The sequence below is a fragment of the Mesorhizobium sp. WSM4833 genome (assembly GCF_055811095.1).
The window spans coordinates 55,308-109,523 of sequence record NZ_JBVVQG010000012.1 but is presented as its reverse complement, the minus strand read 5'-3'; the positions used below and the strand labels follow the sequence as shown (position 1 = coordinate 109,523).

Below are 54,216 nucleotides of genomic sequence, written 5' to 3'. Positions count from 1 at the left end.
TGGCCGGCGCCATCGTCCACCGCTATGGCCGCAAGGTGCCCTATGTGGGGATCGGCGCGCTGGCCTGCGGGGGACTGGCGTCGTTTTGCTGGTTCCTGTTCGTCGCGCCGGATCTCACCTGGCGCATCCTGGCGATGAATTTCGCTTTCGGCGGTATCAGCCTTCTGGTTGCCGCCGAACTGCGCCCGGTGCGCAACAGCGGCCCGACCGAGAAAATCCTGTTCGTGCTGTCGCTGCTGTCGGGCGTCAACTTCTTCGTGCGCACCCTTGTCGTCGTCATCGCGCACGGGCCCTTTACGAGCTATGACGGGTTCTATGGCTCGTCCTACTGGACGACGGCGCTGCTGTCGCACGCGCTGCTGTCGCTGCTTATCGCGCTGTGCCTGTTTTCCGCCGCGGCACTCGACGTGTTGAAGGCGTTGAAGACCGAGACCTTTACCGACCCCCTGTCGGGCCTGCTCAACCGGCGTGGCTTCGAGGAGCGCGGCATGCTGCTCTTGCGGCACTGCGCCTCGGCGCGGTTCCCGGTCGCGCTGGTGCTGGCCGACCTCGATCATTTCAAGGCGCTCAACGATGTGCATGGGCATGGGGCGGGCGATCGCGTGATTGCCGATTTCGCCGCCAAGCTTCGGTCGGCGGCCGGCGCGCGCGGTGTTGCCGGGCGTATCGGCGGCGAGGAATTCGCGGTGCTGCTGCCACTCAGCGATCTTGCCGCGGCACGGCTGTTCGCCGAAGCGGTGCGCACGGTCTATTCGGCCGGCCATGTCGACGGGCTTCCCCAGGGAACGAAGGTGACGGCAAGCTTCGGCGTGGCGGCCCGCAGCGGTGACGAGGCGCTGGAGCCGCTGATGCGCCGTGCCGACGATGCGCTCTACAAGGCCAAGAAGAACGGCCGCGACAGTGTACGCCTGTCCTATGAGCGACCGGAAACGGCGTTCCTGCCGGAGCCGCTCAAGACCGGCTGAATCCTGCCCGGCCAGGACGTTAACGTCTTCTTCGCCCGTCGATGATTAGCTGTCGGCGCGGGTGCGGGAGAACATGAGCGGCGCCAACTTCATCCTGTTGATCAATCTGTCGGTTGCCGGTCTGCTGGCGGCCTGCTTCATGGCGGTCGCCTTCCACGATGTCGGCCGGGCGCCGGCGCGCTGGCTGGCATTTGGCTATCTGCTGGGCATGGCCTATTCGGCCATCGAATTCTCCATTCCCGCTTTTGCCGACGCGCGGCTCCCGGTCGTTGCCGCCTTCGCGGTCTTCCTTGCCGCAACCATTGCGTTCAATGGCGGGCTTGCCCGCAAATACGGCGTGGCGCCGCCCTGGAAGGCGATGCTGTTTTTCCTGTTGGCCACCACCATAGCTGTGTATTTCGTACAGGACCTGCCCCGCCAGTCGCTGATCCGCATCATGGCCTACCAGCTTCCCTATGCGGTCATGCAGTTCATCGGGCTGGCCATCGTCTGGTCATCGAGGCAAAAGCTTGCCCGTCTCGATCGCATATTGATGGCCGTGCTGGCGGCGAGCGGCCTGCAGTTTGCCTCCAAGCCATTCATCGCCCATGCGCTCGGCGGCTGGGGCGCCAATCCGCAAGCCTATCTGCAAAGCAACTACGCGCTGGTGTCGCAATCGCTCGGCACTGTCTTTGCGCTGGCGCTGGCGCTGCTGATGCTGGCCATCCTGGTTCGCGACGTGCTTGCCGAAGTGACGTCGAAGTCGGAGACGGACACGCTTTCGCGCCTGCTCAATCGCGGCGGCTTCACCCGCCATGCCGAACTGGCGGTGCTTGGCGCCCTGCGGCAAGGCGTGCCGGTCGCGCTGGTCATAGCCGATCTCGATCATTTCAAGAGCGTCAACGACAGCTTCGGCCATGCGTCCGGCGACCGGGTGATCGAGACTTTTGCAGGCTTCCTGCGTGAAGCCGCCGCCGCGCATCACGTTGCCGGCCGCATTGGCGGCGAGGAGTTCGCCATCATCCTGCCGGGAACCAACCTTGCCGCGGCGCGGCTGTTCGCCGAGGGAACGCGCAGCGCCTTCGGCGCGCTGCCCATAGACGGACTGCCGGCTGACAACCGCTGCACCGCGAGCTTCGGCGTCGCCGAACTCCATGCGAGCGAAGACTTTGCCGATCTGATGCGGCGGGCCGACCAGGCGCTCTATCAGGCGAAGAATGCCGGGCGCGATTGCGTGCGCGTCTCCGTCGGGCCTGCCGGCAACTGGTCGGCAGCCGGAACGGAAGCTAGCGGCAGGGGCTGAGTTCGGGCATCTCGCCGTCGGAGAGGCCGTACATATAGGAGCGGCCCTTCACCAGCACCGGCGGCCGGTAGCAATCGCTATAACCGCCGATTTCGTCGGCTTCGTTCTCGTAGATCACCTTGGGCTGGCCGGCGCTGGTGTAGTCGGAGAGCTGCTTGGCCAGCCTGCCTTGGCCGACGATGATGCGCTTGTAGCCGGCGGCGCTGTCGACGACGAGGTTGCCGAAGGAATCGGCGTACACGCGATCCTGATGCCGTGCGCCGGCAAGCGCTGGCGCTGCAAGGCCGGCGACCGAGGCTGCCACGATGAGCGCCGCAAGGCGCGATTTGCCCGAATTCGAACGCATGGCGTCCTCCGTGTCTTGAGGGAAAGCCTCCTCGAATCAGAAATTAACGGTTTCTTAACCTTTGTTAAGAGGCCGGCGCGTTTGGCGGCGATGTCTCGGTAAACATGGTTAATATCCGTTAATATCCGACTGGATGGAAAACCCGGTGGCCATCATTCGGCCATGCTTGGCCGCACCATCGCAGTGGCGTCCGCCTTGGCGTCGGGACGATATTGATCTGGACAAAGCATCGTGGCCGCTTGCCGCGCGGGAGGACAGCATATGGCGCTACGCCGGCCGATTTGGGTGTCCGTTTTCCCGTTGCTCGGTGTCGTCGCTGCCTGTGTGCCGCAAGACAGCGCGCCGAAGACAGCCAATACCGTCGTCGTCTCACCTGCGCCGGCCCAGCAGTCCGTCGCAGCCGCGGTGCCTCCGGCAGCTGCAACCAAGATCATCACCGACCTTACCGCGCCGCGACCAGGCATAGGCACGGCCACCTATAGATGCGGCAACAACGGTATGATTTCCATCCAAAATCTAGGCACGTCGTTGCGTGTGGTCGGGTCCGACGGCGCGACCGAGGAGTTTGCGGCGTCGCCTGCCAACCAGAGCAGCCGCTACCAGGCGGCCACGCATGACGCAATCGTGATCGACGGGCGCGAGGCGCTGGTGATGAAGAAGGGATCGACGCCGCAGACCTGCAAACGCTGACGCCAGTCTCACCACCGCTGGGCTCTGGGGCCAGATATGTTGCACTGCAGCGATATCGAGCCGGCTTCAGGCCTTCCCGGCCTAATCGATTGAAGCCAAAGCCCGCCTTTTAGTCAGACTAAATTACGTTTTCGAAACGGTTTTCTGGCTTTGACGCGGTGCAAAAAGAGCATTAGAAACCGGCTGTCCGAAGTCGCAACCGGAAGCGGCAATGCCGCATTTCCACCTGAGGCTCCAGAGAGACGCCGAACTGGGGGAGCCATGAGCAAATCACCAGCCACCCGCGAATTTGCCAGACGTGAACGGCCGATTTCGCCGCACCTCACCGTGTACCGGCCGCCGATCACCATGACGATGTCGATCATTCACCGCATCACCGGCGGCGCGCTGTATTTCGGCACGCTGCTGGTCGCCCTGTGGCTGATGGCGGCGGCAAGCTCGCAGGCGACCTTCGATTGGGCCAATTGGGCCTTCGGCACCTGGCTCGGCCGGATCATCCTGTTCGGCTACACCTGGGCGCTGATGCATCATATGCTGGGCGGCGTACGGCACCTCATCTGGGACACCGGCGCGGGCCTGGAAAAGCATACCGCCTCGAAGATCGCCTGGGCGACGCTGGCCGGCTCGATCCTGCTCACGCTGCTGATCTGGATCGCCGGCACCATGGCGCGGGGAGCTTGATCATGAGCGGCAAAAACACCGACATGCGCACGCCGCTGGCGAGGGTCCGCGGCCTTGGCTCCGCCCGCGAGGGCACCGGGCATTTCTGGCGCCAGCGCCTGACCGCGATCGCCAACATCCCGCTGATCCTGTTCTTCGTCGGTTTCCTGATCGCGCTCAACGGCGCCGACCACGAGCATGTGCGGGCAGCCCTTGCCAACCCGTTCGTGGCGCTGGTGATGGCCCTGGTGCTCATCTCCGGTCTCACCCATATGCGGATCGGCATGCAGGTGATCATCGAGGATTACGTGCATGGCGAAGGCATGAAGCTGGCGCTGATCGCGCTTAATACATTTTTCACCATAGCGGTCGGCGTCGCCTCGATCTTCGCCCTGCTCAAGCTGGCATTCGGAGGCTGAGTTGGCCAAGGACGCGAAACAAGCCAACACGGCAGGCTATACCTTTGTCGACCACAAGTTCGACGTGGTGGTCGTTGGCGCCGGCGGCGCCGGCCTGCGCGCCACGCTCGGCATGGCCGAACAGGGGCTGCGCACCGCCTGCATCAGCAAGGTGTTCCCGACCCGCTCGCACACGGTGGCGGCGCAAGGCGGCATTGCCGCCTCGCTGTCCAACATGGGTCCCGATTCCTGGCAATGGCACATGTACGACACCGTCAAGGGCTCGGACTGGCTGGGCGATGTCGACGCCATGGAATATCTGGTGCGCGAGGCGCCGGCCGCGGTCTACGAGCTCGAACATTACGGCGTGCCGTTTTCGCGCACCGAAGAGGGCAAGATCTACCAGCGGCCGTTCGGCGGCCACATGATGAACTATGGCGAAGGTCCCCCCGTGCAGCGCACCTGTGCCGCCGCCGACCGCACCGGGCATGCCATCCTGCATACGCTTTACGGCCAGTCGCTGAAGAACAATGCGCAGTTCTTCATCGAGTATTTCGCGCTCGACCTGATCATGGAGCCGGACGGCACCTGCACCGGTGTCGTCGCCTGGAACCTGGATGACGGCACCATCCACCGCTTCTCGGCCAAGATGGTGGTGCTGGCGACCGGCGGCTATGGCCGCGCCTATTTCTCGGCCACCTCGGCGCACACCTGCACCGGCGACGGCGGCGGCATGGCCGCGCGTGCCGGCTTTCCGCTGCAGGACATGGAGTTCGTGCAATTCCACCCGACCGGCATCTATGGCGCCGGCTGCCTGATCACCGAGGGTGCGCGCGGCGAGGGCGGCTATCTCGTCAATTCCGAGGGCGAGCGCTTCATGGAGCGCTATGCGCCGTCAGCCAAGGACCTTGCCTCGCGCGACGTCGTCTCGCGCTGCATGACGCTGGAGATCCGCGAAGGCCGCGGCGTCGGCAAGAACAAGGACCACATCTTCCTGCATCTCGACCATCTCGATCCCGCCGTCCTGCATGAGCGGCTGCCGGGCATTTCGGAATCGGCCAAGATCTTTGCCGGTGTCGACCTGACCAAGGAGCCGATCCCGGTGCTGCCCACGGTCCACTACAATATGGGCGGCGTGCCGACCAATTACTGGGGCGAGGTGCTCAATCCGACGGCGCTCAATCCAGACCAGGTGTCGCCCGGATTGATGGCTGTCGGCGAAGCCGGCTGCGCCTCCGTGCACGGCGCCAACAGGCTCGGTTCGAATTCGTTGATCGATCTTGTGGTGTTCGGCCGCGCGGCGGCGATCCGCGCCGGCCAGGTCATCGACCGCAAGTCGGCGATCCCTTCGCCCAACGAAGCCTCGGTCGAAAAGATCATGGACCGCTTCGACCGGCTGCGCCACGCCAACGGCTCGACGCCGACGGCGGTGCTGCGTGAAAAGATGCAGAAGGCGATGCAGGAAGACGCGGCCGTATTCCGCACGCAGGAGTCGCTCGAAAATGGCTGTAAGCGCATTTCGCAGATCTGGGGCGAGTTGAAGGACATCAAAGTGTCCGACCGCTCGATGATCTGGAACTCCGATCTGGTCGAAACGCTGGAGCTCGAAAACCTGATGGCCAATGCCATCACCACGGTCTACAGCGCCGAGGCGCGCAAGGAGAGCCGTGGCGCGCACGCACGCGAGGACTTTTCGGCGCGCGACGACGCGGTCTGGCGCAAGCATACGCTGGCCAGGCTGAGCGAAGACGGCAAGGTGGCCCTCTCCTACCGGCCGGTGCACACCGAGCCGCAGCTGGCTGAAAAGGACGGCGGCATCAGCCTCGCCAAGATCGCGCCCAAGGCCAGAGTGTATTGAGGATCGAACATGGTTGAACTCACGCTCCCCAAGAATTCGCAGATCAAGCCGGGCAAGACCTGGCCGAAGCCGGAGGGCGCCACCAATCTGCGGGAATACCGCATCTATCGCTGGTCGCCGGACGACGACGAGAACCCGCGCATCGACACCTATTTCGTCGACATGGACGATTGCGGGCCGATGGTGCTCGACGCGCTGCTGTGGATCAAGAACAAGATCGACCCGACGCTGACCTTGCGGCGTTCCTGCCGCGAAGGCATTTGCGGCTCCTGCGCCATGAACATCGACGGTTCCAACACGCTCGCCTGCACCAAGGGCTGCGACGACATTTCGGGCGCGGTAAAAGTCTACCCGCTGCCGCATATGCAGGTGGTCAAGGATCTGGTGCCCGACCTCACCAATTTCTACGCCCAGCACGCGTCGATCCAGCCCTGGCTGAAGACGGTGTCGCCGGAGCCGGCCAAGGAGTGGCTGCAGAGCCATGAGGACCGCGAGAAGCTCGACGGGCTCTATGAATGCATATTGTGCGCCTGCTGCTCGACCTCGTGCCCGAGCTATTGGTGGAACGGCGACCGCTATCTCGGCCCGGCAACGCTTCTGCAGGCCTATCGCTGGCTGATCGATAGCCGCGACGAGGCCACCGGCGAGCGGCTCGACAATCTCGAAGACCCGTTCCGGCTCTATCGCTGCCACACCATCATGAACTGCGCGCAGACCTGCCCCAAAGGCCTCAACCCGGCCAAGGCGATCGCGGAGATCAAGAAGATGATGGTGGAGAGAAGGGTTTAGGCGGTTGGTTGGTTGCCGGCGAGAGTAATCCAATGAGCGATGACCTTCCCATCCTTTCCCCTGTGGAAGCTCGCATTCTTGGCTGCCTGATCGAGAAGAAGGAGCTGACGCCGGATGTCTATCCGCTGACGCTCAACGCGGCACTGGCTGCCGCCAACCAGAAGACGGCGCGCGAGCCGGTGATGGCGCTGGAGCAGAGCGAGGTGCACCGGGGGCTGAAGCTGCTCGAACAAAAGGGGCTGGTGCGGCAGATGTTCGGTTCGCGTGTCGAGCGCTACGAGCACCAGATGGCGCAGCGCTTCTCGCTGACCACACCGCAGACCGCCTTGATCGGCTTGCTGTTGCTGCGCGGGCCGCAGACGGCCCATGAATTGTCGGCGCGCACCGAGCGCATGGCACGGTTTTCGTCGATCGAAGATCTGCGCGCCGAGCTCGACATGCTGATCGGCCGCCGACCGCCACTCATCCAGGAAATCCCACGCGGACCGGGCCAGCGCGAGGAGCGTTACGTCCATCTGCTGAGCGGGACTCCGCAGATCGCCCCCATCGCCATGCAGGCTGCGTCGGCTGCTTCATCTGCCTCCGGCCTCGAGGAGCGCGTCAGCGCCCTTGAGGAGGAGATTGCAATGTTACGCGCCCGCATCGACGCGCTGACCGGCGAGCGCTAGGCTCACCTCCTCGAGTAAACGCCGCTCGCTTCGCCGTCGGGGTCGATCAGCCGCAACTGGTTGCCGTCCAGTTGCCAACGCAAGGAGACCGGCTTCAGGTCACCGGGCTTGAATTTCCAGAGGCCCGTGAGGTCGGGCCGGCAACCATTGACGGATTTGTAGGTTCCTGCCGTCGGCGTGAAAACCAGGGTCGAACCGCGCACGGAGGCCTTACCGGTTTTCAGGGTCAGCGACCGGACCTGACCGCAGCCGTCGACCAGAGACGATTGGAACAGCGCGTAATAGGTGCGCCCGTCAGCCCCGAAGGTAAAGGTGACGCTGCCGCCGCTGCCTGGATCGCAGTTGCTGAATGTGTCGCAATAATTGCCGCTGGCAACTGCAAAACCCCACTTGCCGACAAGCGCTGCCGGCATCGCACCGAGGCGCGAGCGTGTCGTCGGTCCCTTGCCCTGGCCGTAAGCGCCGCCGGCGCTGAAGGCCAGCCAGCCGGCAAGCCCGACAAGTGCCGCCCGGCAGGCGTGGTGTGACGAGGCCCTCAACATCCTTTGCTCGCAACAAGCTGCCGGAGATAGACAAGCCGCGTGCCGATGACATTGTTGACGATCGCCGTCTTGCCGGCCGGCGCCATGCCGCCGTATTTCTTGACCGACGGCCCATGATTCTTCGCCTCTTCGTAACCTGCCATCAATTGCCGCAGATCCGCACAGGACATCGAGGCGTACTTCGCCTGCTCCTGCGGGCTGATGACGCTCGATTGCGCCATGCCGGCGGAGTTGGCCGCTGCCATGCCGGCCATGCCGACGACCGCAGAAACCGGGTTGATGCCGACGCAGCCCGATAGGCCGAGGCACAGGACCGGTGCCGCCAGGACTGTATGCCGGACGCTCATGGCCGGCGCTCCCCACACGGCCGCTTCGGATCGCGATGGTCGGCGACGGTTCCGCCGAGAGCGATGGACAACAGATAGACGCGTGGATTGAAGCCTGCCGAGGCGAGCCCCGACAGTGTCCTGAACAATTGCAAATGATACATCGAACCCCCTTGTGGCTGTTTGCGATGCGCTTCCTGATCGGAAACGCGCTGCAAACTAGGTCCGGCAAAAGCGGGCAGCTTGGACGCAGCGGCCCTAAAAACGGCCCAAACGGCCCTGTATTGACGTTTTCGGAGGCGCGGCGCATATCACGCCGCTTCTAATTGACCTGAGGCATGGGGGATGCCGGTGACGGCGACGATGGGGCCAACCGCCTCGTTCCGACTGATGACGGACGCGCTTCCGGAGCGGGATCGCGTCGAGGTCATGCGCGAGGTCTATGGCCGCACGGTGCTCAAGGTCGATCTCGATCCACTCGGCCCGACGCATGTCGATATGCAGGTGCGCGCGTTGCCTGGCCTCGGCATCGCCACGGGCACGTGTTCGGAATTCCGCGTCCATCATTCGACGTCGCTGATCGACAGCGACGATCTCGTCCTCCTGGTCGCCCTCGATGGCGCAAGCGTGATGAAGCATCGCGGCCGCGAGGAGCCGGTCGGCAACGGCCAGGCGCTGATGATGAGCGGCGAGGAGGTCGGCCTCAATGTCATCCAGCCAGGCGGTCTTCGCTTCGTCAATATGAGCTTCTCGCTCAAGGCACTGTCACCGCTGATCGGCGACCCGGCCCTGGCGCTGATGCAGCCGCTGCCAACCTCCGGCGGGGCGATGCGGCTGCTGCTCGACTATGTCAGGTCGATCCAGGATGCCGGCGACGTGCTGACCCCGGAGGCCTGGCATCTGGCGACGACGCATATTTTCGATCTCGTCGCTCTGGCCATGGGTGCCACCCGAGACGCGGCAGAAATCGCCCGGGGCCGAGGCGTGCGCGTGGCGCGGCTGCGTGCCATCAAGGCCGAAATAACAGCCCATGGCGGCGACCTGTCGGCCGAAGACATCGCCCGCCGTCACCGCCTTTCGGCCCCTACATCAGAAAACTGTTCGAGAGCGAAGGCACGTCGCTGTCGGATTTCATGCTGTGCCAGCGCCTGTTGCGCGCGCATCGGATGCTCAGCAATCCTCGTCATGCCGGACGCAGCATCACGGCGATCGCCTTCGAGGCAGGCTTCAACGACCTCTCCTATTTCAACCGGGCGTTCCGGCGGCGCTACGGCGCGACGCCATCGGATGTGCGGGCGGCCGCGTTGAAGGGCTGACCGCAAACGAAAACGCCAGCCCAAGGGCCAGCGGTTTCTGGATGAATTTGCCGTTCGGGCCTTCAGCCGAGCTTGGCGTCGAGCGATACGTTTATGGCGCCGAGCGCCTTGGAGACCGGGCAGCCGGCCTTGGCCTTTTCGGCCAATTCCTTGAACTTCGCCGCGTCGATGCCCGGGACCTTGCCGACCACTGTGAGGGCGCTGCCGGTGATCCCGGTGCCGGGAACCAGCGTCACCACGGCCTTGGCGTCGAGTTCGGTGGCGGGGGTGCCGTTCTCGGCCAGGAAATGCGAAAACTGCATGGCAAAGCAGCCGGCGTGCGCCGCCGCGATCAGCTCTTCAGGGTTGGTGCCGGATTTGCCGCTCTCGTCCTCGAAGCGGGCTTTGAACGAATAGGGCGTGCCCTTCAGGGTTCCGCTCTGGGTGTCGAGCGTGCCCGTGCCCTCTTTCAGATTGCCTTTCCAGACGGCGTTTGCGGTGCGGTCCATGAATTCCTCCTTATTACAGCGGTGGCGCCGGCCAGGCGGCGTTCCTCCCAACTATAGCGCGGGCGCGAGGGAAGGCCACCGCGCTGTTTGCGCGCGCATGCAGCACCGGCGAGCCGCACCGAATCTTTTTTGAAAAAATGTGCGTGCAAAAATGTCGACTTGCATCGGCCCCGACCGTCCTGCGGGCGGCCACGGATTCTCGTGGCGGATGGAGGTTCGCATGAACAATCTGTTTTCTGCCCATTGGACAAGCACCTGCCGAACGGCCGATCCAGGGAAAAGCGACCCGCTGCATGTGCCGCCCTCCGGCTTCGGCCGGCTGCTTGCGGCAGTTGCAATCATCGGCATTGCGGTCAGCCTTCTCGACCATGTCGCTGCCGGCAAGAACTCAACCGATACCGTGATCGCCTATGGTTCGTCACAGCAAGGGAGCTGGAAATGAAATATGTCTGTCTGGTCTATGGCGAGGAAAACGACCTCCATGCCATGACGCCGGAGCGTCTGGCCAAGCTCGATGCCGATTCGATGGCTCATGACCGGTCATTGGATCAGCGTGGGGTGCTGATCGTCGCGCAGGCGCTGCAATCGGTGAAGACGTCGAAGACGGTGCGGCAACGCCAGGGCAAGCGGCTGATCACCGACGGCCCGTTCGCCGAAACCAAGGAGCAGTTGCTTGGCTTCGTCATGATCGAGGCCGACAATCTCGACCAGGCGCTGGAGATCGCCGGCGAGATCCCGCTGGCCGAAATCGGCACCATCGAGGTGCGGGCGATCTACAATGTGCCGGGGTCATAGCCCCCGCCATGTGCTACAGCCACGCGGAAACCAAGGCGTTCGATTGAACGATCGTCCCGGTTCATTTGATGCGCAACTTTTGCGTGTTGAAGCGAGTTCTCCTATCGTCGCCGGGGTTCTTGGGGATTTCGACATGCCTTTCCTGATTGCTATCCTTGGCGTGATGGGCGCGGCGGCGTTCTGGTGGTACCGGATGAAGGCGATGAACGACGCGGCTCGCGAGGTTGCGGACGTTGTCGGGCGCGTGCAGGGCAACATCCGTCGCAAGAAGCTGCGCAAGCAGGCGGCTCTGTCGCCTCTGACGGCGATCGATGATCCGGTCGTAGCGGCGGCTACGCTGATCACATCAATCGTCTCCGAGGATGGGCCCATCCTGCCGCAGCGCGAGGCTGTCATCCGCGCGGTGATTTCCGAGATCGCCGACAAGAAGAAGACCGACGAGGCGGTGATCTACGCCAAATGGGCGGCGGCGCAGGTCGACGACACCACCGTCGTCATCGACAAGCTGGCGCCGTTCCTGCGCGAACGCCTCGATGTCGCCGAGCGAAACGATCTGCTGCAGATGGTCAACCGCGCCGCCCAGGGCGGGGAAAAACGCCTCGAAATATCCGACCAGAGGATATTGCGGCTGCGGCAGAAGCTGGGTTTCGAGGTCAACTGAGCGATAGCGCTCAGATCGCCTCGCCCTTCAACAATCGCGGCGTGCTGGCGGACAACCCCGACGCCTGCCGGATAAAAAAGTCCTTCAGGCGCGGCATGCGTTCGACAAGGCCGAGGCCGATGTCGCGGACGGTTCGCAGCGGGCCGATATCGTTGGAAAACAGCCGATTCAGCGCGTCCGTGGTGATGCCCATCTGCACCGTGTCGAAGCGGCGCCACTGCTGGTAGCGTTCGAGGACGTCGAGCGCGCCGATGTCCTGGCCGAGCCGGTCGGCCTCGACGATCACCTCGGCAAGGGCCGCGACATCCTTGAAGCCGAGATTGAGGCCCTGGCCGGCGATCGGGTGGATGCCGTGGGCGGCATCGCCGGCGAGTGCGATGCGGGGCGCGACGAAGGCACGCGCAATGGTCAAGCCGAGCGGCCAGGCGCGCGGCGCATCAGTAACGCGGATCTCGCCAAGCTTCAGGCCAAAACGCTGCTCGAGTTCGTGTTCGAACAGGAGATCGTCACCGGCCACCAGCTTCTCGGCATCGGGCGTACGCTCGACCCAGACGATCGACGAGCGGTTGGTGCCGTCCTCACCGGGTTTGAGCGGCAATGTGGCGAAAGGCCCGGCCGGCAGGAAATGCTCTTCGGCGCGACCATTGTGCGGGCGTTCATGCGCTACCGTGCAGACGATGCCGGACTGGCCATATTCCCACTTCACCGTCTTGATGCCGGCCATGTCGCGCAGCTTCGAGTTGACGCCGTCGGCGGCGACCAGCAGCCGCGCCTTCAGCGCCGCGCCGTCGGCGAGATGCACGGTGATGCCACTGCCGTTGGTCTCGAAGCCCTGCACCGCGACGCCTTCGATGATATCGATGCCGAGCCTTTCGGCGCTGGCCCGCAAGGCGCCGTTCAGCACCTTGTTGGCGACCATATGCGCAAAGGGCTCGCCCGGCGCCACTTCGCCGCCGAAGGTCAGGAAGACCGGACGCACCGGATCGGCGGTGCGCGAATCGGTGATGATCATCTCGGTGATCGCCTGCGCCTGGGGTGCGATCTCGGCCCACACGCCGAGCTGGTCGAGCATGCGGCAGGCGGCGGCGGCAATGGCCGAGGCGCGGCCATCCCTTTGCCAGGCGCCAGCAGGTGCCGCATCGACGAGAGCGATGGCGAGGCCCGGTCGCGCCTGTTTCAGCGATACGGCGGCGGCCAGGCCGACATAGCCGGCGCCGGCGACCAGGACATCGAGCCCGGATCTGTTTTTCGTGTCCGCCTTGCGTTCCATCATCTTCGCTCCTGCGCGCCGGCCGGGTCTTGCGCCCTTGACTGCCTGTCCGTCCTGTCGGAAACCGCCATAACACTTCTGCGGCGAGGGCGCGAAATATGACGGCAGCCATGGACGAGCTTCTCGGCATTCTCGACCTCGAGAAGCTAGAACACAATCTGTATCGTGGTCGCAGCCCGCTGCTCGACTGGCAGCGCGTGTTCGGCGGCCAGACCATCGCCCAGGCGCTGGTGGCGGCGCAGCGGACAGTGGATCCCGATCGGTACGTGCATTCGCTGCACGGCTATTTCATGCGGCCCGGCGACACCAAGGTGCCGATCGTCTACGAGGTCGACCGTATTCGCGACGGCGGCTCCTTCACCACGCGGCGCGTGGTGGCGGTCCAGCACGGCCAGGCGATCTTTTCGCTCGAAGCCTCGTTCCAGCAGGATGAGGTCGGCCTGGAGCACCAGGTGCCGATGCCGCAGGACGTTCCGGGGCCGGACACATTGCTGTCGCAACGCGAATTGCTGGGCAAATTCGGCGAGGCGGTGCCCGATGGGATCAAACGCTACTGGGAACGCGACCGGCCGATCGAGATGAAGCCGGTGATGCTGAAGCATTACACCAGCCGCGAAAAGCTGGAGCCAAAGCAGAACATCTGGATCCGCACCACCGGTCCGGTGCCGGCGGACCGCGCCATCCAGGCAGCGGTGCTCGCCTATCTCTCCGACATGACGCTGCTCGACACATCGACCTTCGCGCATGGCCGCGCCATTTTCGATCGCGATATCCAGGCGGCGAGCCTCGACCACGCCATGTGGTTCCATCGCAGCCATGCGCTCGACGACTGGATGCTCTACACGCAGGACAGCCCCTCCACGCAGGGCTCGCGCGGCTTTACACGCGGCTCGCTGTTTGCCCGCGACGGTACGCTGATTGCCTCGGTTGCGCAGGAAGGGCTGATCCGGCTCAAGCGATCGCCTGCAGAGTAGGCATTTTTCAAAATTTGCCTAATTTTTAAGCAGACGTATCGCCGCAGCTGTGGGCAGGTTGCGTCGGTGCACCCCCTAATCTCTTTGTTTACAGTGGGTTAACACCCTGCTTCGGCACTTGGCACGGAGCTTGAATCCTTGTGGGCACTCTCCGGCTCTTTGGGATCGGTGAAGGTGTGCAAACGCGGGGGACCGCAACAGCAAAGGGTGAAACCTTATGAAAATCGTGATGGCAATCATCAAGCCGTTCAAGCTCGACGAGGTACGCGAAGCGCTCACCGCCGTCGGCATCCAGGGCCTGACCGTCACCGAAGTCAAAGGCTACGGGCGTCAGAAAGGGCATACGGAGATCTATCGCGGGGCGGAATACGCGGTCAGCTTCCTGCCGAAGATCAAGATCGAAGTCGCGGTCAGTGCCGACATGGTCGACAAGGCCGTCGAAGCCATCACCGCAGCCGCCAAGACCGGCCAGATCGGCGACGGCAAGATCTTCGTTTTCGGCATCGATCAGGCGGTGCGCATCCGCACCGGCGAAACAGACACCGACGCGCTCTGAGCGGCGATCACGTATTCCAATGGAGAGTTCAATGAATATTCCTTCCACCTTGAAGACGACGGGACGAGCTGCCCTTTTGGGTTCGCTTACTCTCGCAGCATTGGGCACGGTCGCCGCCTTCGCACAGGAAGCGGCACCGGCCGCAGCCGCGGCCGCGCCGGCTGCTGCCCCGACCCCGGTGCTCGACACCGGCAACACCGCCTGGATGCTGACCTCGACGGCGCTGGTGCTGATGATGACCATTCCGGGCCTTGCGCTGTTCTACGGCGGCATGGTGCGCAAGAAGAACGTGCTCGCCACCGTCATGCAGAGCTTCGCCATCACCTGCCTGGTGACGGTGCTGTGGTTCATGTTCGGCTATTCGCTGGCCTTCTCGGACGGCGGCGGCGTGAACAGCTATATCGGCGGCACCTCGAAGTTCTTCCATCACGGCATCACCACGGCCTCGCTGTGGCTGCCGGGCGTCGCCAACATTCCTGAATTCGTGTTCTCGATGTTCCAGATGACGTTCGCCATCATCACGCCGGCGCTCATTGCCGGCGCCTTCGCCGAACGCATGAAGTTCTCGGCGCTGCTGATCTTCATGGCGTTGTGGCTGCTGGTCGTCTACGTGCCGATCGCGCATTGGGTCTGGGGTGGCGGCTTCCTCGGATCGGCGGGCGTGCTCGACTTTGCCGGCGGTACGGTCGTTCACATCAACGCCGGTGTCGCCGGTCTGGTCTGTGCGCTGGTTCTCGGCAAGCGCGAAGGCTATGGCACCACCAACATGGCGCCGCATAACCTGGTCTATTCGGTGATCGGCGCTTCGCTGCTGTGGGTTGGCTGGTTCGGCTTCAACGCCGGTTCGGAACTGGCAGCCGACGGTCTTGCCGGCGCTGCCATGCTCAACACCCAGGTTGCCACCGCGGCGGCGGCACTGGCCTGGATGTTCGCCGAATGGATCGTCGCCAAGAAGCCTTCCGTGCTCGGCATCATCTCGGGTGCGGTTGCCGGCCTGGTCGCGGTGACGCCGGCTTCCGGCTTCGTCAACCCGACCGGTGCCTTCATCGTCGGCATCGTCGCAGGCGTCGTCTGCTACCTCTCGGCGGTCAAGGTCAAGCACATGTTCGGCTATGACGACTCGCTCGACGCCTTCGGCGTGCATGGCGTCGGCGGTGTGGTCGGCGCTCTGCTCACCGGCGTGCTCGCCGACCCGGCGATCAACAGCCTCGGCGCAGGTGCTTCGCTCGGCAAGCAGATCTACGGCGTTGCCGTCACCATCGTGTGGACCGGCATTGCCACCTTCGTGCTCCTCTACATCGTCAAGGTGCTTGTCGGCCTGCGCCCGACGACCCAGGAAGAGGTCGAAGGCCTCGACATCTCCCAGCATGGCGAAGTGGTGCCGTAAGGCCAGCTTAGCCAAGGGGCCGGCGGAACCCTCCTCCCGCCGGCCCCATATCTCCACGCAATTCCGAATGGAAAGCGCTGCACAGTTCTCCTGGAATTGCTTTGAAAGATCCCGTCGTGACGCTCCCGAAAGGAGTTCACGCATTGAGGCCCGGATCGCATCCGGGCCTCTTTTTTTGGCAAGCCATTCCGGCAATGCCCGGCTTCACGCAATCACGTTCGCGTGATCATGTTTTTTGAGGAAACAACGACCGCTCTGGTTCCGAACCGTGGGGACGATCGTCGTTCTGACGCTCGTGCCAAACAATAGGGAAGGAAACCATCTCATGAACCTCAAGAACATCTGTCTCGGAGCGCTTGCTCTTTCCATGATCGGCGGCGTGGCGCTTGCCGGTGCTCTGGACGAGCCCGACAACATGGCGCCGTTCTTCACGGATTCCGGCATGAAAACCATGAAGCCGATGGCGGACTTCAAGACAGCTTTCATGGCCATGCCGATGGAAAAGCAGGAAGCGATGAAGAAGGAATGCCAGGATGCGGCGATGAGCAAGCCGCATGCGGAATTCTGCGCCAATGTGCAGGCGCTCGGCGGCGCCAACTGATTTGCCGCGATCGGGCCGAGACCCGATCTCTGTTCAGACGACCAATGGCGGGCCGGCAGCCCGCCATTGTTTCATTCGATGGAGCTCCATCGGTTCGTCGTCCATCATTGCATCATACGGCTCAACCGGCGGTAATGAGGTTTGAGCGTCTCAACCTCTTATAGTTAATGCGCCCTTAACCTTCCCACCGATAGTCTGAGACCCGAATCTGCCGGAGTGCGCCACGCACCCGGCGAGTCCACGACAGACGGGGAAGAGCATGCGTTCAGGGGCTTCAGCACCGCTCGCGCTGGCCGATACGGGGCACGGCATCCAGGCGTTCGCGCGGCGTCAGGTCGGGCGGCTGGTTGGCGTCGGCCTGTTCGCGCTGGCCGCCTTTGGCGTTGCCAGCCTTGCCACCTGGAATGTCGCCGATCCGAGTTTTTCCCACGCGACGAACAACACCGTCACCAACGCCATGGGCTATGCGGGTGCCGTGTTCTCCGACCTCGCCATGCAGTTCTTCGGCCTCGCCGCCGTCGCCGCCCTGGTTCCGACGGTCATCTGGGGCTTCCTGCTGTTTTCCGCGCGCGGCGTCGACAGGCTGCCCAAACGCGGGTTGTCCTGGTTCGGCTTCGCGCTGCTGGCCGCGGCGATGGCCGGCTGCGTGGTGCCGCCCAAGACCTGGCCGCTGCCCACCGGCCTCGGCGGCGTGTTCGGCGACATGGTGCTGAAGATCCCCGGTGTCGTCATCGGCGGCTATCCGACCGGGCTGATCGCCAGCATCATCGCCATCCTGCTTTCGGCGCCCGCACTGTGGCTCTTCGCCCATGGCTCGGCGCTGATCGGACGCAAGAACGGCTTTGCCGTGATGGAGGACGAGCCCGCCGTCGATCCGCGCGAGGACGACCTTTTGTTCGACAATGACGAGGACGAAGGCGACGAGGGCATCCTGGCGCTCGGCGCCATCACCCATTGGTGGCTGTCGCTGCGCGCGTGGATGCACCGCCGCGCCGTGCGCCGCAGGCAGGAGCGGGACGAGTACGAGTACGAGCCGGAGATGGAGCAGCGCTCCACCGCCTGGCGCCGCGCGGCCGAACGGGTCGAATCGGCCGAGTTCGCCGAGCAGCGGATGAGCCAGGATGGCCGCGCCCGCGTCGAGCCGGAATTCTTCGCCGCCATGGTCAATGACCGCAGCGCCTCGCTCGACCCCGACGATGCCGATATCTTCGACGACCGCTTCGACAATGCGGGCGAGGATGCCGATTTCGACGATGAGCCTGTCGTGCAACGCCGAGGCGCGCCGACCGCCAAGGTACAGCCGTTCCGTTCCGATGCCGCCACGCGCGTCGAGGCGCCGGCGGCGCGCCCCGTGCCCGGCGCCCGTGTGCAGCGCGAGGCGCAGACATCGCTGATCGGCTCTGAAAAATTCGAAATGCCGTCGCTGCATTTCCTCTCCGAGCCGAAGAACGTGGTGCGCGACGCCAGCCTGTCCAAGGACGCGCTGGAACAGAACGCGCGCCTGCTCGAAGGCGTGCTGGAGGATTTCGGCGTCAAGGGCGAGATCATCGCCGTCCGTCCGGGTCCGGTCGTCACGCTCTATGAGCTCGAACCGGCGCCCGGCATCAAATCGTCGCGCGTCATCGGCCTGTCCGACGACATCGCCCGCTCGATGAGCGCCATCGCCTGCCGCGTCGCGGTGGTGCCCGGCCGCAACGCCATCGGCATCGAACTGCCGAACGCCAAGCGCGAAACCGTCTATCTCAGGGAGATCCTGGCCAGCCGCGACTTCGAGACGACGAAGGCCAAGCTGGCACTGGCGCTGGGCAAGACCATCAATGGCGAGGCGGTCATCGTCGACATCGCCAAGATGCCGCACGTGCTGGTCGCCGGCACCACCGGCTCGGGCAAGTCGGTCGCCATCAACACCATGATCCTGTCGCTGCTCTACCGGCTGACGCCGCAGGATTGCCGGCTGATCATGATCGATCCGAAGATGCTGGAACTCTCGGTCTATGACGGCATCCCGCATCTGCTGACGCCCGTCGTCACCGATCCGAAGAAGGCCGTGGTGGCGCTGAAATGGACCGTGCGCGAGATGGAGGACCGCTACCGCAAGATGTCCAAGGTCGGCGTGCGCAACATCGACGGCTTCAACGCCCGCGTCAGCCAGGCGGACAAGAAGGGTGAGAAGATCTCGCGCACCGTTCAGACCGGCTTCGACCGCCAGACCGGCGAGGCGATCTACGAGACCGAGAACCTCGATCTCGAGCCGATGCCCTATATCGTCGTCATCATCGACGAGATGGCCGACCTGATGATGGTCGCCGGCAAGGACATCGAAGGTGCCGTGCAGCGCCTGGCGCAGATGGCGCGCGCCGCCGGCATCCATGTCATCATGGCAACGCAGCGGCCGTCGGTCGACGTCATCACCGGCACCATCAAGGCCAATTTCCCGACCCGCATCTCCTTCCAGGTGACGTCGAAGATCGACAGCCGCACCATTCTGGGCGAGCAGGGCGCCGAGCAGCTGCTCGGCATGGGCGACATGCTCTACATGGCCGGCGGCGGCCGTATCCAGCGCGTGCACGGCCCGTTCGTCGCCGATGAAGAGGTCGAGAAGATCGTCGCGCATCTGAAGCTGCAGGGCGTGCCGGAGTATCTCGACGCCATCACCGAGGATGATGGCGAGGATGACGACGAGCCGTCAGGCAAGGGTGGAGCGAGCGGCGGTGGCGGCAACAGCAATTTCGAGGATTCCGACGATCCTTACGATCAGGCGGTCTCCGTGGTGCTGCGCGATGGCAAGGCCTCGACCAGCTATATCCAGCGCCGGCTGGGCATCGGCTATAACCGCGCTGCCTCGATCATCGAGAAGATGGAGAAGGAAGGTATCGTCGGCCCGGCCAACCATGCCGGCAAGCGCGAGATCCTGGTGCCGACCGAAGAGGACAAGTTCTGACCAGAAAGCCTGACCCTTGCGACATCCCGGTCCGGCAACCTTGAACCTTTCAAGGCGTTGAAGCGACGGAGGGACGCCCGACCCGCCAAATTTCAGCCCAACTGGGGGTCCAAGCACAGAACAACTCAGGAATCAGACGAGAGTGACCGACATGAAAAACGATCTTTCAGAGCTCAGCACATTTGCTCCCTCCCGGCGTCAGTTGCTGGGCCTCGGCCTGGCGTTTGCAGGGGCGGCAGCCTTCAACGCGGTGCCCGGCTTCCAGCTGCTGGCCTCGGCGCAGGCGGCTGTGCCGGCCGCTGCGCAGAAGATCGCCGACCACTTTTCCTCGGTCAAATCGATGAGCGGCGAATTCGTGCAGTTCGGCCCCAAGGGCGAGCAGACCGGCGGCAAGTTCTTCCTCGAACGGCCAGGCAAGATCCGCTTCAACTACGATGGCTCTTCGAACTTCCGGGTGATTTCAGACGGCCAGTCGGTGGTCATCCTGAACAAGAGGCTCAACACGTCCGATCTCTATCCGCTGTCGAAGACACCCTTGAAGCTGCTGCTCGACAACAGGATCGACCTCTCCGGCGACCGCGTCAAAAGCGTCAAGCAGGAGGACGACCTCACAACCATCCAGCTCGCCGACAAATCGGTGTTCGGCAATTCGAAGATCACCATGATGTTCGATCCGAAAACCTTCGACTTGCGGCAGTGGACGATCACCGACGCGCAGGGCAAGGATACGACGGTGATGATCTTCAACACCAAGGAAGGCGTCAGCTTCGCGCCGGATACTTTCGCCATCGACTACACGGCGAACCGCGAGCTCAACACCAACAAGGCGCGCTAGCTTCAAACGCTCCAATAGCTGTGGAAAGCACCGGGCCGCGCCTCGTCGAGCGTTGCCCGGCTTGTCTTTGCGGCTTGCGGCTGGCAATTTCCCGGACCGACTCCGTCAAAAGGCGTCTTCCCCGCCGGGACCCATCGGTTCTGGCCGGTTGCACGCTGTCCTGGATTGCCAAATGCCCTTCTCCATCGCCACCTGGAACATCAACTCCGTTCGCCTTCGCATGCCGATCGTCGAGCGCCTGCTCGTCGAGCATGCGCCCGACGTGCTGTGCCTGCAGGAAACCAAGGTTCCCGACGAACTGTTCCCCGAGAAGGCTTTCCGCAAGCTCGGCTACGAGCACATCGCCTTCCATGGCCAGAAGGGCTACCACGGCGTAGCAACCGTGGCGCGGCGGCCGATCGAATTGGTCGAAAAGCGACGCTTTTGCGAAATCGAGGACAGCCGGCACCTCTCGGTGACGGTGCGGGCCGGCGGCAAGGCGATCCTGCTGCATAATTTCTACGTCCCGGCGGGCGGCGACGAACCGGATCCCGTCATCAACAGGAAGTTCAAGCACAAGCTCGATTTCGTTGCCGAGATGAATGCCATCCGGGCAGAACATGACGAGGTGTCCGGCTCGGTGCTGGTCGGCGACCTCAACATCGCCCCGCTCGAACATGACGTCTGGTCGCACAAGCAATTGCTCAACGTGGTCAGCCACACACCGGTCGAGACGGAAAATTTCGAGGCGATGCGTCGCGCCGGCAACTGGGTCGACCTGATGCGGCTCAACGTGCCGGATGAGCAGAAGCTCTACACCTGGTGGAGCTATCGCGCGCAGGATTGGGAGCTGTCCAATCGCGGCCGCCGCCTCGACCACGTCTGGTCGTCGCCGAACCTTGTGCCCAGCTTTTCCGGCTACGAGATCCTGCGTCTGGCGCGCGGCTGGGAGCGCCCGTCGGACCATGTGCCTGTCATCGCGCGGTTCGATCTGGACTAGTCTGGTCGAAAATGCCCGCGTGCGGCAGTCAGTCTGTAGAGTTGGGACCGGCTGGATCCACCCACGGACGGCCCAATCGTGTCACCATCGCCGCGTACCCAACGGCACCTGCCGCCCAAAGGAAGATGCCAAGCTCTTTGACGACGTCCTCGGCGATGGCGGCCGCAGAACCGGGGGTAGGAAACAGCTCTCCGAGCTGGTCGATCGATGCTGACATCGCCAGCAGGAAGCCTGCGGCCACAAAGATGATCGTGCCGTCGAATGTTTTTCGTCGCAGCCGGAAGAACCAGAACAACCCGGCGGCGGCGTAGGCAATCATCGGAACGATCTCTGGTATCCCAACAATGGGCAGCACGTCCTCATGGATCAACAACAGGTCATCGAGGCCCAAGAGGAGGGTAAGGCCGCCGAGAAACGTGCAATCCCATCGGCGCGTGAGCAGGCCAGCAAACAGGGTTGCGGCGCCGGAGCCGATCCATAGCGAAGCACCCAGGGACGAAATCCACCCCGTATAGAAACCGACTCCGGCGGCTGCGGATGGATCTCGATAAAAGATCCACGCGTCCAGACCACGAATTTGCGCGACGAACAGCGCGGCCAAGAGCATCGCAACGTTGATCGCCGCCGCCGCCACCACGACCAAGCGCCAGGCTATTGTCCATTCGCCGCCATGCTTTGTGTTCGGCGCGCTGTTCTCTGGCATTTGCTATTCTCATAGAGGACTGAGAGGAACTCCATTGGAATCAAAGATCAAGAAGTGCTGACCTATGCCTAATCCAGTGCGATGGCTGCCAGCTCTGCCGCGCCGAGAACTCCGCCTGCATTGTGCCGGTGGTCAGCATCGAACGGTTGCAGCGCTTCGCTCCACCGAACCCATTGTACCATGGCGCCGATGTTCAGGGGAGACCGGCCTGCAAATGCCCGACCTGAATCCCAGCACGCTTCGAAGCGCGTCCAAATAAATTCGAACTCAAACGGCGCGCTTCACGTCTTCACGCATGTCGTTGCCCCAGGGCTGCTGCGCTGACAGGCTTATCCGGCAGATGGGGATGGTCGCGGCGGCGTGTCGCCAGCATCCGTTGCGCCGCTTCGATGATTGTCGGCGCCGGGACATCGGCGACCAGGCCGGTCGGGCTGGCATGGCGGGTCGCGATCACGTCCACGCAGTTCGAAAGCGGCCTCCAACGGGCCATGTTGGCGCCGCCATTGAGGATAACCATCGGCGTCATCACCGTTGCCATGAGATGTGCGGTACCGCCTTCGGCGCCGATGTAAAGATCGGCAAACTCGCCGAGCGCCAGCAAGATGTCACCGATATCGACACCTCCGATCGCGGCGGAATCGACAAGCCGCAGCTTCGGCACGCGCTGAGCCAGCTCAGCCATATCGGGACCGTCGCCGGGGGTTTTCACATAGAGAAGGTTCGCCCCGTCGGCGATCAGGCTGTCGGCGATTGCGGCAACCTGATCCGCCGACATGCGCTTGCTGGCGCTGCCATGCGCCGCGATAATGATCAAGGGAGCATGCTTGTCGTCCGCAAGGCTCCTGGCCGCCGCTCGTGCGGCCGGGCTAGGCTCCAGCCGATGATCGAAAGGCAGCCGCTTGCCGGCAAGGCGTTCGATGAGGCGATGGTAGCGCCAGGCATTGTGCCCGGGTCGTGCTTCAGGCCTGTGACCCAGGCGCCAGGAAAGGGCGAAAGCCGGAAAGTTTGCCTCATAGGCGATGCCGCGGCCGAGCAGTGATGCCGAGGCTTGAAGCAGCCAACGCGCCGAGATGCGGAAATCGACGACGGCCAATTGCCCCTTGCCCTTGCTGTGACCGGCGATCAGGCGCGCCAGGGGCGTCCGCACATTGATCGCATCGACCAAATGGCGGGCATGGCGATTGAGGCTATGTTCAAGGGACGACGACCGGGTGGTTCCGTAGACGATGAAACTATCGGGGAATGCCGTTCTGGCGGCGCGCAATGCCGGAATCCGGATCAGTCCGTCGCCGAACGCGTCATTGCGGGAATACAAGATAATGGTCTCGTACCGCCCTGATGGCATGGCTCGCTCCCCCCAGGAGCCTGGTGGTGATGGCGCCTGCTGCGCCGGCCGCCTTCGAGGTGCTTTAGGATTTCACCTCTTGCCTGTCAACGGAGCCTTGCCGCTGGATCCGGGCGTCCGGACGGCCGCAGTGCGCCACGACCAGCTCATCGCTGTCGTTGAAAACGCTTCTGCCTTCGGCCGCGAGGCCAGCAGCTTCGTGGGTACGCTAGATTTAGCCGGAGAAGCGCGGCGCCAGTTCCTCGATGCGGCGGATCATCGCCTGAAATTCCTCCGAGATGCGCTGGTGCAGCTTGACCGCGATCTCGGGATATTCCTCCAGGATGCGGCGGAACATCTTGCGGCTGAGGCGCATCACTTCCGAATCGATCTCGGCCGAGGCGCTGGTCAACCGGTTGGTGTCGGCGATCAATGCCAGTTCGCTCAGGATCGTGCCGGGGTCTGCCGTGCCAATCGGGATGCGTTCACCATTCTGCTCCCGGTAGAGCACGATGCGCCCGCTGACAACGATATAGGCGGAATCGGCCTCGTCGTCCTCGCGATAAAGCTTGTGGTTGGCAATCAGCCTGGTGTTCTCGGCGCCAAAGGCGAGCAGGCGCAGTTGTTCCTGCGTGAAGCCCTCGAAGAGCCTCACGGCGGACAGAACGCGGATGTCGTCATCCAGCGCCATCTAGCTATGTCCCCGAACCGACAGTCCGACTCCTCCTCTGCGAGTTCGATCCAAACCACCCTCCAACTGGATCGTACCCGAAAGCGGCCCCGCCCGGCCGCTCATTGGATAATGAAAATGTTTAAGGAACCAGCTTGTAGCCGCCGCTTTCTGTCACAAGAATTTCCGCATTGGAAGGATCGCGCTCGATCTTCTGGCGCAGCCGGTAGACATGGGTTTCCAGCGTGTGCGTGGTGACGCCGGAATTGTAGCCCCACACCTCCTCGAGCAGCACGTCGCGCGTCACCACCTTCTGGTCGGCGCGATAGAGATATTTGATGATCGAGGCCTCCTTCTCCGTCAGCCGCACCTTGCCGCCGCGCGGGTCGAGCAGCAGTTTCTGGCTGGGCTTGAAAGTATAGGGCCCGACCGAGAAGGTGGCATCCTCGCTCTGCTCATGCTGGCGCAACTGCGCCCGAATGCGCGCCAGCAGCACGGCGAAGCGGAACGGCTTCGTCACATAGTCGTTGGCGCCGGCCTCGAGACCAAGAATCGTATCCGAATCGGTGTCGTGACCGGTCAGCATGATGATGGGCGCCTTGTAGCCGCCCTTGCGCAGGATCTTCACCGCTTCGCGGCCATCCATGTCGGGCAGCCCGACATCCATGATGAGCAGATCGATGAGGCCGCCGCGCGCTGCGGCGACACCTTTTGCCGCAGTCGATTCCTGCAGCACGTCGAATTCCTCGTAAAGGGATAATTGCTCGACCAGCGTGCCGCGCAGGTCATCATCGTCGTCGACGATCAGTATGGTGCGTGAAGTCATGGATCAATCCGTTGTTTTGAAAAGAAAATTCAGTTGACCGCTGCCTGTTTATGCGGAAGCTGACCGGCGTAACAGCCGTTCACAGTGATTTGTTCCGTGGCACGATCATACAAGAAAAAACACGATCGCAATGCAGCCGGCGCAATTTTGCGAAAAGGGCTGCGTGTGCTGACCGTGCGGGCGAGGCCTGGGCATCCAAGCCAGGGCCTGCTGCAGGCCGGGAAAACGGTGTTTGCCTGTGCGCTGGGGCGCGGCGGCATCTCGGCCGACAAACGCGAAGGCGACGGCGCCACGCCGCTGGCCGCGATGCGGATCCTGTCGGGGTATTTCCGGGGGGATCAGTTCTCCAGCGGCCGCAGGACCCGGCTGGCGATGACGCCGATCGGGCCCGATCTGGGCTGGTGCGAAGTGCCTGACGACCGCAACTACAACAGGCCGGTCAGGATTCCCTATGGCCCCAGCCACGAACGCATGCGGCGCGACGACAGGCTCTACGACGCCTGCCTGGTGCTCGACTGGAACCTGTCGCCGCGCCGGCGCGGACGCGGCAGCGCCATCTTCTTCCATCTGGCGCGCCCCGGCTTCACGCCGACGCAAGGCTGTGTGGCTGTCACGGCGCAAACCATGGCGCGGCTGCTGCCGCTGCTGTCGGACCGGACGGTGGTGAGGGTGGTAAGATAGTAGGGGAGTAGGGGAGTAGGGGAGTAGGGGAGTAGGGGAGTAGGGACAAGCTCGGCGCGGCCGTAGTTTTTCCTATTCCCCTATTCCCCTATTCCCCTACGGCCAGGTCTCTGCCAGCCGATGTCGAGCAGGCCCAGCCGGCCAAGCTCCTTGTCCATTGCGCGAGCGACATCACGGCGCGCGCCGCCGATATCGCGCAGTTGGCGGTCGGAGAGATCCTCGACGTTCTGGTAGGCAGTATCGCGGCGGGGGAGGCGTATCGCGACCCGGGCGTGACGCAACCAGTCGAGGGTTTCGGCCAGCCAGTTCGGACGATGTGCGGACGAATTCAAAACGATGATGGACATGGTGTGCTCCGTTCTCCCCGAATATCAAATCCGGCTTGATGATGTTTCGATGGACAGATCATGCCAGATTGAAATCTCTGTAGGAAACGAGTAGTTTTCTCTCGATCATCAAGTTTTCTTTGAGGATAGGATGGCTCGTCTTCTGCCTGGGACTCGTGCCTTGAGGACGCTGGAGGCGGCGGCCCGGCACCTCAATTTCACCCGTGCCGCCGACGAGCTTGGGCTGACACCGGCCGCCGTCAGCCATCAGATCAAGGAAATCGAGGATCAGCTCGGGCTGGTGCTGTTCACGCGCACCAGCCGCACCATCCGGCTCACCGAGGCGGGAACGGTGCTGTTCGACGCCTCGGCGGACGCGCTCGACCTGCTTGGCCGGGCTGTTTCGCGGGCGCAAAAGCTGACGCGCGGCACCGCTCTTTTGAAGGTAACGCTCGACGCGCAGTTCGCGTCAAAATGGCTGATGCGACGCGTCGACGATTTTCGCAAGCGTCACCCCGATATCGAGTTGCGATTCGACATTGCCTATGAAGTGCGGGATTTCGAACTTGACGACATCGATGTCGGCATCCGTTTTGGCGCTGGCAAATATCCGGGCCTTCGCACCCACCGGCTGTTCGACAACATCCTCATTCCGGTGTGCAGCCCGAGCCTTTTGACGTCCGGTCCGCCGCTGCGCGAGCCGCGCGATCTTTTCAACCATACGCTTGCGCATATCGAATGGTCGCGGCAAGGCGTGACGTGGCCGAACTGGCGGATGTGGATGGCGGCGGCCGGCATCAATGATTTCGACGACAGCCGGACAGTCGTGTTCGGAAATTCCACGGATGCCGTCCAGGCAGCGCTCGACGGCAATGCCGTTGCGCTCGCCGATTTCGCCATGGTGGCGAACGACCTTTCCCAGGGCAGGCTGGTGCAGCCTTTCGAACTCGGCCTGCGCGTGGCGCCCGAGTTCGCCTATTTCCTGGTCTATCCCGAAAATACCGCCGACGATCCACGCATCGTCGCCTTTCGCGAATGGATGCTAGAGGAAGTCGCCAAGACGCGGACCACGGATAAAGGGCAGTAGGGCAGTAGGGCAGTAGGGCAGTAGGGCAGTAGGGCAGTAGGGCAGTAGGGCAGTAGGGCAGTAGGGCAGTAGGCAGTAGGGCAGTAGGGCAGTAGGGATAGGCGTCGGTGCCGTCTGCTCCCCTATTCCCCTACTGCCTTACTGCCCTACTCCCTTCTTGACTCAGCTTGCCACCGCGCCGAACCAGCCGATCACGGCGCCGATGATCAGCAGCACGCCGAGCCAGTGGCCGCCGTCGATGAGGGTCAGGTCCCAGCCGAAATTCTCGTAGCGATGGTTGACCGAGAGCGTCGTGGCGACGAAACCCAGCCAGAGCACGAAGCCGAAGACAAGTCCGGCGAGCCATGTCGGCTCGCCGCCGGTCATCGCGCCGACGACCAGCGCCATTATCGTGGCCATGACCAGTTCGGCGATGAAGCTGACGACGAAGGGCAGCGGCGACTTCTTCATCGTGGCCGGATCGAGCTTGGCGGCCTTCAGCCACGCCTTGCTCAGGCTCATGTACCAGGCGGCGCCGAACAGCCACGCCACGATTGCGGCAGCGACCACCGCCAGCCAGTTCACTGCTGAAAAATCCATGAGCTCCCCCCTCTGATTTGGATATGATGGAACGCCTGTTCGGCGATCGCGTCAAGCGAACCGCCAGACGGTCGTGCGCTTGACCAGCGCATCCTCCAGCGCCCGCGTGACGGCCACTTCATAGACCGCAAGCGGCTCCAGCCCTGTCTTCGGCAGATACGACCGGCCGGGATCGCCGACAAGGATTTCGGCGCCGCGCGCCTTCAGCGTTGCGAACCATGGCACCAGCCGGTCAGCGAAAGATTTGTCATAGAAAACATCACCGGCCAGGACCATGTCCCAACCTGCATCGGTGCCGATGCAATCCGTGCCGAGGAATTCGGTCCCGATACCGTTGATCTCGCTGTTGAGCCGGATCGCGGTGGCGCAGAACGGGTCGATGTCGGAGGCGATCACCTTGGCGGCACCGGCCTTGGCAGCGGCGATGGCGACAAGGCCGGAGCCGGAAGCGAAGTCGAGCACGTGCTTGCCACGCACCGTGCCGGAATTGTCCAGGACATAGCGGGCAAGGCCCTGGCCGCCGGCCCAGGCAAAGGCCCAGAAGGGCGGCGGCAGGCCGATTTCGACCAGCTCTTCCTCGGTCCGCTGCCACAGGTCATGCGCTTCGTCGGCAAGATGAAGCAGGATCTCCGGCACGTGCGGCGGCGCCATCAGCGCCGTGTTGTCGAGAATGAACTGTTTGGCGCTGTTGGGCGTGAGCGCCGTCACGGAGCCGGCGTCAAGCCGCCCATGCGGCAGACTTCCTTCCATTCGGCCGGCGTCACCGGCTGCACGGAAAGCCGTCCGAGCCGCACCAGCGCCATGTCGGCAAGCCTGGGATTGGCCTTCACCTGTTCCAGCGTCGGCGGGTTCGGTACATCCCTTACGGCGCGGATGTCGACGCATTCCCAGCGCGGATCGTCCGACGTGGTGTCGGGATGGGCAAGCGCGCAGACTTCAGCGATGCCGACGATGTTCAGCCCCTCGTTGGAGTGGTAGAAGAAGCCGAGATCGCCGATCTGCATCGCCTTCATGTTGTTGCGCGCCGCGTAGTTGCGCACGCCGTCCCATTGCGTGCCGGCCTTGCCCTTGGCCTTCAGCATCTCGAAGGAGAACTTGAATGGCTCGGATTTGAACAGCCAGTAGTTCATGTCTTTCTCCTCCTTGGAGTCGCGCTGGCGACCGGGATTTAACTAGCCGCCGGCTTGTTGAACGTCCAGTTCCACGGGCGGACTTCGACGCTTTCGAACAGCCCGGCCTTGGCGTAGGGGTCGGCGGCCGACAGAGCCTGGGCGCCAGCCAGGTCGGGCGCTTCGACGACCACGAGGCTGCCATTGGACTTGCCTTCAGTGTCAAGGAACGGACCGGCGAATGCCAGCTTCTTGTCGCCGTTCAACCCCTCGAGAAAGGCAACATGCTCGGGCCGCGTGTCGAGGCGCACCTGCAGGCTTCCGGGCTTGTCCTTGCAAATCACAGCAAACAGCATTTTTTCTCCTGATCGTTCAAGTCGTGGGGATCAATCGTTGGTTTCGGTCTTCAGCGGCCGGGTCATCAACGCCGTCACGGCCTGCCGGACGGTGATGGTGCCATCCAGTATGGCGGCGACGGCGGCAATGATCGGCGCGTCGATGTTGCGCTCGGTGGCAATGCGGGCTGCGATCGCCGCCGTCGGCACGCCTTCTGCCAGCGGCAATCCGGCAAGTGGCTTGCCTTGCCCGAGCGCCAACCCATAGGCGAAATTGCGCGACTGGGTGGACGAGCAGGTCAGCAGCAGGTCGCCAAGGCCGGAAAGCCCCATCAGCGTTTCGGGCCTGGCGCCGAAGGCAGCGCCGATGCGGCGCAATTCGACAAAGCCGCGCGTCACCATGGCGGCCTGGGCGCTGGCGCCGAGACCCGCCCCGGTGACGGCACCTGCGGCAATGGCAAAGACGTTCTTCAAGGCGCCGCCGATCTCGACGCCGATCAGGTCGTCGTTCGAATAGCAGCGCAGGTTTTCGGCGGAAAAGCGGGCGGCGAGATCGGCGGCCAATGCCTCGTCGCGGGCGGCGACCACAACGGCCGTCGGCAGGCCGCGGGCGACGTCGGTGGCGAAGCTCGGGCCCGACAAAACGGCAACCGGATTGAGCGGCAGGATTTCTTCGACAATCGCCGATAGCAACGCGCCAGTCTCGCTTTCGATGCCCTTGGCGCACAGAACCAGCGGGATACCGGCCGGCATATGGTCCTTCGCGGCCGCCAGCGTCGCCCGCAGCGACTGCGCCGGCGTCACCGCCAGCACGCAATCGGCACCGTCGAGCGTGGCCTGGATGTTGCTCGTCGCCACGATGCCGGGCTGGAGCGTAATGCCCGGCAGGTAGCGTGGATTTTCGCCGCGGTCGATCGCGGCGACGGTCTCCGGATCGCGCGCGTAAAGGCGGACGAAATGGCCGGCGCGCAGCATGGCCAAGGCCAAGGCAGTGCCCCAGGCGCCGCCGCCGAGCACGGCAACGCGCCAGCCGCTTGGCGCGGTGTCTTTGCCGCTCATTGCCACCTCGTTCATGCCTTGGCTCCGCGCCGGCCGGAGCCGACCATCGGCGCCGAGATGCTGTCCAGCGGCCAGCGCGAGCGCGGCACGAAATCGAAGCCGTTCTCTTGCGCCATGCCCTCGCGCAGCCGCTCGATGCCGGCCCAGGCGATCATCGCCGCATTGTCGGTGCAAAGTTTCAGTGGCGGCGCAATGAAGGTGAAGCCGGTCTCGGCGCAGAGCCGCTCCAGCATGGCCTTGATCGTGCGGTTGGCGGCGACACCACCGGCAACGACGAGGGCTGCGTTCCTAGTGCCGGGAAATGTCTCGCGAAAGCGCGTCAGCGCGCGAGAAACACGGTCGGCCAGAGCATCGGCTACGGCTGCCTGGAACGAGGCGCAGATGTCGGCGACGTCCTGGTCGCTCAGCGGCGCAATGGCGCTCGCCGCCTGGCGCACGGCGGTCTTGAGGCCGGAGAAGGAGAAGTCGGGCTGGGCCGAGCCCTTCATCGGACGCGGAAAGGCAAAGCGCGAGGCGTTGCCGGCCTGTGCCGCCTTCTCGACATTCGGTCCGCCGGGATAGGGCAGGCCGAGCATCTTGGCCGTCTTGTCGAAGGCTTCGCCGAGCGCGTCGTCGATAGTCGTTGCCCAGCGCTGGTAGTCGCCGACACCCCGCACGGCGACGATTTGCGTATGGCCGCCGGAGACCAGCAGCAAGAGATAGGGAAAGTCGAGCCCGTCGGTCAGCCTTGCGGTCAGCGCATGGCCTTCGAGGTGGTTGATGGCGATCAGCGGCTTGTTCGCCGCCGCGGCGATTGCCTTGGCGGTCATCAGCCCGACGATCAGCCCGCCGACCAGTCCGGGGCCGGCGGTGGCGGCAATCGCGTCGATATCGGCTAGTGCTGTACCCGAATCGGCAAGCGCCGCCTCGATGATGCCGTCCAGCGCCTCGACATGGGCGCGCGCGGCGATTTCCGGCACGACGCCGCCGAAAGCGGCATGCTCCTCGATCTGGCTGAGCACGATGTTGGACAGGATTTTTGGCGCGGCGTCGCCGTCGATGGCCACCACGCTGGCGGCGGTCTCGTCACAACTCGTCTCTATGCCCAGCACGCGGATCAATTCGTCGCTGTCCCTAAAGATTGTATCATGGGGCTTTCCCCGTTAGGAGAACCCCGGAAAAGCCTCGCTTGCCGGGGGGTTATCACGGACTGCGCGCCATGCAAACAATCTTGAGAATCGGAACACGCGGCAGCCCGCTGGCGCTGGCGCAGGCGCATGAAACGCAGGCGCGGCTGATGGCCGCGCATGGCATGCCGGCGGAGGCGTTCGAGGTGGTCGTCATCTCGACCAGCGGCGACCGCATTCAGGACCGGCCGCTGTCGGAAGCCGGCGGCAAGGGCCTGTTCACCAAGGAGATCGAGGAGGCGCTGCTGGCCGGCCGGATCGACATCGCCGTGCATTCGTCGAAAGACATGCCGACGCAACTGCCCGACGGCCTCGAACTGTCGGCCTTCCTGCCGCGCGAGGACGCACGCGACGCCTTTGTCGGCAAAGCGGCGAAGACGATCGCCGAACTGCCGCGCGGGGCGAAAGTCGGCTCGTCGTCGCTACGGCGGCAAGCGCTGATCCGCCGGATGCGGCCGGATCTCGACGTGGTGATGTTCCGCGGCAATGTGCAGACGCGGCTGCGCAAGCTCGAGGAAGGCGTCGCCGCCGGCACGATCCTGGCCTATGCCGGGCTGAAGCGGCTTGGGCTCGAGCATGTCGTCACCGACCTGATACCGCTCGATGTCTTCCCGCCGGCGCCGGGGCAAGGCGCGATCGGCATCGAAACCCGTTTCGGCGACCGCGATGTCGAAAAGATGCTGGCAGCCGTCCATGATGTGCCGACCGGCCAGGCGCTGGCCTGCGAGCGTGCCTTCCTGGCGGCGCTCGACGGCTCCTGCCGTACACCGATCGCCGGCTATGCGGCGATCGAGGCCGGAAAACTGTCTTTTGCCGGGCTGATCATCTCGCCCGACGGGACGCAGTCGCACACGGTCGAGCTGCAGGGATCGGCGCAAGACGCCGCCCGCATCGGCGGCGAAGCGGCCCGGAGCGTGCGCGCCAGGGCCGGCGAAAAGTTCTTCGACGGCTGGCTCTGAAATGCTTCGCGTCCTGGTGACCAGGCCGGAACCGGGTGCTTCGCGCACAGCGCATCGGCTGGAGGAGGCAGGTTTCCAGCCGGTTCTTTTGCCCCTGACCGAAACAAAGGCGTTGCCCGCCGCTGCCGGACTGATCCCGGACGATGCCGTCGCGGTGGCCGTCACAAGCGCCAATGCCATGCGCCATGCGCCGGAAGAAATCATCGCGACGCTCGCCGCCTTGCCTTGTCATGCCGTCGGCAGGCGGACTGCGGAAGCTGCCCGCAAAGCGGGGTTTTTGTCGGTCAGTGAAGGCCCGGGCGATGCCGAGGCGCTGGCCGACGTTCTCGCTGCCGATTTTTCTGGAAAGACGATTGTCTACCTGTGTGGGCGCGTGCGGTTTCCGGCGTTCGAACAGAGGCTCGGGACGGCGGGCGTTCGGGTCCACGCCGTCGAGACCTATGACACGCTGACAGTAGGTTATCCGGACGAAGTCATCCTCGAACGCCTGTCGGGGCAACCTGCCGACGCGGTATTGCTCTATTCAGCCAACGCGGCGGCGGCGATGCAGACCTTGGCAAGACGGCCCGCTCTGCGCGGTCTCTTCGAAAAAACATGGGTTTTTGCGCTTTCCACGCGGATCGCCGCAGCCTTCGACGATGCCGCCGGCGAAAGGATCCGCATTGCCGCGCAACCTGACGAGGAGGCATTGCTGGCGCTTTTGCAGGCGCCGCGCTGAGCCGCGTCATCACACCGCCCCTTTTCACCGCTTGGTGATGTGCTAGACCCTTTCTGAACCATCATGCGCCGCCAGGCGTTGAGACGAAGCGAATGTGCGGAGCCCAGGCATGGTCAAGACGCCGAAGATGCGACACTCGAAAAGCCGCCGCGAGCCGGTGACCATCGATCTCGAGCCGGGCGCCGTCTCACGCATCGCCGACGAGGACGCCGCCACGCAGGAGGCTCAGACCGACGAGGCGAAGGCCGAGGAAGCAGCGAACGCTTCGCAGCCCGAAGTTCCCGAAGAGCCGGTTCATGCCGACCAGACCGATCTTGAGCCCTGGGAGCATGCCGATGGCGCCGCAGGTGCGGAAGGGCAGGCGCCGGCGGATGGCGGAGCCAAAGCCGCCGAGCCAGAGCTGCCTTATCCCGGTTCGGATGCGCCGCCCAACCGCGCCAAAACCTTCGACTACGGTTTCGACGACGCGTCGGCAGCGCAGACCGACGGCAACAAGGCAAAACCCGAGACACGGGACGAGAAAATGGCGCCAGCCCCTGAAAAGCGTGGCGGCCTCAACGGCATCGCCGCCGGCATCATCGGCGGCGTCATCGCGCTGGTCGGCGCCGGCGGGCTGCAATTTGCCGGCCTGCTCGGCGCGCCGGGTTCCGGTGCCGGCGTCCCGCTCGAGGGCGTCAATGGCGACATCGCCTCGCTGAAGACCGAAATCGCCGGCTTGAAGGACGCCGGCGGCAATGGCGATGCAGCGGCGAAGATGGTCGGGCTGTCCTCGGGCCTGGAGCAGGTCAAGGCCGATGTCGCGGCGCTGAAATCGGCTGTCGAGAAAGGTGGAGCAGGCGACGCGGTCGGCGTCACCGCACTGGGCGACAAGGTCGCGCAGATCGAGACGGCGGTCGCCGCCCTCGGCAAGGCGGGCAGCGCGGCGCCGGTCGATCTTGGTCCGCTCACCGAAAAACTGGCAGGCCTCGACGCGCAGGTGAAGTCGGCCGGCGAGGCGGCGACCGCGCAGGATGGTCGGCTGAAAGCGCTGGAGCAGTCTGTGTCGCAGCTGTCCGGCAAGGTCGAGGCGGCGGCCGGACAGCCGAAGATCGCGCTTGCCATCGCGGCGTCGGCCTTGAAGGCGGCGCTTGAGCGTGGCGGGCCGTTTTCGGCCGAACTCGAAACCCTCGCCGCGATTTCGCCTGATGCGCCGCAGCTTGCGGCACTGCGCCCCTATGCCGAAAAGGGCGTTCCGACCCGCGCCGAGATCGCATCGCAGGCTGATGCCGCCGCCAATGCCATGGTCACGGCGGCGACGCCTGTCGATGAGAATGCCGGCTTCGTTCAGAGCCTTCTGTCGAGCGCGCAATCGCTGGTCAAGGTCAGGCCGATCGGCGCCGTCGAAGGCGCCGGCGCACCGGAAACCGTCGCGCGCATGGAGGCGGCGGTCAACCAGGGCGACTACGCCAAGGCACTCAGCGAGTATGAAACGCTGCCCGAGGCCGCCAAGGCCGCGGGCGCCGACTTTGCCGGTAAGCTGAAGGCGCGCATCGAGGTCGAAACCCAGGTCGATGCGCTGATCTCGGGCGCGATGAAGGCATGAGGGCAACACAATGATCCGCCTGCTCGCCTTCCTCATCGTCGTTTTCGCGCTCGGGCTGGGCTTTGCCTGGCTGGCCGACCGGCCGGGCGACATGGTCGTCACTTTCAACGGCTATCAATACCAGGTCAGCCTGATGGTGGCGGCGGTGGCTGTCGTTGCCGTGGTCGCTGCGGTGATGATCCTGTGGTGGCTGCTCAAGTCGCTGTGGAACAGCCCCTACACCATCTCGCGCTATTTCCGTGTCCGCCGCCGCGATCGTGGCTATCAGGCGCTGTCGACCGGCATGATTGCCGCCGGCGCCGGTGATGGCGCGCTGGCCCGCAAGAAGACCAAGGAAGCCGCCAAGCTGATCCGTTCCGACCAGGAGCCGCTGATCCACCTGCTCGAAGCGCAGGCGTCGCTGCTCGAAGGCGATCATGAAGGCGCGCGGCAGAAATTCGAGAGCATGCTCGACGATCCCGAAATGCGGCTGCTGGGTTTGCGCGGGCTTTATCTGGAAGCCGAACGGCTCGGCGACCGCAACGCCGCCAGGCATTATGCCGGCCGCGCCGCCGCTGTGGCGCCGCAGCTGGCCTGGGCGGCGGAATCGACGCTGGAAGAGCTGACCGCGCGCGGCGACTGGGACGGCGCCCTGAAACTGGTCGACGCGCAGAAAGCGACACGGCAGATCGAACGCGATGCCGCCAACCGCCGCCGCGCCGTGCTGCTGACCGCCAAGGCGCAGGCGCTTGCCGACAGCGATCCCGCCGCCGCCAGGACGGCCGCGATCGAGGCCAACAAGCTCAGGCCCGACTTTGCGCCCGCCGCCGTGGCCGCCGCGGCCGCACTGTTCAAGCAGAACGATGTGCGCAAGGGCTCGAAGATACTCGAGGCGGCGTGGAAGGCCGAGCCGCATCCGGAGATCGCCGAGCTCTATACCCATGCAAGGCCGGGCGACGCGGTGCTCGACCGCCTCAACCGGGCGAAGAAGCTGCAGGAGATGAAGAAGAACCACGCCGAATCGTCGATGACGGTGGCGCGCGCCGCGCTCGACGCGCAGGATTTCGCGACCGCCCGCCGCGAGGCCGAGGCGGCGATCCGGATGGACCGTCGCGAGGGCGCCTATCTGCTGCTCGCCGACATCGAGGAGGCCGAGACCGGCGATCAGGGCAAAGTTCGGCAGCTGTTGTCCAGGGCGCTGCGGGCGCCGCGCGATCCGGCCTGGGTCGCAGACGGCGTGGTATCGGAACGCTGGGCTCCGGTATCGCCGATCACCGGCCGGCTCGACGCCTTCGAGTGGCGCGCGCCGATGGAGCGTCTTGGCCAGTTGATCGACAGCCATGATGACGCGCCAGCGGGTGCGGCACCGGTTATTGAAGCATTGGCAAAGCCGACGAGCGAAAAAAGGCCGATCGAAGTGATCGACGACGCCGGTGGCGAGACGTCGGCGGGCAAGCAAGCTGAAAGTCGCGAAGAAGATCATGTCAGGCCAATCACGGCAGCGGCCTTCGCCGCGGTGCCGAGCGATGCCGAAGGCGTCGAGCCGGCCGAGGAGCTTGCGCGGCTGCCGGACGATCCCGGCGTCGATCCGGACGAGGAAGCGGAGAAATCGCCGCGCCGGTTTCGGTTGTTTTGAGTTGGGCAGGCCGTCAGGCCGTTGGGGTATGGATCTATGTTTGAACGCGTTCTGTCGTTTCTCAGGGATTTGCCGGCCGGTGCCGGCACGCATGCCAGCACGGACGATCCGCGTGTCGCCGCCTCGGCGCTGCTCTACCATGTGATGAACGCCGATGGCGTGCGCCAGGATGTCGAGTGGGAGCGGTTCAAGGCGGTGCTGGCCGAGAGCTACTCGATCAGCGGCGCCGAACTCGAAGCGTTGGCCGCTGCCGGCGAGCGGGCCGACAACGAGGCGATCGATCTCTATGCCTTCACCAGCGTCCTGAAGCGCCATCTCGATGCCGATGCGCGCAAGGCCTTCATCGGCCTGATGTGGGAAATCGTCTATGCCGACGGCGAGTTGCACGAGCTCGAGGACAACACCGTCTGGCGCGTCGCCGAGCTGATCGGCGTCGAACGCCACGATCGCGTCGAGGCGCGCCGCAAGGCGGCGGCGCACGCGCCCGGCGCCACCGGAACATCGAGCGACGAATAGGATCTTCGCCTTCCCATGCCACGCCAAACGAGTTCGAAGCCAAAGATCCTGATCGTGCTGCATCAGGAGAGTTCGAGCCCGGGGCGTGTCGGCCATATGTTGCTGGAAGAAGGTTTCGATCTCGACATCCGCCGGCCGCCGCTTGGCGACGCCTTGCCCGAAACACTGGACGACCACGCCGGCACGGTGGTGTTCGGCGGCCCGATGAGCGCCAATGACGACGACGAGTTCGTCCGCCGCGAGACCAACTGGCTGGAAATACCGCTGAGGGAGAACCGGCCATGTCTCGGCATCTGTCTCGGCGCGCAGATGCTGGTCAACTGTCTCGGCGGCAAGGTCGAGGGTCATGGTGAAGGGCTGGTCGAGGTTGGCTGGTATCCCCTGAAGGCGACCGAAGCCGGCAAGCAACTGATGCACTGGCCGGAGATGGTCTACCAGTTCCACCGCGAGGGTTTTTCGCTGCCCAGGGACGCGACGCTGCTGGCGACGGCCGAAACCTATCCCAACCAGGCCTTCCGCTACGGCGACAATGCCTGGGGCATCCAGTTCCATGGCGAACTGACCAGGGTGATGATGCAGCGCTGGGTGGTGCGCGGCGCGCATCGCTTCGAATTGCCCGGTGCCCAGCCCGGCCGCGATCATCTCGGCGGCCGGCTGATCTGGGACATGCATCTCAAGCGCTGGCTGGACGAGTTTTTGCGGATGATCTTCGGCAAGCCGAGCAGATAGCTGAACCGTCGTCTGAACGGATTTCAGGCGACCCGCTTTAGGTCTTTGTCTTCATGCATGTCGTTCTCCCAAAACCGGGGCCACTTTTGGGCGACATGCATTAAGGTTCGAGCACCGGCCGCAGGAAGCTGCGCTCGTAGCTGAGAATGCTGCGATTGCGTTTTTCCATTTCGAACACTTCCTGGCATTCCGGGTCGGCAGCCATCCGTTTGCGATAGTCCTCGTAGTCGGCAAGGCTCGGGAAGCTGAACATGGCATAGGCGATGTTGCTCGCCCCTTCGCTTGGAAGGAAATAGCCGTGATGGTTTCCGCCGAGGCGGTTGACCAGAGCTATCCAGCGACGACCATAATCTTCGAACTCGGCAAGCTTGTAGGGGTCGATGACGTATTTCAGGTAGCAAGTGATCATGAGAGCTCCTGTGGCATGGGCTAGGCACGTCGGCTGTCAACCGTGGGAAGATCAGTTGCGCCCGTTGAGGTGGCGCACCTTGCGCAGTTGCGGAAACAGCACCACCCACAGGCCCGCGACGGCGATGGCGCCGATGCCGCCGATCACCACGGCCGGCACCGTGCCGATCAGTGCGGCCATCGTGCCGGCGCGGAATTCGCCGACCTCGTTGGAGGCGCCGACAAAGACCTGGTTAACGGCGTTGACGCGGCCGCGCACCTCGTCGGGCGTCCACAGCTGGATCAGCGTCTCCCTGATGTAGACGCTGAACATATCGGTGGCGCCAAGGAAGACCAATGCCACGATCGACAGCCAGGTGATGGTCGACAGGCCGAAAACCACGGTGAAGGCGCCGAACGAGGCTGCGGCGGACAGCATGATCATGCCCGCGTGGTTGCGAAGTGGATGCCCGGCCAGCCAGATGGCGACGCAAATGGCGCCGATGCTGGGCGCCGAGCGCAGCAGGCCGAGGCCCCACGGGCCGAGCTGGAGGATGTCGCGCGCATAGACCGGCAGCAGCGCCGAGGCGCCGGACAGGAGCACGGCGAACAGATCGAGCGAGATGGCGCCGAGCACGATCTTCTCGCTCCAGATGTAGCTGAACCCGCCGAGCAGGTGCTGCATCGTCGGCTTGTCCGACTCGGTGCGCTGCGACGGCTTCGGGATGGTGAAGATCAGCAGCCCGGACACAAGCATCAGGACAGCGGCGGTTCCGTAGGCCGCTTCCGGCGACACGCCGTAGAGCAGGCCGCCGGCGACGGGTCCGACGATGGTCGCCGTCTGCCAGGCCGATGAATTCCAGGCGATGGCGTTGGCGAAATCCTGAGGCGGCACCAGATTGGCGAACAGCGAGGCCGAGGCCGGACCGAAGAAGGCGCGGGCGACGCCGAACATGGCAAGCACGCAGAAGATCGGCAGCGGCCCGCTGATGCCGCGCAGCGCCAGGAACAGCAGCGCCAGCGCGCACATCGCCTCCACCACGACCGCCAGCGCCATGATCAGGCGGCGGCCGAAGCGGTCGGCGACGACACCGGTGACCAGCACCAGAAGCAGCGACGGCAGGAATTGGACGATGCCGACCAGGCCGAGATCGAGCGGGTCGCGGGTCAAATCGTACATCTGCCAGCCGACCGCGACGGACACGATCATGGTGGCGAATGTGGTGAGGAAACGCGCCGCCCAATAACTCAGGAAGGAGCGGTGGCGGAACGCGGCATAGCGCTGGTCCGGTGATATCTGTTCGGCGGTCATGATTTAAGAGGCCCCTTTGCAGTGGCGTCAGCTGGCGGGGCACTTCCACGATGGGCGCTGGTCCGGCTGGCGGAACTTTTAGCTCAGTTCGCCGCGGATATGCGTCAAAATCAGTGCTGGATCAAGGAATTTTCAGCCCGTTCCATCGCCAGCACGCGGAAGTTACTGCCGCAGCGCGACGGAGATGGCGTCGAGGCCGCCGCGCAATTCGGCTTCCGTCGGCCAGCCGAAGCCGACGCGGAAGAAGCGTTTTTCCATCTCGAACCAGTGGCCGGGTCCGACATAGGTTCCATGGTTCTCCAGCAGGTTCGCATAGAACCGGTCGAGGTCGAAGCCGGGTTCGACATCGAGGCGCGGGAAGCCTACGACACCGCCTTCGGGCCTGATCCAGTCGACCAGCGGTTCGCGGTCGATCCAGGCCTGGACGATGTCGCGGCGCTTGGCCATTTCGGGCAGCAGTGTCGCCAGGAAGGCGTCCCGGCGCTCGAGCATGCCGCGGGCAATGCCTTCGTCGATGACGCTGCCGCAGATGCCAATCTGCTCCTTTGCGGCGAGGAATTTTTCCTGAAGCACCGCATCCCTGGTGATCAGCCAGCCGATGCGGATGCCGGGAATGCCGAAGGCCTTGGACAATGACGAGACGCTGATCGCCTTCGGGCTCAGTGAGGCAGCCGTCGGCAGCCGCCTGCCGTAGGAGAGGTCGCGATAGGTCTCGTCGACCAGCAGATGGCAGCCGCGAGCCTCGGCAAGCGCCACCAGCGCATCGAGCTCGGCTCGGCTCATCATCGTGCCGGTCGGGTTGTGCGGGCAGGTAACGCTGATCAGCTTCGTGTCCGGCCGAATCGCGGCCTTGACGCGTTCGACATCGATGGCGAAGCCTTCCTCGAAGGCCAGGTCGACAAAGCTGATGGCGCAGCCGATCGCCCTTGGGGTTTCGATGTTGGTGGCGTAGTTGGGCCTGATGACGACGAGATGGTCGTTGGCCGACAAAAGCGAGGTCGAGATGATGAACAGCGCGCCCGCGGCACCGGCGGTGACCAGCACATCATCCGGCGAAATGCCGGCATCCTGCGCCGATATCAGTGCACGCAACTGCTTGTCGCCGCGATGCTCGCCATAGAAAAGCGTGAGATCGGGCAGCGACAGGCCGATGTCGGAGAGCTTCTGGTCGGCGATCGAACTTTCCGAAAGATTGTAGCGGATACGGTCGTAGCCGTATTCTTCCGGCGCCTCTTTCTCAATCACCATCCTGGTGTAGTTCATGGCTCACTCCCCAAGAGCAGTTCACCGTTTCACGGAAACGGCGACCCGCTCTAATTCCTTGTTTTTTACGCAATTCCGGACGGAAAACCGTTTCACACTTTTCCTGGAATTGCTCTAGGAACCCGTCCACCTATCCAAGCCATAAAAATAGGAAGCCTGCCAAGGCGGATTCGCCGGCAGGCTTCTGTTCCAGTCGTCCTAACTGTTGGCTCAGGACTGAATGTTCAGGCCGAGGCCTTGGCCTTCCTGCCCTTGGCGGGCGCCCTGACGGGGGCGGCCTTGCGGCCGAGGCCGATCGACTTCGCCAGCAGCGAACGCGAGGCCGCGTAGTTGGGGGCGACCATCGGATAGTCCGACGGCAAGCCCCATTTGGCGCGATAGGCGTCCGGCGTCAGGCCGAAATGCACACCGATATGACGCTTCAGCGATTTGAACTTCTTGCCGTCTTCGAGGCAGATGATGAAATCGGGCGTCACCGACTTCTTGGGATTGACCGCCGGGACCAGTGGGGCAGCCACCGGGACCGCAGGCTTGCCGAGCCCGCTTATCGACGCGCTGACGCTGGCGATGAGGTCGGCCAGGCCGGAGGCAGGCAAGCGGTTCTTCTCGACGTAAGCGGACACGATGTGGGCGGTCAGCTCGAGCAGATCGATGTCTTTACGGGCACTGTTGCTATCGTCGGTCACTCTATTTCTCCGTCTACAGCGAATGACCTGAAAATCGGATTCGACTTCCGGAAAGGATCATGCGCGAAATCAAAATGCTATGGCGTCCTTCGTGCGTCCACGGGACGAATTGGCGTTGTTGTAGCGCGGAATTCCTAGTCGGCAAATCTGCGTATTGCAACGACTTGATGGCAGGTCACACGTTATTTTGAACAACTATATTAAACAATAACAGTATCAGACTATCAGCGCCTTGTCGCGCCACAAACGAAACCCGCCTTCGAAGGCGCGTGTGTTGTCGCCGCGCCTGGAGTCGGCGGGCAATTCATCGAGCTTGTCGACGTTGCCGCCGCCAATGACGACATAGTCAGGCTGCATGGCGGCACGGAGCCGGTCGACGACGTCGAAGACGTATTTGCGCCATTTCTTCTTGCCGCGCTTTTCCAGGCCGCGTTCGCCGACATAATCCTCGAAGCTCTTGCCCTTCTTGTAGGGCAGATGCGCGAGTTCCATCGGTTGGGCGACGTTGTCGGCAATCATCGCCGCACCGAGCCCGGTGCCGAGCCCGAGGAACAGCATGCGCCCGCCCTCGTAGCTGCCGATGGCCTGCATCAGCGCGTCATTGACCACTTTCACCGGTTTGCCGAACGCGCCCGCAAAGTCGAATCCAGCCCAGCCCTTGCCGAGATTGGCGGGGTCGGCGAGCGGCCTGTTGTGGTTGACCGGACCGGGATAGCCCATCGAGACGACGTCGTAGGACAGGCCTTCGGCGAGCTTCTTCACGGTATCGATCATCTGTTGCGGCGTCAGCCCCGGCCCCGAATCGGCGCGGCGCTCCGCGCCGCCGGCGCTGGTGAGGATCTTGACGTGCGAGCCGCCGATGTCGATCGTGAGCACGATCTTTTCAGTATCCGGCGTCTCGGTGCCCGATGCTGGTTGCTTCACTGCCTTGGCCATCGCGTGGTTCCTCTCACTTCACCGGATCGATCCAGCCATTGGGTGGCCCGAACCCGGCCATGACGTCCGCCGGTCCCCATGTCAGCGGCTCGTAGAGGTGCGGCGGCGTGGTGTCGCCAAGCACCGGGCCGACGATGCGCCAGGCCAGTTCGCTGGCGTCCTGGCGGGTGAACAGCTGGCCGTTGCCGTTCATGGCGTCGCCTATCAAGCGCTCATAGGGCGGCATGTCGCCCTTCGAGTCGTCGAGCGCCGTCAGTTCGACCTGCTCGCCGATCATGTCGTCGCCCGGCGCCTTGCGCTGTGCTCCGATGGCGATCACCACCTGTGGGTCGATGCGGAAGCGGACGTAGTTCTGGTCGGCGGGCTTGATCGGATCGAAGACATCGAGCGGCGGCCGCTTCAGCCGCACCACCACTTCGGTGACATGCACCGGCATGTTCTTGCCGGCGCGGATGAAAAACGGCACGTCCTGCCAGCGCCAGGTGTCGACGAAGAAACGCACCGCCGCGAAGGTCTCGACGGGCGAGTTCGGCGCCACGCCGGGTTCAGTGAGATAGCCGGTGAACTGGCCGCGCACGACATCGTCTTTGGTCAGCGTCCTGATCGCGCGCAGCACCTGCACCTTCTCGTCGATCAGATCGTCGGCGGAGCGGCCGACAGGCGGCTCCATGGCAAGCAGCAACAGGATGTTGAGCAGATGGTTCTCGATGACGTCCCTGATGCAGCCGACATCGTCATAGAAGCGGCCACGTCCCTCGACGCCGAAATCCTCGGCCATGGTGATCTGCACGCTCTCGACGTAGTTGCGGTTCCAGATCGGCTCGAGGAAGGAATTGGCGAAGCGGAAATAGAGCAGGTTCTGGATCGCTTCCTTGCCCAGGTAGTGGTCGATGCGGAAGATCGACTGCTCGTCGAACACCAGATGCAGGACCCGGTTCAGCCAGCGCGCCGATTGCAGATCGTGACCGAAGGGCTTTTCCACCATCAGCCGCGCGCCATGCGCGGTGCCCGACTGCTCCAGCCCCTGGACGACGGTCTCGAACATGGTCGGCGGCACCGCCATGTAGTGCAGGGGCCGCTGTGCGGTGCCGAGCGCGCTCTTCAGCTTCTCGAACGTCGCTCCGTCACGGTAGTCGCCGCTGACGTAGCGCAGCAGCGAGGCGAATTTGGCGAAGGCTTTTTCGTCGATCTTGCCGAGCGCATTGACGATGCCGTCACGCGCGCGCGCCTGCAATTGCTTGAGGTCCCAGGCGTCGAAGGCGACGCCGATCACCGGTTCGGTAAGCGTGCCCTTGGCGACCATCTGGTAAAGGGCTGGAAATATCTTCTTGTGGGCGAGGTCGCCGGTTGCCCCGAAGAGCACCAGCGTGTCGGACCGTTCCTGGCTCATGCGCGTGTCTCCCCCGCTGTCCTCACTTGCCGGCCTTCGGCTTCTCGACATGGCCGCCAAAGGCATAGCGCATGGCGGAGAGCAGCTTGTCGGCGAATTCGGATTCGCCCTGCGAGGAGAAGCGGTCGAACAGCGCCGAGGACAGCACCGGAGCCGGCACGCCGGTGTCGATGGCCGCCTTCAGCGTCCAGCGGCCTTCGCCGGAATCCGAAACGCGGCCGCCGAAATTCACCAGGCCCGGATCGCTTTTCAAGGCGCCGGCCGTCAGGTCAAGCAGCCAGGAGCCGATAACGCTGCCATGCCGCCAGACCTCGGCCACCTGGGGAAGGTCGATGTCGAACTGATAGTATTGCGGGTTTTCCAGCGGGCTGGTCTCGGCGTCCGCCGTCCGTTGCCGCTTGCCGGCATTGGCCGATTTCAGGATGTTCATGCCTTCGGCATAGGCGGCCATGACGCCGTACTCGATGCCGTTGTGCACCATCTTGACGAAGTGGCCGGCGCCGCTCGGTCCGCAATGCAGATAGCCGAAGGGCGCGGTCCCGGCATCCCTGGACGGATTGGAGCCGGCATCGGCGCCCGGCGCCAGCGTGGCGAAGATCGAATCGAGGTGCTGCACCGCCACGTCGGGACCGCCGATCATCAGGCAGTAGCCACGCTCCAGTCCCCAGACGCCGCCGCTGGTGCCGACATCGACAAGATGGATGCCCTTGCCGGCCAGTTTCGCGGCCTGATCGACGGCGTCGTGATAATAGGAATTGCCGCCGTCGACGACGATGTCGCCGGGCTCCATCAGGGCCGCCACCTGGTCGATGATCCTGCCGGTGATCGCCGCCGGCAGCATCAGCCACACACAGCGCGGCTTGGCCAGCTTGCCGATGAATTCTTCCATCGAGGCCGCCCCTGACGCGCCGTCGGTCACCAGGGCCGCGACGCTGGCCGGGTTGATGTCGTAGACGACGCATTCGTGGCCGTCGCGCATCAGGCGCCGGACCATGTTGGCGCCCATCCGGCCCAGTCCCATCATTCCGATCTGCATGGTTTCGTCCCTGTTTTCTAGGAGATTTGCGGGGTTATCGAGGGAAGGTCTGCTGGCTGTCCTGGTCGCCTGAGATGACGGAGAAGTCGACATTCTCCCAATCGCCGGCCCCGGGCCAGAAAAAAGTGAAGGTCAGCGTGCTTCCCTTGGGAAGGCCAGAGACGGGCAGATCGGCAAGATGGATGCCGAAATCGTTCTCCACCGTCTGGCTGTCGTGGGCGGTCGCCCAGTTGTCGGTGCTCCAATGGACTGTAGCCGGGGCCAACAGTTCGACGCGCAACGTCTTGCCGGCCGGGACCGTGCGGATCTTGTTGTTGAACCGCCATGTCCTGAACGGCGATACGGTCTTGTCCTCGATATAGCGCTTGACGCCTTGCGGGGGCATGTCGAAGACCGCGCCGTCGCGCAGCGAGCGCAACAGCTTGATATGCTCCGAATGCGCCCAGACCAGCGGCATGGCGCTGCCCGAGGGGCGGCCGTGCAGCAGTTCGCGCTCCGGCATATCGGCGCCGTCCCAGACCTGCTCCGGCAACAGGCCGCCCGGTCCGGCCGAGCCTTCCAGCGCTGCCAGCAGGCTGGCGGCCTTTTCCCTACGCCCGGCCGCCAGCTCATAGTGGGCGCGTTCGCCGGCCAGCAGCGGCCAGGGGCGACCCTGGCCGGTGCCGTCGAAAGGTGCGCCATCTTCATGCTCGCCATAGCCGTCGCCGTTGTAGCGATACCAGAGCGGCCCTTGCGGCAGATCGCAGCGCAATTGCGCGTCGATGACCTTGACCGTGTCTGTCATGCGCGGGTCGTCGGCCGCCCGCAGGCCGAAGCGGACAAGTGCAAGCGCATCCGGACTGACGATTTGCTCGGCCGGCCGGTCGGTGTCGCCGGGCGGCCGGTTCTTGATCGGAACATAGCCGTCCTTCGGCGAACCGGCCTCGGCGCCGTCGGGCGGCGCGATGCGGACATAGTAGCCGTCGACGCCGACTTGACCGCAGATCGCCGTGCCGGTGACGTAGGTCCAGCGCTCGACCTGGTCGTTCCAGACGTCTGATGTCTCGCGCAGATAGGTCGCCGCGTCCGGCTTGCCACAGGCGTCGAGCAGGTCGGCTGCGGCAAGCAGTGCGGCGATTTCGACGGCGAGCGTGAACGGGCTGTAGCCGGCATCCTCTTCCCAGCGGTCCTCGCCGGTGACCGGCCCGTTGCGCACGACGAACCCGGCAGCGCGCTCGATCATCGGCAGAAAGACTGCGAGCCTGGCGTGCGGCAAATGGCCGGCGCGGTGCAAAGCTTCGGCCAGCAGCAGCGGAAAGGCGCATTCGTCCATCTGGATGCCGGGCCAATAGGCCGATCCGTCGAGCCAGGCGTTCTGCGGCCAGTGGCCATCCGGCTGCTGGATGGAGCCGAGATAGTCGAGGATTTGCAACGCCGAGGCGGCGTCGCCGGCAGCAAGAAAGCCGCCGGCCGTCTCGACCAGATCGCGCGGCCAGACCAGATGGTAGCCGCCGAGGTCGTCGTCGCCCTTGTCGAAGCCCCACGGGATCGACAGGCTGGCGACCGCGGCGCCCGGTGTGGCGATCGACCGGTGCGTCGCCAGTACCGCCGTCGAGACGCGATAGAAGTTGATCCCGGGCACCGCGTGCCGGTCGAGCGGCAGCAGGCCCTTTTGCCAGTTGCGCCAGTGCTGGAGGTAGGAGTTCGCCGCGGGTTCAAAACCCTGCTTCAGGCTGGCGAAAGCATGTTCCGCAGCCTCCTCGGGCGTCGCGCCAAATCCCAGCGCCAGCAAAGCCTTGGTCGTGGCCGCGGAAAAGCCGATCTCGCCGGTCAGCGCGACATTGCCGTCCTCGGCCCGCTGGTATGCAGCATCGAGCTCACCTGTGTTGTGCAGTTGCTGCCAACCGTCGGAAAAACCGACATAGCCGGCCGAGCCGGTCCGCCAGGGCAGCGACGAGGCCAGCGCCAGGCAGGAGCCGCGCCCCGAGGCGAACAGCACGGGCTTTCCCTCGTGCTCGCCGACCCAGGCGGTGTTGCCCATGCCGGCATTGACCAGATGCGGCGCCAGAAGCGCGTAGACGCGATAATCGTCAGCGACGCCCCTCAGCGCCGTGAAGGTGATTTCCTGCAGCAGCGCCGGGCGCGCCGGATCGGCGAGGATGCGCTTTTCGATCCGCCAGGCGCCGTCGTTCGCCGTGTTGACCAGCCGGTAGGCGGGTACGCCGTCCTCGAACGGTTCGATGCTGTGCGTGGCATCGCGCTTTTCTTCCGAGAAATAGCCGGCGGCGCCGGTGACGATGAGGCCGAGGTCGCGGGTGCAGGCACTGTCGACGCGCGGATAGTAGATTTCGTTGAGGATGCCGTGGCTGATCGTGAACCAGATCCGGCCGGCCGGCGAAAGCGACGTTCCGACGCCGCTCTTGGCGCTTGACGTCCAGCGCGCCGGAATTCCCGGGGCGCCCGGAGCAACGTTTGGCGTCACTGGCATTCTGTTTCGGTCTCCTGGCCTCCTCCCTAGACCATGACGCGAACCCTTTACAATCATTGCACCGCAAGTTGATCGCGGGCCGACGGCAGGGCAACGAACTAGGGCTAACGGGTTTCTTCGGAGCTTTCGCCTGCGCTGACGGAGCAGCAAACGAAAAACCCGCCAGTGCGGCGGGTCACCGGCGCAAATCAGCACCATGGACGAAAATGTACCATAGCTGAGGTCATCGAGTCAAGAAAAAATTCCTATGTCCAAAGGCGCCGTCGTTGACAGCGGCGGCGGCATGCGTCCACTATTTCCCGGCACGGGAGGATCGTGAAAGCAATGGCGGAAGTGTCCCTGGTCCTGATCGACCGGCTGCTGGCGATATCGCGGGCGCTTGCCGGCCATATCGATCCCGGCACGGCGTTCCGCGCGACAGCCATCGAGATCGGCTCGCTCATCCCGCACGACCACATGGATCTGGCGGTGCTGTCGCATGATGGGCGCCGGCACGCCTGTTACGAAGCCGGCTTCCACACCAGCTGGAGCGAGCTTGCCCAGCATCCGCTGCCGACCGAAGTCAGCCCGATCCGCTCGGTGCTGTGGGGCGAAGTCCCCTATCTGCTCGCCGACGACGCGCTGAGCGACGAGCGGTTCCATTTCGCCACCGCTATCGATGGTCCGATCTTCGCCGCCAGGCTGCGCAGCCGCATCGTCGTGCCGCTCAGGGCGCGCGGCGGCATCATCGGCGCGCTCAACATCAGCCGGCACGAGGTCGACTGCTACACGCTTGCCGATGTCGCGGTCGCGCAACAATGCGCCGACCTGATCGCGCCCTACATCTTCGCGCTGATCCAGACCGAGGAGGCGCGCCGCGCTATGCTGGCCGAGAGCGAGGCGCGAAATCGCGTCGAGCTGCTGCGCGTCGGCGCCTCGCAATTGACCGAAGGCATGGAGCGCGAACGCCGGCGCATGGCCATGGACCTGCACGACCAGACGCTTGCCGATCTCGCCCGGATCGCGCGCCAGCTCTCGGCACTTCGCGGCCAGGGCGTGGCGCGGGCAGCACAGCTTGCCGATCTCGAGAAGGAGGTCGCCGGCTGCCTGACGGAACTGCGCCACATCGTCGACGACATGCGGCCGAGCGTGCTTGAACTGTTCGGCCTGCGCGATGCGGTCGAGGCGCATCTCAACCGCAGCGTCGCCAGGGCCAAGCCGCCGATCGCCGTACGCATCGCCGACACCAGCGACGGCGGCGCCGACACCCTGTCGGAGCCAGTGCGGACCGCGCTCTACCGGATCGTGCAGGAAGCGATCAACAATGCCGTTCGCCATGCCGCGCCGCACCGCATCGACGTGCTGCTGGCGTCGACCGCGAGCGTGCTGCGGGTGATCGTGACGGATGACGGCCAGGGCTGCGGCGCCGTTGACCCGGCCGCGTATGGCGGCATCGGCCATATGCACACTCGGGCAGCCCTTATCGGGGCGCGGCTGCGCATCGGCCAGGCCGGCCGCAAGAACGGCGGCACCCGTGTCGTCGTCGAGATCGACCGCCAGCCATCACGGGAACTGGCGGCGGCTGCAACAATGCCTGGCGAACTCGCCGTATCGGAGGCCATGTGATGCTTGTGATGATCGCCGAGAATGACGGGCTCCACCGTAGCTTCGCGCGGCGGACCGTGGAGCAATTGTGGCCCGGTGACGTCGAGGTGATCGAAGCGAGCGACGGCGAGGACGCCATCAACCTGGCGACTGAGCGCGAGCCACTGCATGTCGTGCTCGATTTGCAGATGCCGAAGGCGACGGGAATCGAAGTTGCCAGGGCGATCTGGAACCGCCGCGCCGGCACGCACATCCTGTTCTGGTCGAATTTCGCCGACGAAGCCTATGTGCGCGGCGTGGCGCGCATCGTCCCGCCCGGCTCTGTCTACGGTTATGTGCTGAAATCGGCAACGGAGGAAGGCATGCGGTCCGCCCTGCGCGGGGTTTTCCGCGAAGGCCACTGCATCATCGACCGCGAGATCCGCGGCATCCAGCATCGCGTTCAGGACAAGTTCGAGGGCATTACCGACGGCGAATATGAAAGCCTGATCGACATCGCGCTCGGCCTGACCGACCGGGCGATCGCGGCACGTCGCGGCCTGTCGATCCGTGGTGCGCAGAGCCGCATCAAGCACTGCTACGACAAGCTCGGCATCGTGCCGGCGGAGGACGGCACCGGCGATGCTTCCGTGTTCAACTCGCGGACGCGGGCGATCTATCTCGCCATGGCGCGTGGCCTGATCAACATCGACGCACTGCGCCGCGAACAGGACCGGCTCGACGCCTGGCTGGCGGAGCACTGAAACAGCGGCGGCCACAAGCCGGAACATCGGAAGGTCCGGCGCATTGCTAGTGAACGCCAACTCAACGCCTGCGGATCCGAAGTGCGACCCTCATTTGCAGATTCATGGCACCTGGTGCGCGAAAGCGTCGTCGGTTTCATCGACGACAATGCGCTCAGCCATGGTGCGGCGATGGCCTTTTATGCCGCCACCTCGCTGGCGCCGATCTTGCTGATCGTGGTTGCGATTGCTGGTCTCGTCTTCGGCCACGATGCCGCACAATTGGCCTTGTCCGCGCAGATATCAGGGCTGATGGGACCGGAAAGCGCCGATCTCCTCAAGACTGCGCTGGAAAGTGCATCCGGCAGGCTGTACGGCACCTGGGCCGCGATCATAGGGCTTGTCACTTTGCTGGTGGCCGCGTCTGGCGTCTTCGGCGAAATGCAGCAGTCGTTGAACACAATCTGGAAGATCGAACCGCAAGGCAATTCCCTGTCGCGTCTGGTGCGGGCACGGGCCGCCAGTCTGGGGTTGGTGGCCGCACTCGGGTTCCTGTTGCTGGTCTCTCTCATCGCAAGCGCCGCGATTTCGGCACTGGGCGCTTTCATCAACGCCCATCTGCCGTTTGGAACGATCATACTCAGCGGGATCAACGGCGTCGTTTCGTTTGCGCTTATCGCCGTGATGTTTGCCGCCATTTACAAGGTTTTGCCCGATCGAACCCTGGAATGGCGCGATGTGGCAATTGGCGCTGTCGGGACCGCGGCCCTGTTCACATTGGGAAAATCGCTTATCGGCTGGTATATCGGCACCAGCGCGATTGCGTCGTCGTATGGCGCCGCCGGCGGACTGCTCGTGATATTGCTCTGGGTTTACTACTCGTCGGAGATTTTCCTCCTCGGTGCCGAGTTCACGCGCGCCTATTCCGTTCGCCACGGCAGCCGGTCCGATCTGAAAACCTTGGTTCACAGCCCTCTGCCCGCGCAGCACGACTCATTTCGCGCAGGGCAAAAATCCAACTCTGCCGGCGTTGTCGTGCTCGTGGCGGTGGCGTGCGCGAGCGCAACCTTGACCGCGCTTTTGCGAAGTGTTCGCCGGCCCTGATCTGACGTCGCCGGTATTCTACGCTCGATAGGCACGGGCGACTGTGCAAATGCACAGTCGCCCGTGCGCTTTGACCCGTATCGGCTCGTCGGGACCGCGCCTACGCTCTGCCCCAACAAGAAGACTGTATCGGGAAGCGCTCATGCCATTCGTCACCATGCGGAGTAGCACGGCTGTTCGCGCCGGGAGCCGATGATGTCGGTGCCGGCGCGTGCGCGTCATTCCGGTTTCGACGACGTCGTCGGCGATGCGACCATTGAGATGGTGGCGAGCGGCTTCGGCTTCCTCGAAGGGCCGGTCTGGCATCCCTATGAGAAATGGCTGGTCTTCTCCGACATTCCGGAAAGCCGGATGTATCGCCGCAGTGCCGAGGGCGAGATCGAGCTGTTCCGCGAGCCGAGCCACAAGGCCAATGGCAACACGCTGGACCGCCAGGGGCGGCTGGTCACCTGCGAGCACGCAACGAGCCGCGTGACCCGCGCCGAGCCCAACGGCAGCGCAACAGTGCTTGCCACGCACCATCAGGGCAAGCAGCTCAACAGCCCGAACGATATCGTCGTTGCCACCGGCGGATCGATCTACTTCACCGATCCGGGCTATGGCCGGAGGGAGTTCTATGGCGTGCCACGCCCGCAGGAGCTGCCGTTCCAGGGCGTCTACCGCATCGATGGCGACGGCGCCCGGCTGACATTGCTGGCCGACGATTTCGGGCAGCCGAACGGGCTGTGCTTTTCGCTGGACGAGTCGCGGCTGTTCATCAACGACACCGAACGCGGGCACATCAGGGTGTTCGGCGTCGAAGCCAATGGCGACCTCAATGGCGGCGCGGTGTGGGCAGTAACCGAGGGCGAGGGGCCGGGAGCGCCCGACGGCATGAAGATCGACAGCCGCGGCAATCTTTACTGCACCGGACCCGGCGGCATCCACATTTTCGACGCGTCGGGCACCATTCTTGGCGTCATCCGGACGCCTGAAGATTGCGCGAATTTCACCTTCGGCGACGACGATTTGCAAAGCCTCTACATTGCCGCGTCGACGTCGCTGTACCGGCTCAGGGTGCGCGTGCCGGGATTGAGACTGTTTTGAGCTCGCGACAATCCGTGCTCAAATCAGAGTTGGGAGTGAGGCCGGGGTCAAAGCCGGTGGGAATGCAGCAGTCAACACATCTGGGAGGATAACGACATGAAGAAACTGTTCGTTCTGGGCGCTCTGGCGGCAATGCTCGCTTCGGGCACGGCGCTGGCCGACACCAGTGGCAAGAAGATTGCTTTTTCCAACAATTATGCCGGCAATTCCTGGCGACAGGCGATGCTCGACAGCTATGGCATCGTCACCAAGAAGGCGGTCGCCGACAAGGTGGTCGGCGCGGCCGACATCTTCACCACCGCCGACAAGGAGGTGCCGACGCAAGCGGCGCAGGTGCAGAACCTGATCCTGCAGGGCTATGACGCGATCGTCATCAACGCTGCCTCGCCGGATGCGCTCAACGGCGCCATCAAGCAGGCCTGCGATGCCGGCATCGTCGTCGTCTCCTTCGATGGCACCGTGACCGAGCCTTGCGCCTACCGCGTCGTCGTCGACTTCAAGGACATGGGCAAGCAGGAAGTCGAGCAGATGGCCAAGTTCCAGCCCAAGGGCGGCAATCTGCTTGAAATCCGCGGCCTTGCCGGCACCTCGATTGATGATGCCATCCATGCCGGCATCCTCGAAGGCGTCGCCGCCCATCCCGAGTTCAAGATCGTCGGTTCGGTGACCGGCGACTGGGACCAGACGACGGCGCAAAAGGCGGTGGCGACCATCCTGCCGTCGCTGCCCGACATCGTCGGCGTCGTCGATCAGGGCGGCGACGGTTACGGCGCCGCACAGGCCTTCGCCGCCGCTGGCAAGCCGCGCCCGACCATCATCATGGGCAACCGCCAGGACGAGTTGCAGTGGTGGAAGGAGCAGAAGGACAAGGACGGCTACCAGACCTGGTCGGCGTCGATCGCGCCCGGCGTGTCGTCGCTCGCCTTCTGGGTGGCGCAGCAGGTGCTCGACGGCCGCACCGACATCCCGCATGACCTGCTGGTGCCGTATCTGGCCTTCACCCAGGACGATTTCGAGGCCGAGCTGCCAAAGATCCCCAAGGGCGGCGTCGCCAGCCACGAATACACGCAGGAAGACGCGATCGCGGCCATCAAAGCCAACATCAAGTGAATGTCGGCCAAGCGTTGCCGTCCGTATCGCCAAGCGAGTATCGTTGAGCATGCCCAGGGGTAACGCTGACATCATCAGACTGAACGGCGCCGAAAAGCATTTCGGCGCCGTTCGCGCGCTGGCCGGCGTGGATTTTCACGTCGGACCCGGCGAATGCGTCGGGCTCGTCGGCCACAATGGCGCCGGCAAATCGACGCTGATGCACATGGTGGCGGGCACGCTGGTGCCCGACAGCGGGCAGATCGGCGTGCATGGCGACATCGAGGACAACTACTCGGTGTCGCGCGCGCAGCAGCTTGGCATACGCTGCGTCTTCCAGGAGCTGTCGCTGTGCCCCAATCTCAGCGTCGCCGAGAACACACGCATCAACCACGCTTCGCTGCATGGCTTCGGCTGGCGGCGCAAGGCGGCCGAGCTGATCGCCGCCAAGCTCGACGAGATCTTTCCGGGTCATAGCATCTCGGCGTCGGACATTGTCGGCGACCTGTCGATCGGCCGTCGCCAGATGGTCGAAGTGGCGCGCGCCTTCACCGTCACGCAGGATCGTCTCGACCTCGTCATCCTCGACGAGCCGACATCGTCGCTCGACGCGCATACGGCGGGCCAGTTGCTGGCCTTCGTGCGCCGCTTCGTCGCCGGCGGCAAAAGCTGCATCCTGATCTCGCATGTGCTGGGCGAGGTGCTGCGCAACGCCGACCGCATCGTGGTGATGCGCGACGGCAAGGTGGTTGTCGCCGACGCCGCCACCGCCTTCGACCGTAACCGGCTGGTGACGGCGATGGGCGGCGCGGAAGCGCGCCAGAAGATCGCGGCGCAAATCGCTGCCGCCAAGCCCGCCGCCAGTCCGCTGAGGGTCCGGGCGCGGCCCGCCGCGCAGAAGGACGGCACCGACCTCGTCGCCTGCGCCGGGGAGATCATCGGCCTTGCCGGGCTGGCCGGACATGGCCAGACAGACCTGCTGCTGGCGATCTTTAGCGGGGCATCGCGCGCCCGGGCCGGCATCGAGGTGACAGCGCCGGTGGCGCTGGTCGCCGGCGACCGCCAGTCGGATGGCATCTTTCCGCAATGGTCGATTGCTGAGAACATCGGCATCCGCTCGCTGGCGCGGCTGCGCAGCGGGCTGCTGATCTCGCCGCAGCGTGAGGCCGAGCTTGCCGCATTTTGGCAGAAGAAGATCGGCATCCGTACGCCTGATATGAACAACAACATTTTCTCGCTATCGGGCGGCAACCAGCAGAAGGCGCTGTTTGCGCGTGCGCTCGGCTCGGATGCACAGATCGTGCTGATGGACGACCCGATGCGCGGCGTCGACATCGGCACCAAGCTGGAGGTCTACGACCTCGTGCGCGAGGAGGCTGCCCGAGGCCGTACCTTCCTCTGGTACACCACGGAAACCGAAGAGCTCGACAATTGCGACCACATCTATGTCTTCAAGAACGGCCGCATCGTCGCCAATCTGCGTCGCGACGAGTTGACCGAAGAGAAGATCATCCAGTCCTCCTTCGGCGATGCGGCCTGAGATGACGGCCGCCAGCCTCGACACCGCTGCCAGGACTTCCGCCGAACGTGGCGCGCTGGCCCGTGCGCGCCTGCTGCGCGGGCTGCTGCCGGCGCTGTCGCTGGCGCTGGTGCTGCTCGCCATCGCCTGGCTCAACCCGCGCGCCATCAGCTATTTCGGCTTCAGCCTGATGCTGAACCTGGCGATCCCGATCGCGCTGGCGACGATCGCGCAGATGTTCGTCATTGCCGGAAACGAGCTCGACCTGTCGATCGGCACTTTCGTCGGCTTCGTCGGCTGTGTCACCGCGACCTGGCTGAAGGA

The 54,216-nt window shown here is 64.2% G+C and carries 58 protein-coding genes and 1 pseudogene (2 of these 59 running past the window's edge); 35 read left to right on the top strand and 24 right to left on the bottom strand.

All coding sequences use genetic code 11. The features are described from left to right. Both AC0L2D_RS23510 and AC0L2D_RS23505 read left to right on the top strand, forming a co-directional pair. Positions 1-965 carry the 3' portion of a GGDEF domain-containing protein gene (locus AC0L2D_RS23510; RefSeq protein ID WP_473542615.1) on the top strand. 232 nt of this gene lie to the left of the window's left edge, so 965 of the gene's 1,197 nt are visible here — the last part of the coding sequence; its start codon lies beyond the left edge, outside the window; it ends in the stop codon at positions 963-965. A 73-nt stretch (positions 966-1,038) separates the two neighbouring features. Then, the gene (locus tag AC0L2D_RS23505; protein WP_473542612.1) at positions 1,039-2,247 is read left to right on the top strand and encodes a GGDEF domain-containing protein; all 1,209 of its coding nucleotides are present in this window, start codon (positions 1,039-1,041) and stop codon (positions 2,245-2,247) included. On the opposite strand, the gene AC0L2D_RS23500 is transcribed toward AC0L2D_RS23505, so the two are convergent. After that, positions 2,231-2,593, bottom strand: a complete 363-nt coding sequence (locus tag AC0L2D_RS23500) for a hypothetical protein (protein ID WP_013528872.1) — start codon at positions 2,591-2,593, stop codon at positions 2,231-2,233. The genes AC0L2D_RS23505 and AC0L2D_RS23500 overlap by 17 nt on opposite strands. 261 nt (positions 2,594-2,854) lie before the next feature. Here AC0L2D_RS23500 and AC0L2D_RS23495 point away from each other — a divergent pair, with 261 nt between their 5' ends. From AC0L2D_RS23495 to AC0L2D_RS23470, 6 genes are all read left to right on the top strand, one after another. Then, a complete protein-coding gene (locus tag AC0L2D_RS23495; RefSeq protein ID WP_013528873.1) occupies positions 2,855-3,283 on the top strand; it encodes a hypothetical protein in 429 nt (142 codons plus the stop codon). A gap of 261 nt (positions 3,284-3,544) precedes the next feature. Continuing rightward, a complete protein-coding gene (gene sdhC, locus AC0L2D_RS23490) occupies positions 3,545-3,964 on the top strand; it encodes a succinate dehydrogenase, cytochrome b556 subunit (RefSeq protein WP_013528874.1) in 420 nt (139 codons plus the stop codon). A gap of 2 nt (positions 3,965-3,966) precedes the next feature. Then, the gene (gene sdhD / locus AC0L2D_RS23485; RefSeq protein WP_013528875.1) at positions 3,967-4,362 is read left to right on the top strand and encodes a succinate dehydrogenase, hydrophobic membrane anchor protein; all 396 of its coding nucleotides are present in this window, start codon (positions 3,967-3,969) and stop codon (positions 4,360-4,362) included. Between the two features lies 1 nt (position 4,363). Next, positions 4,364-6,199, top strand: a complete 1,836-nt coding sequence (gene sdhA / locus AC0L2D_RS23480) for a succinate dehydrogenase flavoprotein subunit (RefSeq protein ID WP_064992607.1) — start codon at positions 4,364-4,366, stop codon at positions 6,197-6,199. Between the two features lie 9 nt (positions 6,200-6,208). After that, positions 6,209-6,988, top strand: a complete 780-nt coding sequence (locus tag AC0L2D_RS23475; RefSeq protein WP_013528877.1) for a succinate dehydrogenase iron-sulfur subunit — start codon at positions 6,209-6,211, stop codon at positions 6,986-6,988. A gap of 32 nt (positions 6,989-7,020) precedes the next feature. Further along, positions 7,021-7,656 carry a YceH family protein gene (locus AC0L2D_RS23470; protein WP_024504993.1) on the top strand — a complete coding sequence of 212 codons (636 nt, stop codon included), beginning with the start codon at positions 7,021-7,023 and terminating at the stop codon, positions 7,654-7,656. 2 nt (positions 7,657-7,658) lie between these two features. Here AC0L2D_RS23470 and AC0L2D_RS23465 read toward each other — a convergent pair whose 3' ends face one another. Together AC0L2D_RS23465 and AC0L2D_RS23460 are read right to left on the bottom strand one after the other, a co-directional pair. Next, complete coding sequence (locus AC0L2D_RS23465; RefSeq protein ID WP_013528879.1) at positions 7,659-8,198, bottom strand: META domain-containing protein; 540 nt, start codon at positions 8,196-8,198, stop codon at positions 7,659-7,661. Next, positions 8,192-8,545 (bottom strand): hypothetical protein, encoded by a 354-nt coding sequence (locus AC0L2D_RS23460; RefSeq protein WP_013528880.1) that lies wholly within the window; start codon positions 8,543-8,545, stop codon positions 8,192-8,194. Before AC0L2D_RS23460 ends, AC0L2D_RS23465 begins: the two co-directional genes overlap by 7 nt. Before the next feature lie 324 nt (positions 8,546-8,869). On the opposite strand from AC0L2D_RS23460, the pseudogene AC0L2D_RS23455 reads away from it, so the two are divergent. Further along, positions 8,870-9,394, top strand: a pseudogene (locus AC0L2D_RS23455) (AraC-like ligand-binding domain-containing protein); the annotation flags it as partial. 263 nt (positions 9,395-9,657) lie between these two features. Further along, positions 9,658-9,840, top strand: coding sequence for a helix-turn-helix domain-containing protein (locus tag AC0L2D_RS23450; RefSeq protein WP_473542607.1), 183 nt, complete (start codon positions 9,658-9,660; stop codon positions 9,838-9,840). 62 nt (positions 9,841-9,902) lie between these two features. Here AC0L2D_RS23450 and AC0L2D_RS23445 read toward each other — a convergent pair whose 3' ends face one another. After that, positions 9,903-10,328 carry an OsmC family protein gene (locus AC0L2D_RS23445; protein ID WP_013528883.1) on the bottom strand — a complete coding sequence of 142 codons (426 nt, stop codon included), beginning with the start codon at positions 10,326-10,328 and terminating at the stop codon, positions 9,903-9,905. Positions 10,329-10,548: 220 nt separating this feature from the next. Between AC0L2D_RS23445 and AC0L2D_RS23440 the strand changes: the two genes are divergently transcribed. The 3 genes from AC0L2D_RS23440 (at position 10,549) to AC0L2D_RS23430 (ending at position 11,784) form a co-directional block, all read left to right on the top strand. Beyond that, the gene (locus AC0L2D_RS23440; RefSeq protein ID WP_024504996.1) at positions 10,549-10,770 is read left to right on the top strand and encodes a hypothetical protein; all 222 of its coding nucleotides are present in this window, start codon (positions 10,549-10,551) and stop codon (positions 10,768-10,770) included. Next, complete coding sequence (locus tag AC0L2D_RS23435; protein ID WP_473542605.1) at positions 10,767-11,123, top strand: YciI family protein; 357 nt, start codon at positions 10,767-10,769, stop codon at positions 11,121-11,123. Before AC0L2D_RS23440 ends, AC0L2D_RS23435 begins: the two co-directional genes overlap by 4 nt. Positions 11,124-11,256: 133 nt before the next feature. Next, entirely contained in the window at positions 11,257-11,784 is a 528-nt protein-coding gene (locus tag AC0L2D_RS23430) for a hypothetical protein (RefSeq protein WP_024504998.1), read from the top strand. A gap of 10 nt (positions 11,785-11,794) precedes the next feature. On the opposite strand, the gene AC0L2D_RS23425 is transcribed toward AC0L2D_RS23430, so the two are convergent. After that, entirely contained in the window at positions 11,795-13,054 is a 1,260-nt protein-coding gene (locus AC0L2D_RS23425; RefSeq protein WP_027163307.1) for a ubiquinone biosynthesis hydroxylase, read from the bottom strand. Positions 13,055-13,152: 98 nt separating this feature from the next. On the opposite strand from AC0L2D_RS23425, the gene tesB reads away from it, so the two are divergent. The 7 genes from tesB to AC0L2D_RS23390 all read left to right on the top strand — a co-directional run bounded on the left by tesB (position 13,153) and on the right by AC0L2D_RS23390 (position 21,327). Further along, on the top strand, positions 13,153-14,028 hold the full coding sequence (gene tesB, locus AC0L2D_RS23420) for an acyl-CoA thioesterase II (protein ID WP_013528888.1): 876 nt from the start codon (positions 13,153-13,155) through the stop codon (positions 14,026-14,028). Between the two features lie 217 nt (positions 14,029-14,245). After that, the gene (locus tag AC0L2D_RS23415; RefSeq protein ID WP_013528889.1) at positions 14,246-14,584 is read left to right on the top strand and encodes a P-II family nitrogen regulator; all 339 of its coding nucleotides are present in this window, start codon (positions 14,246-14,248) and stop codon (positions 14,582-14,584) included. 31 nt (positions 14,585-14,615) lie between these two features. Then, entirely contained in the window at positions 14,616-15,971 is a 1,356-nt protein-coding gene (locus tag AC0L2D_RS23410) for an ammonium transporter (RefSeq protein WP_473542602.1), read from the top strand. Positions 15,972-16,296: 325 nt separating this feature from the next. Then, the gene (locus tag AC0L2D_RS23405; RefSeq protein ID WP_473542600.1) at positions 16,297-16,572 is read left to right on the top strand and encodes a hypothetical protein; all 276 of its coding nucleotides are present in this window, start codon (positions 16,297-16,299) and stop codon (positions 16,570-16,572) included. Positions 16,573-16,831: 259 nt separating this feature from the next. Further along, a complete protein-coding gene (locus AC0L2D_RS23400) occupies positions 16,832-19,513 on the top strand; it encodes a DNA translocase FtsK (protein ID WP_473542598.1) in 2,682 nt (893 codons plus the stop codon). 151 nt (positions 19,514-19,664) lie between these two features. Further along, a complete protein-coding gene (locus AC0L2D_RS23395; protein WP_013528893.1) occupies positions 19,665-20,348 on the top strand; it encodes an outer-membrane lipoprotein carrier protein LolA in 684 nt (227 codons plus the stop codon). A gap of 172 nt (positions 20,349-20,520) precedes the next feature. Beyond that, positions 20,521-21,327 carry an exodeoxyribonuclease III gene (locus AC0L2D_RS23390; protein ID WP_013528894.1) on the top strand — a complete coding sequence of 269 codons (807 nt, stop codon included), beginning with the start codon at positions 20,521-20,523 and terminating at the stop codon, positions 21,325-21,327. A gap of 28 nt (positions 21,328-21,355) precedes the next feature. Here AC0L2D_RS23390 and AC0L2D_RS23385 read toward each other — a convergent pair whose 3' ends face one another. The 4 genes from AC0L2D_RS23385 to AC0L2D_RS23370 form a co-directional block, all read right to left on the bottom strand. Next, positions 21,356-22,030 carry a hypothetical protein gene (locus AC0L2D_RS23385; RefSeq protein ID WP_050596349.1) on the bottom strand — a complete coding sequence of 225 codons (675 nt, stop codon included), beginning with the start codon at positions 22,028-22,030 and terminating at the stop codon, positions 21,356-21,358. Between the two features lie 289 nt (positions 22,031-22,319). After that, a complete protein-coding gene (locus AC0L2D_RS23380; RefSeq protein ID WP_473542596.1) occupies positions 22,320-23,375 on the bottom strand; it encodes a glycosyltransferase family 9 protein in 1,056 nt (351 codons plus the stop codon). Positions 23,376-23,589: 214 nt separating this feature from the next. Next, positions 23,590-24,045 (bottom strand): Crp/Fnr family transcriptional regulator, encoded by a 456-nt coding sequence (locus AC0L2D_RS23375; protein ID WP_013528897.1) that lies wholly within the window; start codon positions 24,043-24,045, stop codon positions 23,590-23,592. Between the two features lie 121 nt (positions 24,046-24,166). Beyond that, on the bottom strand, positions 24,167-24,850 hold the full coding sequence (locus tag AC0L2D_RS23370; protein WP_013528898.1) for a response regulator transcription factor: 684 nt from the start codon (positions 24,848-24,850) through the stop codon (positions 24,167-24,169). Between the two features lie 144 nt (positions 24,851-24,994). On the opposite strand from AC0L2D_RS23370, the gene AC0L2D_RS23365 reads away from it, so the two are divergent. Continuing rightward, on the top strand, positions 24,995-25,531 hold the full coding sequence (locus AC0L2D_RS23365; RefSeq protein ID WP_473542656.1) for a L,D-transpeptidase family protein: 537 nt from the start codon (positions 24,995-24,997) through the stop codon (positions 25,529-25,531). An 80-nt stretch (positions 25,532-25,611) separates the two neighbouring features. Here AC0L2D_RS23365 and AC0L2D_RS23360 read toward each other — a convergent pair whose 3' ends face one another. Further along, positions 25,612-25,878 (bottom strand): hypothetical protein, encoded by a 267-nt coding sequence (locus AC0L2D_RS23360; RefSeq protein WP_013528900.1) that lies wholly within the window; start codon positions 25,876-25,878, stop codon positions 25,612-25,614. A gap of 130 nt (positions 25,879-26,008) precedes the next feature. On the opposite strand from AC0L2D_RS23360, the gene gcvA reads away from it, so the two are divergent. Then, positions 26,009-26,944, top strand: coding sequence for a transcriptional regulator GcvA (gcvA, locus tag AC0L2D_RS23355; RefSeq protein ID WP_013528901.1), 936 nt, complete (start codon positions 26,009-26,011; stop codon positions 26,942-26,944). A 162-nt stretch (positions 26,945-27,106) separates the two neighbouring features. Here the strand turns inward: gcvA and AC0L2D_RS23350 are convergent, their stop codons facing one another. The 6 genes from AC0L2D_RS23350 to tsaD are packed head-to-tail and all read right to left on the bottom strand — an operon-like array spanning position 27,107 to position 31,123. Continuing rightward, positions 27,107-27,523: a DUF1761 domain-containing protein gene (locus AC0L2D_RS23350; protein ID WP_024503046.1), complete on the bottom strand. Its 417-nt coding sequence runs from the start codon at positions 27,521-27,523 to the stop codon at positions 27,107-27,109. A 51-nt stretch (positions 27,524-27,574) separates the two neighbouring features. Next, positions 27,575-28,273 carry a class I SAM-dependent methyltransferase gene (locus AC0L2D_RS23345; protein ID WP_473542594.1) on the bottom strand — a complete coding sequence of 233 codons (699 nt, stop codon included), beginning with the start codon at positions 28,271-28,273 and terminating at the stop codon, positions 27,575-27,577. Then, on the bottom strand, positions 28,228-28,653 hold the full coding sequence (locus tag AC0L2D_RS23340; RefSeq protein WP_063173341.1) for an EVE domain-containing protein: 426 nt from the start codon (positions 28,651-28,653) through the stop codon (positions 28,228-28,230). The genes AC0L2D_RS23345 and AC0L2D_RS23340 overlap by 46 nt, the downstream gene beginning before the upstream one ends. Positions 28,654-28,691: 38 nt before the next feature. Beyond that, the gene (locus AC0L2D_RS23335; protein ID WP_473542592.1) at positions 28,692-28,988 is read right to left on the bottom strand and encodes a YciI-like protein; all 297 of its coding nucleotides are present in this window, start codon (positions 28,986-28,988) and stop codon (positions 28,692-28,694) included. A 30-nt stretch (positions 28,989-29,018) separates the two neighbouring features. Beyond that, positions 29,019-30,041, bottom strand: a complete 1,023-nt coding sequence (locus tag AC0L2D_RS23330) for an NAD(P)H-dependent glycerol-3-phosphate dehydrogenase (protein ID WP_024503043.1) — start codon at positions 30,039-30,041, stop codon at positions 29,019-29,021. Further along, a complete protein-coding gene (tsaD, locus tag AC0L2D_RS23325; protein ID WP_473542654.1) occupies positions 30,038-31,123 on the bottom strand; it encodes a tRNA (adenosine(37)-N6)-threonylcarbamoyltransferase complex transferase subunit TsaD in 1,086 nt (361 codons plus the stop codon). Before tsaD ends, AC0L2D_RS23330 begins: the two co-directional genes overlap by 4 nt. 101 nt (positions 31,124-31,224) lie before the next feature. On the opposite strand from tsaD, the gene hemC reads away from it, so the two are divergent. The 6 genes from hemC (at position 31,225) to AC0L2D_RS23295 (ending at position 37,311) form a co-directional block, all read left to right on the top strand. Further along, positions 31,225-32,151 carry a hydroxymethylbilane synthase gene (gene hemC / locus AC0L2D_RS23320; protein ID WP_127365959.1) on the top strand — a complete coding sequence of 309 codons (927 nt, stop codon included), beginning with the start codon at positions 31,225-31,227 and terminating at the stop codon, positions 32,149-32,151. 1 nt (position 32,152) lies between these two features. Next, positions 32,153-32,869, top strand: coding sequence for a uroporphyrinogen-III synthase (locus tag AC0L2D_RS23315; RefSeq protein ID WP_473542589.1), 717 nt, complete (start codon positions 32,153-32,155; stop codon positions 32,867-32,869). A 109-nt stretch (positions 32,870-32,978) separates the two neighbouring features. Next, positions 32,979-34,451, top strand: coding sequence for a COG4223 family protein (locus AC0L2D_RS23310; RefSeq protein ID WP_473542587.1), 1,473 nt, complete (start codon positions 32,979-32,981; stop codon positions 34,449-34,451). Between the two features lie 10 nt (positions 34,452-34,461). Then, the gene (locus AC0L2D_RS23305) at positions 34,462-36,066 is read left to right on the top strand and encodes a heme biosynthesis HemY N-terminal domain-containing protein (RefSeq protein WP_473542585.1); all 1,605 of its coding nucleotides are present in this window, start codon (positions 34,462-34,464) and stop codon (positions 36,064-36,066) included. A gap of 36 nt (positions 36,067-36,102) precedes the next feature. After that, entirely contained in the window at positions 36,103-36,582 is a 480-nt protein-coding gene (locus AC0L2D_RS23300) for a tellurite resistance TerB family protein (RefSeq protein ID WP_013528912.1), read from the top strand. Positions 36,583-36,597: 15 nt separating this feature from the next. Further along, entirely contained in the window at positions 36,598-37,311 is a 714-nt protein-coding gene (locus AC0L2D_RS23295; RefSeq protein ID WP_013528913.1) for a glutamine amidotransferase, read from the top strand. Positions 37,312-37,411: 100 nt separating this feature from the next. Here the strand turns inward: AC0L2D_RS23295 and AC0L2D_RS23290 are convergent, their stop codons facing one another. The 8 genes from AC0L2D_RS23290 to AC0L2D_RS23255 all read right to left on the bottom strand — a co-directional run bounded on the left by AC0L2D_RS23290 (position 37,412) and on the right by AC0L2D_RS23255 (position 46,788). Next, the gene (locus AC0L2D_RS23290; protein ID WP_024503037.1) at positions 37,412-37,720 is read right to left on the bottom strand and encodes an NIPSNAP family protein; all 309 of its coding nucleotides are present in this window, start codon (positions 37,718-37,720) and stop codon (positions 37,412-37,414) included. Between the two features lie 51 nt (positions 37,721-37,771). Then, the gene (locus tag AC0L2D_RS23285) at positions 37,772-39,010 is read right to left on the bottom strand and encodes an MFS transporter (RefSeq protein WP_473542583.1); all 1,239 of its coding nucleotides are present in this window, start codon (positions 39,008-39,010) and stop codon (positions 37,772-37,774) included. A gap of 162 nt (positions 39,011-39,172) precedes the next feature. Continuing rightward, the gene (locus tag AC0L2D_RS23280; protein WP_473542581.1) at positions 39,173-40,273 is read right to left on the bottom strand and encodes a pyridoxal phosphate-dependent aminotransferase; all 1,101 of its coding nucleotides are present in this window, start codon (positions 40,271-40,273) and stop codon (positions 39,173-39,175) included. A 224-nt stretch (positions 40,274-40,497) separates the two neighbouring features. Next, positions 40,498-40,959, bottom strand: coding sequence for a Ros/MucR family transcriptional regulator (locus AC0L2D_RS23275; RefSeq protein ID WP_473542579.1), 462 nt, complete (start codon positions 40,957-40,959; stop codon positions 40,498-40,500). Positions 40,960-41,175: 216 nt separating this feature from the next. After that, the gene (locus AC0L2D_RS23270; RefSeq protein ID WP_063169511.1) at positions 41,176-41,895 is read right to left on the bottom strand and encodes an ROK family protein; all 720 of its coding nucleotides are present in this window, start codon (positions 41,893-41,895) and stop codon (positions 41,176-41,178) included. Between the two features lie 13 nt (positions 41,896-41,908). Next, entirely contained in the window at positions 41,909-43,285 is a 1,377-nt protein-coding gene (zwf, locus tag AC0L2D_RS23265) for a glucose-6-phosphate dehydrogenase (RefSeq protein WP_024504766.1), read from the bottom strand. Positions 43,286-43,307: 22 nt separating this feature from the next. Next, positions 43,308-44,321 carry a phosphogluconate dehydrogenase (NAD(+)-dependent, decarboxylating) gene (gnd, locus tag AC0L2D_RS23260; RefSeq protein WP_127368656.1) on the bottom strand — a complete coding sequence of 338 codons (1,014 nt, stop codon included), beginning with the start codon at positions 44,319-44,321 and terminating at the stop codon, positions 43,308-43,310. A gap of 34 nt (positions 44,322-44,355) precedes the next feature. Then, a complete protein-coding gene (locus AC0L2D_RS23255; protein ID WP_473542576.1) occupies positions 44,356-46,788 on the bottom strand; it encodes a glucan 1,4-alpha-glucosidase in 2,433 nt (810 codons plus the stop codon). A gap of 324 nt (positions 46,789-47,112) precedes the next feature. On the opposite strand from AC0L2D_RS23255, the gene AC0L2D_RS23250 reads away from it, so the two are divergent. The 7 genes from AC0L2D_RS23250 to AC0L2D_RS23220 all read left to right on the top strand — a co-directional run. Then, positions 47,113-48,393: a sensor histidine kinase gene (locus tag AC0L2D_RS23250; RefSeq protein WP_063173333.1), complete on the top strand. Its 1,281-nt coding sequence runs from the start codon at positions 47,113-47,115 to the stop codon at positions 48,391-48,393. Then, entirely contained in the window at positions 48,393-49,115 is a 723-nt protein-coding gene (locus AC0L2D_RS23245; protein ID WP_027163049.1) for a response regulator transcription factor, read from the top strand. The genes AC0L2D_RS23250 and AC0L2D_RS23245 overlap by 1 nt, the downstream gene beginning before the upstream one ends. Before the next feature lie 114 nt (positions 49,116-49,229). Continuing rightward, positions 49,230-50,198, top strand: a complete 969-nt coding sequence (locus tag AC0L2D_RS23240) for a YihY/virulence factor BrkB family protein (protein WP_245267617.1) — start codon at positions 49,230-49,232, stop codon at positions 50,196-50,198. A gap of 195 nt (positions 50,199-50,393) precedes the next feature. Further along, positions 50,394-51,284, top strand: coding sequence for an SMP-30/gluconolactonase/LRE family protein (locus tag AC0L2D_RS23235; protein WP_024504760.1), 891 nt, complete (start codon positions 50,394-50,396; stop codon positions 51,282-51,284). A gap of 96 nt (positions 51,285-51,380) precedes the next feature. Beyond that, complete coding sequence (locus AC0L2D_RS23230; RefSeq protein ID WP_224618919.1) at positions 51,381-52,394, top strand: ABC transporter substrate-binding protein; 1,014 nt, start codon at positions 51,381-51,383, stop codon at positions 52,392-52,394. 49 nt (positions 52,395-52,443) lie between these two features. Then, positions 52,444-53,913: a sugar ABC transporter ATP-binding protein gene (locus tag AC0L2D_RS23225; RefSeq protein WP_473542573.1), complete on the top strand. Its 1,470-nt coding sequence runs from the start codon at positions 52,444-52,446 to the stop codon at positions 53,911-53,913. A gap of 1 nt (position 53,914) precedes the next feature. Continuing rightward, positions 53,915-54,216 carry the beginning of an ABC transporter permease gene (locus AC0L2D_RS23220; protein ID WP_164753495.1) on the top strand. Its footprint extends 679 nt past the window's final position, so only the first 302 of its 981 coding nucleotides appear in the window; the start codon lies at positions 53,915-53,917; its stop codon lies beyond the right edge, outside the window.

Bases quoted from the DNA above. Each gene is read 5' to 3' on its own strand.
- AC0L2D_RS23505 (WP_473542612.1), top strand. From the start codon at position 1,039: ATGAGCGGCGCCAACTTCATCCTGTTGATCAATCTGTCGGTTGCCGGT.
- AC0L2D_RS23500 (WP_013528872.1), bottom strand. From the start codon at position 2,593: ATGCGTTCGAATTCGGGCAAATCGCGCCTTGCGGCGCTCATCGTGGCA.
- AC0L2D_RS23495 (WP_013528873.1), top strand. From the start codon at position 2,855: ATGGCGCTACGCCGGCCGATTTGGGTGTCCGTTTTCCCGTTGCTCGGT.
- sdhC (WP_013528874.1), top strand. From the start codon at position 3,545: ATGAGCAAATCACCAGCCACCCGCGAATTTGCCAGACGTGAACGGCCG.
- sdhD (WP_013528875.1), top strand. From the start codon at position 3,967: ATGAGCGGCAAAAACACCGACATGCGCACGCCGCTGGCGAGGGTCCGC.
- AC0L2D_RS23475 (WP_013528877.1), top strand. From the start codon at position 6,209: ATGGTTGAACTCACGCTCCCCAAGAATTCGCAGATCAAGCCGGGCAAG.
- AC0L2D_RS23470 (WP_024504993.1), top strand. From the start codon at position 7,021: ATGAGCGATGACCTTCCCATCCTTTCCCCTGTGGAAGCTCGCATTCTT.
- AC0L2D_RS23465 (WP_013528879.1), bottom strand. From the start codon at position 8,198: ATGTTGAGGGCCTCGTCACACCACGCCTGCCGGGCGGCACTTGTCGGG.
- AC0L2D_RS23460 (WP_013528880.1), bottom strand. From the start codon at position 8,545: ATGAGCGTCCGGCATACAGTCCTGGCGGCACCGGTCCTGTGCCTCGGC.
- AC0L2D_RS23450 (WP_473542607.1), top strand. From the start codon at position 9,658: ATGCTGTGCCAGCGCCTGTTGCGCGCGCATCGGATGCTCAGCAATCCT.
- AC0L2D_RS23445 (WP_013528883.1), bottom strand. From the start codon at position 10,328: ATGGACCGCACCGCAAACGCCGTCTGGAAAGGCAATCTGAAAGAGGGC.
- AC0L2D_RS23440 (WP_024504996.1), top strand. From the start codon at position 10,549: ATGAACAATCTGTTTTCTGCCCATTGGACAAGCACCTGCCGAACGGCC.
- AC0L2D_RS23435 (WP_473542605.1), top strand. From the start codon at position 10,767: ATGAAATATGTCTGTCTGGTCTATGGCGAGGAAAACGACCTCCATGCC.
- AC0L2D_RS23430 (WP_024504998.1), top strand. From the start codon at position 11,257: ATGCCTTTCCTGATTGCTATCCTTGGCGTGATGGGCGCGGCGGCGTTC.
- AC0L2D_RS23425 (WP_027163307.1), bottom strand. From the start codon at position 13,054: ATGGAACGCAAGGCGGACACGAAAAACAGATCCGGGCTCGATGTCCTG.
- tesB (WP_013528888.1), top strand. From the start codon at position 13,153: ATGACGGCAGCCATGGACGAGCTTCTCGGCATTCTCGACCTCGAGAAG.
- AC0L2D_RS23415 (WP_013528889.1), top strand. From the start codon at position 14,246: ATGAAAATCGTGATGGCAATCATCAAGCCGTTCAAGCTCGACGAGGTA.
- AC0L2D_RS23410 (WP_473542602.1), top strand. From the start codon at position 14,616: ATGAATATTCCTTCCACCTTGAAGACGACGGGACGAGCTGCCCTTTTG.
- AC0L2D_RS23405 (WP_473542600.1), top strand. From the start codon at position 16,297: ATGAACCTCAAGAACATCTGTCTCGGAGCGCTTGCTCTTTCCATGATC.
- AC0L2D_RS23400 (WP_473542598.1), top strand. From the start codon at position 16,832: ATGCGTTCAGGGGCTTCAGCACCGCTCGCGCTGGCCGATACGGGGCAC.
- AC0L2D_RS23395 (WP_013528893.1), top strand. From the start codon at position 19,665: ATGAAAAACGATCTTTCAGAGCTCAGCACATTTGCTCCCTCCCGGCGT.
- AC0L2D_RS23390 (WP_013528894.1), top strand. From the start codon at position 20,521: ATGCCCTTCTCCATCGCCACCTGGAACATCAACTCCGTTCGCCTTCGC.
- AC0L2D_RS23385 (WP_050596349.1), bottom strand. From the start codon at position 22,030: ATGCCAGAGAACAGCGCGCCGAACACAAAGCATGGCGGCGAATGGACA.
- AC0L2D_RS23380 (WP_473542596.1), bottom strand. From the start codon at position 23,375: ATGCCATCAGGGCGGTACGAGACCATTATCTTGTATTCCCGCAATGAC.
- AC0L2D_RS23375 (WP_013528897.1), bottom strand. From the start codon at position 24,045: ATGGCGCTGGATGACGACATCCGCGTTCTGTCCGCCGTGAGGCTCTTC.
- AC0L2D_RS23370 (WP_013528898.1), bottom strand. From the start codon at position 24,850: ATGACTTCACGCACCATACTGATCGTCGACGACGATGATGACCTGCGC.
- AC0L2D_RS23360 (WP_013528900.1), bottom strand. From the start codon at position 25,878: ATGTCCATCATCGTTTTGAATTCGTCCGCACATCGTCCGAACTGGCTG.
- gcvA (WP_013528901.1), top strand. From the start codon at position 26,009: ATGGCTCGTCTTCTGCCTGGGACTCGTGCCTTGAGGACGCTGGAGGCG.
- AC0L2D_RS23350 (WP_024503046.1), bottom strand. From the start codon at position 27,523: ATGGATTTTTCAGCAGTGAACTGGCTGGCGGTGGTCGCTGCCGCAATC.
- AC0L2D_RS23345 (WP_473542594.1), bottom strand. From the start codon at position 28,273: ATGGAAGGAAGTCTGCCGCATGGGCGGCTTGACGCCGGCTCCGTGACG.
- AC0L2D_RS23340 (WP_063173341.1), bottom strand. From the start codon at position 28,653: ATGAACTACTGGCTGTTCAAATCCGAGCCATTCAAGTTCTCCTTCGAG.
- AC0L2D_RS23335 (WP_473542592.1), bottom strand. From the start codon at position 28,988: ATGCTGTTTGCTGTGATTTGCAAGGACAAGCCCGGAAGCCTGCAGGTG.
- AC0L2D_RS23330 (WP_024503043.1), bottom strand. From the start codon at position 30,041: ATGAACGAGGTGGCAATGAGCGGCAAAGACACCGCGCCAAGCGGCTGG.
- hemC (WP_127365959.1), top strand. From the start codon at position 31,225: ATGCAAACAATCTTGAGAATCGGAACACGCGGCAGCCCGCTGGCGCTG.
- AC0L2D_RS23315 (WP_473542589.1), top strand. From the start codon at position 32,153: ATGCTTCGCGTCCTGGTGACCAGGCCGGAACCGGGTGCTTCGCGCACA.
- AC0L2D_RS23310 (WP_473542587.1), top strand. From the start codon at position 32,979: ATGGTCAAGACGCCGAAGATGCGACACTCGAAAAGCCGCCGCGAGCCG.
- AC0L2D_RS23305 (WP_473542585.1), top strand. From the start codon at position 34,462: ATGATCCGCCTGCTCGCCTTCCTCATCGTCGTTTTCGCGCTCGGGCTG.
- AC0L2D_RS23300 (WP_013528912.1), top strand. From the start codon at position 36,103: ATGTTTGAACGCGTTCTGTCGTTTCTCAGGGATTTGCCGGCCGGTGCC.
- AC0L2D_RS23295 (WP_013528913.1), top strand. From the start codon at position 36,598: ATGCCACGCCAAACGAGTTCGAAGCCAAAGATCCTGATCGTGCTGCAT.
- AC0L2D_RS23290 (WP_024503037.1), bottom strand. From the start codon at position 37,720: ATGATCACTTGCTACCTGAAATACGTCATCGACCCCTACAAGCTTGCC.
- AC0L2D_RS23285 (WP_473542583.1), bottom strand. From the start codon at position 39,010: ATGACCGCCGAACAGATATCACCGGACCAGCGCTATGCCGCGTTCCGC.
- AC0L2D_RS23280 (WP_473542581.1), bottom strand. From the start codon at position 40,273: ATGAACTACACCAGGATGGTGATTGAGAAAGAGGCGCCGGAAGAATAC.
- AC0L2D_RS23270 (WP_063169511.1), bottom strand. From the start codon at position 41,895: ATGGCCAAGGCAGTGAAGCAACCAGCATCGGGCACCGAGACGCCGGAT.
- zwf (WP_024504766.1), bottom strand. From the start codon at position 43,285: ATGAGCCAGGAACGGTCCGACACGCTGGTGCTCTTCGGGGCAACCGGC.
- gnd (WP_127368656.1), bottom strand. From the start codon at position 44,321: ATGCAGATCGGAATGATGGGACTGGGCCGGATGGGCGCCAACATGGTC.
- AC0L2D_RS23255 (WP_473542576.1), bottom strand. From the start codon at position 46,788: ATGCCAGTGACGCCAAACGTTGCTCCGGGCGCCCCGGGAATTCCGGCG.
- AC0L2D_RS23250 (WP_063173333.1), top strand. From the start codon at position 47,113: ATGGCGGAAGTGTCCCTGGTCCTGATCGACCGGCTGCTGGCGATATCG.
- AC0L2D_RS23245 (WP_027163049.1), top strand. From the start codon at position 48,393: ATGCTTGTGATGATCGCCGAGAATGACGGGCTCCACCGTAGCTTCGCG.
- AC0L2D_RS23235 (WP_024504760.1), top strand. From the start codon at position 50,394: ATGTCGGTGCCGGCGCGTGCGCGTCATTCCGGTTTCGACGACGTCGTC.
- AC0L2D_RS23230 (WP_224618919.1), top strand. From the start codon at position 51,381: ATGAAGAAACTGTTCGTTCTGGGCGCTCTGGCGGCAATGCTCGCTTCG.
- AC0L2D_RS23225 (WP_473542573.1), top strand. From the start codon at position 52,444: ATGCCCAGGGGTAACGCTGACATCATCAGACTGAACGGCGCCGAAAAG.